The organism is Microcoleus sp. A003_D6, assembly GCF_036702825.1.
GTDB lineage: Bacteria > Cyanobacteriota > Cyanobacteriia > Cyanobacteriales > Microcoleaceae > Microcoleus.
The window spans coordinates 1-57,671 of the sequence record NZ_JAUBWA010000032.1 but is presented as its reverse complement, the minus strand read 5'-3'; the positions used below and the strand labels follow the sequence as shown (position 1 = coordinate 57,671).

The following is a 57,671-nucleotide window of genomic DNA, read 5'->3' as shown; positions in this document are numbered from 1 at the left end:
CCATGATTTTGTAGAAAAATCATCCTTGAAACTCAGCAAAATGTTGCCATCTAAAATTGGCGGTTGGCCCATCCATCAAAAAATTGGTGGCGGGTATTTGCTGGCAATAGGAATCGGCTTTCTGGGCTCCCTGAGCGGACTGGTGATTGCCGACTACCACCAAGGACAAGGATTAAAACAGCTCAATGACGCTCACATACAAGCGCAATTGCTCGGCAATTTTAAAGATGCGGCGCTGGCGGCACAATTGCAGGGAGCGCAGCTAGATTCTTTTGTAGATGATTCCGCCAAGCTGGAACTGCAAGAAGAGCAGTTTGTCAAGAATATTGTTAAGGCGAAAAATCTGCGGTGGCGCATAGAAAAGTTTGCAGACAGCCAACCCGCTTGGCTGGCAGCAAAGCCGGAAGTTCTCAAAAGTTTACTGCAAGATTGCACGGAAACTTTGGAATCCTACGCCGATACTCTCAAGTCAACTTTGCAGCAAATCCAGCAATCGCAACTATCACCGCAAGAGATAGAGTCGGCCCGAAAATTGTTGGCGATAGCAAGCGGAGAAGGTGCAAAACAACTCAACAGCCACCTTCAGGAAGTGAGCAAAATCCTCGACATTGCCCAGCAGCAAGAAGGGCAAGGCGGTGAAGTGATGGAGGAGGCCCAAGGCATCGAAAAGACAATAATTATGATTAGTATGGTGCTGTCGGTAGCGGTGGCGGGAATTGTGGCTTACCGCACCAGTCGGGCGATCGCCAAACCGGTTGTCAGCGTGACTCAGGTGGCCGAACAAGTAGCCGCCGAGTCTAATTTTGACTTGCGAGTACCCGTCACCGCCCAAGGCGAAATAGGCTCTCTGGCTGTCTCTCTCAATCACCTAATCGAGCGGGTTTCGGAACATACAAAAGAATTGAAACAAGCTAAGGAAGTCGCCGTCGCCGCTAACACTGCTAAAAGCCAGTTCTTAGCAAATATGAGCCACGAATTGCGGACGCCTTTAAATGCGATTATCGGCTACAGTCAACTACTTTTAGAAGATGCGCGGGATGCGGGGTGCAAGGAATTTGTACCCGACTTGGACAAGATTGAGAAAGCGGGCACGCACCTGCTATCTTTAATTAACGATATCCTCGATTTGTCAAAAATTGAAGCGGGGGGGATGAAACTCGAAATCCAGGAGTTTGACATTGAATCGCTGGTTGACAATGTGGCGAGTACCGCGAAACCGTTGGTAGAAAAAAATGGTAGTGTTTTGGAGATTGAGTGCGATCGAACTGCGGGTATCATTCACGCAGATTTCAAAAAAGTGCGGCAGGTTTTGATGCACCTGCTGAGTAATGCTGCTAAGTTTACTAAAAACGGCAGGGTGAAAGTCAGTGTCACGCGGATTGCAGGAAGTGGCAAATTGAATCCAGCAGAATCGGCTGTTGACAATTCAATTGCTGCGGGTGAAACTCATTCTGGGGCGATCGCTTGTCCCCTGCTGAATGTTGAAGAGTCGGATTGGATTTGTTTATCTGTTAAGGATACCGGAATTGGAATGTCCCAAGAACAACAGCACAAATTGTTTGAAGCTTTTGTGCAAGCTGACTCTTCAGCAACGCGAGAGTACGGCGGCACCGGATTGGGGCTGACACTTAGCCGCCACTACTGTCAGATGATGGGCGGCGAAATTTTGGTGGAAAGCGAGGAGGGGAAAGGGTCTATTTTTACTGTGCGGATACCGGCAGGAAATGGGTGATGTGATGTTTGGGCGCAGTATTTGGGCGACAATTCGGTTTGTTGCAAAGCTGTTGTTTTGCGTCCAAATGCTTTACTCTTGTCAGTGGGGGCGATCGCATAGAAAGATGAGGTTTCGCGATCGGGGGAAAGTTGGATGCCGATCAAACTGATTCCTTTAATTGAACTGTGTTTGTTGGCTCTAGAATCAGATATCCATCAACTGATGAGGATTCTGGTAAGCTAGCCAACTTATGTTCAAACTCAGACGGCTTCATTTGCTGTTCTTCCAAAAGCTCGTACTGTGCAACATAACCCTCAAAGACCGCACCTCTGGCAATCAGCTTTCTCAGAGCAGGAATCAGCATTTTCTGTTCTTTTTCTAGACCAATACCCACGTTTTGATTAAGACCTGACCCACCTCCTGAGAACCAACCTTTTGAGTACCACGTCTCATTGATTTTGCGTCTCAACTCATCAATCCAGCCTAAACCTTTCTTTTCATCGTAAACAAAATCTAACCACTGAGTTAATTCTGCAACTGATACATCATCCACAAAATCTGTTGCCAAAAAGCGTTCTGGATACTTCCCTACCAAAATTTCTTTTGAAATACGGTGCGCTTGAGTTTGCCAGAATGTATTCATTTCCTCTATTTCTTTGTGTGCAATGTCCAGCATTCCCAGTTCAGCCGTGCATCGCGCTTGAGCAAGGGCAGTTAGTGAAAAATACTCCTCGTTTGCCATCGCAGTTTCAATCGTACTTGCTTCGGAGAAAAGTTCTCTGTAGCGCATATTAATTTCAGCAAGTGTATTCCGCGAATTATGTATAATAGTATGACGATGCTCAGAAGCTGTTCTTGCATCAATCCTCAGTAATGCGTTCAGTGCAGCAAAAAGTTTGGCTCGCTCACTACTTTCAAGAAAATATTTAATCGCCTGTACATCTTTTTGAATCTCCTTTAACCTGCCATCAATTGTATTTAACTTATTATTGATTGCCACAAAACCGATAGAACTGACAACTAGCCCTAAACCCGATAAAACTGCCGTCCCTGTGGCAATTTGAAGAATCTGTTGAGTTGATTCGGAAAGTGTGTTAATTTGACCTGAGAGTTGCATTAACTGATAGGTGTTGAACTTTGTCATATCCTTCAGTTGATTCAGTTGAATGTTGGCAACAATTCCCGGAATAAAATCTAGTCCCGGAATGGCGCTGAGTGGATTCAACCCAACAGGAATCAGATGCCGAATAATTTGCCCTGCATTGGGAGTTCCTGCGGCCCAACGAACCACACCCCCATAAAGCTGGTATTTTCCAGCAGCCAAGCCTATTAGAGTCTCATCTGGGATAGCTCTAGCAACAGTCCAACCAGGGAATATCATAGTGTCCTCTAATAGACCTCTTGCAAAAGTCCTTTTAATCAAATTTTGGAACGGGCTCTCCGGCCCGTTCCACAAGGAAAATGTTTTTTGTGGGATGGGCATCTTGCCCGTCCTAGTTATTTTTGCAAGAGGTCTAATCTTGTTTAAATTGGCGCGGTTGGCGATCGCAGATAACCTCGATCCGATCGCCCTTATCGATGTCTCGTGTCGCGATCGCAACCAGCTTTTGTATAATAACAGAATCTTACCTGTCATCAAACGGCTTGAAGCACAATAATCTTTTGAATCAGCATAAATTAAATTCTCCGAGTCTATGCCATACAAAACTATAAGTCAAATAAACGGAATTAGCCACGCTAAGCCTTATCCTACGGCACTAAAATACCAGCAATTGCCTTGTTGAGCGCCACATAGCCTTCTGGGTTGATATGCAGCAAATCTCGACTGTATTTCGGGTCAACAATCCCCTGGGAATTCGCCAATACCTGACTGCTATCAAACACAGTTACCCGATCGCCCGCCAGCGTTTTGATATAATCGTTTACGTCATTAATGGCGATCGCCACATCATCCGACCAAAACAATCTTCTTTCTATTGGCAACCTTCCTAACGGAAAGATAGTTGTTACCACAACCTTGGCTCCCGTATCACGAGACATTTTCACGATTTGCCCAATATTTGTCTGGCAATTTCGGATAATCGTCTCTTTTTGTTCTGGAAACAGGGGGATTGCCTTGAGGTCATTGACACCAACCTGAATCACAATAATCTTAGGCTTCAGGGAGGCTACGTGCTGCGGAAAACGTCCAAGCACCTGCGCCGTAGTCTGACCACCTATGCCGCGATTAATGATAGTTGCGTTTTTGATTTGGTCAGGTGCCGACCAAGCCTCAGCGCGTGAATCGCCGTAAAAGACAATGACAGGTTGTTGTATCTTTTCTGCTGAATTGGGATAGGAGCTGAGGCCCAGTGGATCGAGTCCCCTAGCATTTAATTGCAGGTAATACTTTTGGCATTGCTGGTAGAGAAAAACATTCAATCCTGCTGATACCAGCAAAGCTAAAGAAAGCCCTACTATTGCTATTTTTGTGGGTGTGTTCATGAGCCTGAATTGTATTTACGCTCAGCCTACGACTCTTTCCGGTGGTTGAGCGCCGTCGAAACCACATATCCGGGCTTCGACTACGCTCAGCCTACGCATATTACCTTCCCACACCAGCCGGCTGCTGGCGGTTTCGCACTTCCAGAAAAATCAACAAAGCATTAACATCAGCCGGATTCACCCCACCAATTCTCGACGCTTGGCCAATAGTCAATGGCCTCACCTTTGTCAACTTTTCCCGCGACTCCTTCGAGAGAGTTGCAATTGCCATGTAATCCAAATCCGCAGGCAATTGCCGCCGTTCGTGTTTGGCAATGTCATCGATTTGATTTTGCTGTCTTTGCAGATAGCCAGAATATTTGATGTCAATTTCTGCACCATCTTTCTCAGCCAACTTCAGACTAGAATTGCCTAAATTGTAGCGTTCCAAATCCACATAATGAAAACCTGGACGGCGCAGCAAATCAGCGAGAGTAATTGAACCTTTAATTGCTTGTTGGGTGTCAGCAAAAATTGCCTTGCCAACCTCCTCGTGCTCTTTCACCCGCGTTGAGTACAAACGGGCTTTTTCCGCCACAATATTAGCTTGTTTGCGATCGAACAACTCCCAGCGCCGATCGTCAATCAAACCAATTTCCCGTCCCAGGGTCGTCAAGCGTTGATCCGCATTGTCCGATCGCAACAACAACCGGTATTCCGATCGCGAAGTCAACATCCGGTAAGGTTCCCGCAAATCCTTCGTACACAAATCATCGATCAAAGTGCCGATATAACTTTGCTCGCGAGGAAACACAATCATCTCCTGATTTCTCGCAAACCGAGCCGCATTAATCCCCGCCACGATCCCCTGTGCAGCAGCCTCCTCATATCCAGTCGTACCGTTCACCTGGCCAGCGCAAAATAGACCTTCAATCTTCTTCGTCATCAGCGTCGGAAAACACTGAGTAGCAGGCAAATAATCGTACTCCACAGCATAAGCAGGGCGCATCATCTCGCACTTTTCCAAACCCGGAAGAGTCCGCAGCATTTGCAATTGCAAACTTTCCGGTAAACCAGTCGAAAAACCTTGGATATAAAGTTCAGGAATATCTCTCCCTTCCGGTTCAATAAAAATCTGGTGACTTTCCTTATCCGCAAACCGCACAATTTTATCTTCAATACTCGGACAATAGCGCGGCCCCTTCGCATCAACCCAGCCGCCGTAAACTGGAGAAAGGTGCAAATTATCTCTAATTAATTGATGAGTTGCTGGCGTAGTTCGAGTCAAATAACAAGGCATTTGTTCCCGTTCGATCCAAACTTCTGGATCGAAACTAAACCAGCGAACCTCTGCATCTCCCGGCTGCGGTTCCAGGTTGGTATAATCGAGAGTCCGTTTGTCAACTCTTGCCGGAGTTCCAGTCTTTAACCTGCCAGTTTCAAATCCCAAACGATTGAGAGTTTCCGTCAAACCAACGGCGGCAAATTCTCCTGCACGTCCGGCCGGCATCGACTTGTTTCCTACCCAAATTGTGCCGCCTAAAAAAGTTCCGGTAGTCAGGATTACTGCTTTGCATTCAAAAGCGACGCCGAAGTATGTTTCGACTCCGATAACTTCTTCATTTTTTCCCAAAACTAAGTCTGTAACCATCGCTTCGCGGATGGTCAAATTCTCTTGGTTTTCAACAATATTATTCATCACAGCGGCGTATTCCCGCTTGTCTGTTTGTGCTCTGAGCGCCCAAACTGCGGGGCCTCGGGAAGCGTTGAGGACGCGCTTTTGTAGATAAGTGCGATCGGCCATTTTGCCAATTTCCCCGCCTAACGCATCAACTTCGTTAGTAAGTTGGGTTTTAGCCGGGCCGCCGACAGCCGGATTGCAAGGTTGCCACGCAATTTTGTCGAGGTTGAGGGTGAGGAGAAGAGTGCGACAGCCGAGGCGTGAAGTGGCGAGGGCGGCTTCGCAGCCGGAGTGTCCGCCACCAACTACGATGATGTCAAAACTGTCTTGGAATTGTACTGGGGTTTGTGCGGTCATGGGATTTTAGATTTTAGATTTTAGATTTTAGATTGAATAATTGACTTGAGGGATTAAGCCGGAGGGTTATTTATCGGATATCGCGTTTTTGTCTGTGTTATTTGAGTAAATTATGCCTTATATAGTCTATTATAGACAATAGTCGTTTGAGTAACAATATTTATGCAGGCAATATTTATGCACGCACCCATACACCATGCACCAAGCAAGCGGGATATTAAATATTTGGAGTCGGATATTATGGCGATGTTGGGAGATGTGGTTTGAGCAACTAAAATAGAAATGGAGAGCGAGGGGGTTTTTAATATATGCAAATCACAGTTAATTTACCCGATACGTTAGTAGATAAGATCGAGGATAAATGGGGGAATTTGTCACGAAAAATTCTGAGAGATTTAGTCTTAAGTGCTTTTCGCGATGGGTTAATCGATTTGGATGAGTTAAAGGAGATGCTCGATATTGGCGATGAGGCAGGCTTGAAGGAATTTTTCAGGCAAAATAATATGCTGCATTCTTCAGGATTGATAAATCTGTCTGGGAGTTGTGCGGATATTGATTTTGATGATGATGGCTGGGGAATTTCTGATGAAATGGATGACGATATGATGGGGTTTTTTGATGATTAATAGCTCTTTGGTTTATTTGCTAGATACTAATGTTTGTATCATGTATTTAAAGGGTAGGTCGCCTAGTATCGACCTTCATTTTAATACTTTGCTAGCCGATAAAATAGGGGTTTGTTCTGTGGTAAAAGCCGAGTTATTTTACGGAGCGATGGGTAGCAATAACCCCCAAAAGAGTTTAAATGTACAAAAATCTTTTTTAAGTCAGTTTGTTTCTCTGCCGTTTGACGATGCTTGTGCGGAAGTATATGGTAAGATTAGGAGAGATTTGGCAAGTTTGGGAACTCCGATCGGCTCAAACGATCTGCAAATTGCTGCTATTGCTTTGGCAAATAATTTAATCTTAGTCACTCATAATGTTAGGGAGTTTAGCAGAGTACAAGGGCTACAAATTGAAGATTGGGAGGCGGGATGATGAGTAATTATCAGGGTTATGAAAAGTATAATGCAATCTTATCAATATTTTTGATAAGATTCAGACCGTTCATCCAAAACGATCGACCTGTTGCCATTATCTCCCCTTAAAAAAAAGTAAACGATCGGCATTCGTATCTGCCAAAGATAGTGGCAAAATTATCGGAGATATCATCGATTCATTGCCGCCACCGTCGTTCATTACGGACTAACCCTCGCCACCGTAGATGCCAACCTAACCCAAGCTACTTGCCTAAATACTCTCAGTTAATCCAAAATTTTGCACGCCGCAAACAACTTTAATAATTCTGCCATGCGAATATGAGTAAATTTCCTCGCTTTTAGTAAGTCTTGTAATGTCATTTGTTCCGCAATTAATTCTGCCGGTCGCTTTTCGACGATTGCTTGTTCGGGAGGCAAATTCTCCATAATAGTCTTCAGGCTAATTGTCATCTGTTTCTTGCTCCATTAACTTATTCAAATGGTCGGCAAATCTACTATCTGCTATCTTAATTAGTTGCTTGTAAAATCGCTTCTCACTACTACTACTACTACTACCAGTGTGAGTTTTGCTAAAAGCTCTAATCTCACATCAGTGGGTAATTCGGTAAACTCAGAGTAAAAATCAGAGTGAAACTCAATGTTTCATGTCATTTGGGTCAATTATGCCTTACATAGCATATTATAGGCAATAATCGATCGAATAACAATATTTATATGCACGCTGAAAACAACTTTGAAGGCTCGATCGATCGCGAACTCCTTCCCTAAGCGAAGAAAGATATTTAATCAGAAACCCACGACTGCCAGAGTCCTGGGTTCCTTTATTGAATAAGATTTTAGACAGGCGCACGGCATCTCAACCGTACCATAACTCCCCGTGCAGTTCGGGGCACCTTGTCTCTGACAGGCGCACGGTATCTCAACCGTACCATACCTCCCCGTGCAGTTCGGGGTACCTGTCATTTAATATCATTATATAGTATAATAATAAGTTTTGTCAAATATCGAACTGTCATAATTGAGGTATATTAACCCAGATTAACATTATGCGATCGACTGCCAGCGACCAAAATGGCAAAATTACCACAACCTTGTTATGCGCCGAAGGCACATTTGAATGATTAGAACTTCCAGGCCGAACCGAGCCGTTGTGAGGAGTATTCCTTCTCGAAATTCTAGGAATTGCACTCGACTTGAACAATCAAAGATTGGATCTTTTGCCGATCGACCAGACAGAAACCCCTCTCACAACGCCGGTAAATTTATCCCCAACAGCTAGCAGATTACCTACCTCTTCTCTACTCTTCCTTCGCGTCATAAGCCTCTTCGCAGTTAAATAATTCCGTACAATTGCAGTTTTACGCTATGTTAGACAAAAAAATCTCAACAAGCGTACACAACAAATGAAATATTTCTTCTTATCCGACGGCTGGAAAATTGGGCGCGTCTGGGGGGTTGGCGGCGAGTGGACAGCAGCCGGCTGGAGACGCCAGCCAGACATCCAACAGCTCAACCTCTGCCTTTGGGATCGCAAAGAAAAAATGTGGCTCTACCGCGTAGAAGACGCCGTACTCATGGTAGAAGTCCAACCCGGAGCCACCCTCGATCCCGCCGATCCCGCAAAAAATATCGGCAACGTCACGCTTACCAGACTGATCGATGCCGAGCAAGTCCTCGAACGCCTCGGGACGATCGCCGCCCGCTGCGAAATGGGAAACCCGCAACTAATGTAATGCCCAACATATTGCAATCGGTTCTAACACTCGATACACTTCTTTAAATAACTTTCATTTTTATGCTTCCACCTTTGAAGGTAGATGGCAGTCGGCAAAAGGCAGAGTTTAAACCCAGCAGGTAACTGCTGGGGATTCAGAATCTGAATTTTCCGTAAAAATAGACATCATCACTTACACCTTGGAGAACCGCAGTCAATGGGACTACCCTGGTATCGCGTACACACAGTCGTCTTAAATGACCCAGGCCGATTGATTTCTGTACACTTAATGCACACTGCCCTCGTGGCAGGTTGGGCCGGCTCGATGGCCCTTTACGAACTAGCAGTTTTTGATCCCACAGACCCAGTTCTGAACCCGATGTGGCGTCAAGGGATGTTCGTGTTGCCCTTCATGACTCGCTTGGGAGTCACGGGTTCTTGGGGCGGTTGGAGCATCACGGGCGAAGGTAATGTCGATCCGGGCTTCTGGTCTTTTGAAGGCGTCGCCGTCGCTCACATCGTCCTCTCGGGCCTGCTGTTCTTAGCAGCAGTTTGGCACTGGGTATTTTGGGACTTAGAACTTTTCAGAGACCCTCGCACCGGCGAACCCGCCCTCGACTTGCCAAAAATGTTTGGCATTCACCTGTTCCTCTCCGGCTTGCTCTGCTTCGGCTTCGGTGCATTTCACCTTTCGGGACTTTTCGGCCCGGGAATGTGGGTGTCCGACCCCTACGGCCTGACCGGTCACGTCCAACCAGTGGCACCTTCTTGGGGCCCTGAAGGCTTTGACCCGTATAATCCGGGCGGCATCGTGGCTCACCACATTGCAGCGGGCGTAGTCGGCGTAATTGCCGGTTTGTTCCACTTGACAGTGCGGCCGCCGGAACGTCTTTACAAAGCCCTGCGGATGGGGAATATCGAAACTGTACTTTCTAGCAGTATCGCTGCCGTGTTCTTTGCAGCTTTTGTGGTTGCGGGTACGATGTGGTACGGTTCTGCTGCTACTCCGATCGAACTTTTTGGCCCGACTCGCTATCAGTGGGACGGAAACTATTTCCAACAAGAAATCGATCGCCGAGCTCAAGCTAGTTTGGCCTCCGGCGCTAGCATCCAATCGGCTTACGAGCAAATTCCCGAAAAATTGGCTTTCTACGACTACGTGGGCAACTCTCCAGCTAAAGGCGGTTTGTTCCGCGCCGGCGCGATGGTCAACGGCGACGGTATTGCAAAAAGCTGGCTGGGCCATCCAGTGTTTACTGATAGCGAAGGTCGGGTATTGTCGGTTCGCCGTCTCCCCAACTTCTTTGAAACTTTCCCAGTGATTTTGACTGACAAAGATGGGGTTGTTCGCGCTGACATCCCCTTCCGCCGCGCTGAATCAAAATACAGCTTTGAACAAAGCGGAGTTACCGTCAGCTTCTACGGTGGCGAACTTAACGGTCAAACCTTTAATAATCCTCTAGATGTTAAGAAGTTTGCTCGCGCTGCTCAAAAAGGTGAAGTATTTGATTTCGATCGCGAAACCTTGAACTCTGACGGGGTTTTCCGCACTTCGACTCGCGGTTGGTTCACTTTCGGACACGTTTGCTTTGCTTTGCTGTTCTTCTTCGGCCATCTCTGGCACGGTTCTCGGACTATTTTCCGCGACGTGTTTGCGGGAGTTGAGTCCGACATGGAAGAACAAGTCGAGTGGGGCCTGTTCCAAAAAGTGGGCGACTTGACCACAAGAAAAGAAGAATCTCTCTAGATTTCGGCAGCCTCTGGGTAGCCGGGAAACTTCCCCAGTGCAAAAAAACCCGGTTTCTTCAAGAAACCGGGTTTTTTTAGTTAATAATAAAACCAGCAATTAAGATAAAATAATACGGCAAGGGAAGATAGGGAAAATTTAACATGGAAAGTGTTGCTTACATTTTGATTCTGGCTTTAGCCTTAGGCGTACTATTTTTTGCGATCGCCTTTCGGGAACCTCCCCGGATTGGCAAATAATTAGCTATACGCCTCCAGCCAAGGGTGTCAACAATGGTCTAAAAACCTTTGTATCTCTTGTTTATAGCAGAGTCTCGATCCCCCTAAATCCCCCTTAAGAAGGGGGACTTTGATAATACTCCTGTCCCGTCCCTGATAGTTGGGGGACTTTGAGATATTCCGGTTCCCCCCTTCTTAAGGGGGGCGCCAGGGAGATCGGGCCTACTCATCAAACAGCAGTCTAGAACTAGGTTTTAGCTCAAGTTGACACCAATACTGAGCACTGTATCCTAAGTCATTTTTTTAGTCCAGCCATTCATCACACCCCGCGCGGTTAGATGAATGGTAATTTGCTGGCAATGCCTGTTACAATCAGCAATCATGCGCTGTTCCTCCTGCCAACACACAAATAGCCGCGTTCTCGAATCGCGTTCAGCCGAATCAGGTCAAAGCATCCGTCGGCGGCGCGAGTGTTTGAGCTGCCAGCACCGCTTCACAACTTACGAACGCATAGAATTTGTGCCGATTACGGTGATCAAGCGGGACGGCAAGCGCGAATCTTTTGACAGGTCAAAATTAGTCAGGGGATTGATTCGGGCCTGCGAAAAAACCGGTTTGTCTTCCGGGCATCTCGAAACTCTGGCAGAAGAAATCGAGGCGCAACTCCAAGGTCGATCGCTCCGAGAACTCGCCAGCTCGGAAATAGGGGAACTGGTGCTGTTGCACCTGCGACCGCTCAGCGAAGTCGCTTATGTCCGTTTCGCCTCCGTATACCGGCAATTTCGAGGCATCCGAGATTTTGTAGATACCCTAAATCACCTTCAGAATCCCCTCAACGAAGCTGAAGATCCAGGAACTCAGCCAGATTTTGATGCAGATTTGTCGGCTGCCGGTGCGGTCGATCGAGAAAGCCCCGCATCCTGCGCTACTGGCAGCTAAACTCGCTTAAATTAATTTAAAAGCAGTATGCGGGTAAGTATATCGGAAAAATTGGGCGGAGCGAAGCGGAGGGCTAAAACCCCGTCCTTTTAGGACGGCTTTCTGCTGCTATACTGTTTAAGAAGTCGGGATAGGGCATGGCCACGACTATAAATGGACGTGGAGGGAGAGTAAAACTACTCCGGTAGCATCACCCTGTGAAACGTCAAGAATCACCGCACGTTCGATCGGGCGGTGAGTATGTCAAAATAGTCTACTTGACTCGGAATGTTAAGATTAAACGTTTTAACGCAGAGTTTAGGGTAACAGTAATGGCAAGCGCTGGAGTGTACTTGCACCCAGCAAAAGTTAGCAAAAACTGACTTTCGTAAAAGATTTTGCAAGAAGTTAACCGCTTTTTCACCAAAATCTCTAATATCTGCCGGCACAAACGAAAAACATGAAGGAGAGAAATCCTAGGAAACTATTCGCATGGTCAATCTCAAAACCACAGTCAAAGACATCGGCTTTACTCACGAGGATTTTGCGGCCTTACTTGATAAATATGACTATCACTTTAGCCCGGGCGATGTAGTAGCCGGTACAGTTTTTAGTATAGAACCGAGGGGCGCTCTGATTGATATCGGTGCTAAAACAGCAGCGTACATTCCCATTCAGGAAATGTCGATCAATCGAGTGGAAAGCCCTGAAGAGGTATTGCAATCAAACGAAACCAGAGAATTTTTCATTCTAACCGATGAAAATGAAGACGGACAATTAACCCTGTCCATCCGGCGCATCGAGTATATGCGGGCCTGGGAAAGAGTGCGACAACTGCAAGCAGAAGATGCCACAGTACGATCGCAAGTATTTGCCACCAACCGCGGCGGCGCACTCGTGAGAATAGAAGGGTTGCGAGGCTTTATTCCCGGTTCTCACATCAGTACCCGCAAACCGAAGGAAGAATTAGTCGCCGAAGAATTACCATTAAAATTCTTAGAGGTAGACGAAGACCGCAACCGCCTAGTGTTGAGTCACCGTCGCGCCTTAGTTGAGCGCAAGATGAACCGCCTCGAAGTCGGGGAAGTGGTCATCGGTACAGTACGCGGTATCAAGCCTTACGGTGCCTTTATCGACATCGGCGGCGTCAGCGGCTTGCTGCACATCTCGGAAATTTCGCACGATCACATCGATACGCCTCATAGCGTCTTTAATGTCAACGACGAAGTGAAAGTGATGATTATTGACTTGGATGCTGAGAGGGGCCGGATTTCTCTCTCCACCAAGCAGTTGGAACCGGAACCGGGCGCGATGGTCAAAAATCGCGAATTGGTGTACGAAAAAGCTGAGGAAATGGCAGCTAAGTTCCGCGAGAAAATGCTCGCTCAAAAGCAAGCTAAAGCAGGCATAGACGTTCCTGCCGACTCAACTGATGATGATGACATCTCCGACGAAATACTCGAAGATGTGCCCTCAGCAATGGAAGAGGATGTGCCGGAAGCAGCACCTGAAGCAGCAGCACCTGAAGCAGCAGCACCCGAAGCAGCAGCACCCGAAGCAGCAGCACCCGAAGCAGCAGCACCCGAAGCAGCAGCACCCGAAGCAGTATTAGATGTAGAGGAAGAAATTTCTCCTGCGATGGTGGAATAACATCGCAGTCACTGTGATTTAAAGAGGGGATTTCCCCTCTTTTTTTTGCCTTAAACGTCCCAATTACAATCATCAATTATAGCAACCGCTTTCGTCGGTATGGCGTAAACTGGAAATAAGCTGTCGCGCATTTAAATTGTATATTCAGGGCGGGCGAGACGCCCACCCCACAAGAGTTTGATTGTTTTTTCACATACAATTTAAATGCAGAACAGCTTAGTACCTTTGGCTCGCCTTGCGATCCTCTTCTGCAAGCTTCGCTAACGCACGACTCATGGCCAAACCCTACAGCTACGACCTACGTCATGCGGTTATTCAAGCTATCAAGCTAGATGGCTTAAAGATTACGCTCAGCAAGTATAGTGTTCAACAGAGCGTCGCAACACGATCGGCTTGTGGTTGAAGCGACAAACCCAAACAGGTGACTTTCTAGCATTGCCAAACGAGCCTCCGGGTAATGGTCATAAAATTACTGACGCTTGAAAAATTTCGTGAGTTTGCCAAAACTAATGGGGATAAAACCCAGGTGGAGATGGCTAAACTTTGGGAGGGCGAGATTAGCGATTCACGCTCGGGATAGCTTCGCTTCACGCACGATCTCACGAGCCTTGAAAAAAATAGGATTTACTCGAAAAAAACAACCTACCGCTATTGCGAGCGGGATGAAATCAAGTGGCAGGCTTTTTTAATTGAGTTCTCAAGCATTCCTCCGGATCGGATTGTGTATGTTGATGAATCAGGCCTGGATAGCCGATAAGCTGTCGCGCATTTAAATTGCATATTCGGGGCGGGCGAGACGCCCACCCCACAAAAGTTTGATTGTTTTTTGACAGACAATTTAAATGCCGCAACAGCTTATCAATATGATTAGACCTCTTGCAAAAATCCTTTTAATCAAATTCTGGAACGGGCTCTCCGGCCCATTCCACAAGAAAAAAAATTTTGTGGGATGGGCCGGAGAGCCCGTCCTAGTTATTTTTGCAAGAGGTCTAATATGATTATGCTTGGAATGAACGAGGCCAACGCTTCCATGCACTGCAATCGGGGCGACGCGAGGCTAGGTAAATACGATAGCGAATGCTTTTTGTAACCAAAAATTTATCGCCCCTTTTACAGTCCTTGGAGCGTGTTATCGAACAGTTTTGAAATTTGGCTAGAAACAAGTTTACTTCCAACACTTGTGACAGGACAGGTGGTGGTGATGGATAATGCCACGTTTCATAAAGGTGGTTGAATTCAGGAATAGATTCAAAGTGTAGGATGTAGACTGTTATATTTACCGCCGTACTCTCCACATTTCAACTTGCATTGAACAATGCTGGTCTTGGCTAAAAAGTCGAATTCGTAAACTTACAGATCAGTTTGATTGTTTGCGTTTTGGCGATCGAGGCCGTAGATCGCATTGCGTCCGGGGCCGACGAAAACGGTTGCTATAATACAGCCTATTCCAGGTTTATGAAGTGTAGGGACAAAGGCTTTCGCCGTGTCCTGGGAGGGGATCGAACGATAGGCGGGTGTACTTTATAAGCGTGGAATCTCCTGTATTTCCTAAATATGTAATATTTACGACTTATCGAGCGATTTTTTCAGGTTATAATTATTTACAATTATCAAATCATTGACTTTAATTAAATTCATGCGCCAAATTCCCGGCTATCGGATCGTCGAACAACTATACTCCGGCACTCGCACCGCTGTCTATCGCGCCCTCCCCATTGATAGTCAATCTCCCGTAGTGCTAAAGTTGTTACAAAAAGACTATCCTACTTTTAGCGAGCTAATCCAATTTAGGAATCAATATGCCCTCGGTCAAAACTTAAATATAGCTGGAATAGTTAAAATATATAACTTAGAATTCGCTCAAAACCGTTACATCTTGAGCATGGAAGATTTTGGAGGAATATCTTTAGAAGAATATCTCAGCAAACAAAGCGAACAATTGGCAATTCACCAATTCTTAAAGATTGCTGGCAAGTTAGCTAATATTTTACAATGTCTGCACCAAGAACGCATTATTCATAAAGACATCAAACCGGGAAATATTCTGATTAACCCCAATACTCAAGAAATAAAAATTACAGATTTCAGTATTTCTTCATTACTGCCACGAGAAACTCAAGAAATTCAAAACCCAAATGTTTTAGAAGGAACTCTAGCTTACATTTCCCCAGAACAAACTGGGCGGATGAATAGAGGAATTGACTATCGCAGTGACTTTTATGGGTTGGGTGTGACGTTTTACGAAATGCTAACGGGACAATTGCCGTTTGAAAGCGACGATCCATTAGAATTAATCCACTGTCATTTAGCCGTGCAACCGCCTAATATACAGGAATTACAGCCAGAAATTCCGACAGTTATAGCAGAAATAGTAAAAAAATTAATGGCTAAAAATGCCGAAGATCGCTATCAAAGTGCAGCAGGGTTGAAACACGATTTAGATAAATGTTGGCAGCAATGGCAGGAAACAGGGGAAATTCGAGATTTTGTTTTGGGAGAGAGGGATTTGAGCGATCGCTTCCTGATTCCCGAAAAACTTTACGGCAGAGAAATAGAAGTTAAGACTTTACTAGAAGCCTTCGATCGCGTTGCTAATGGCACATCCGAGTTAATGTTAGTAGCAGGGTTTTCTGGAATAGGAAAAACCGTAGTCGTCAACGAAGTGCATAAGCCCATTGTTAGGCAACGGGGTTATTTCATCAAAGGTAAGTTTGACCAATTCAATCGCAATATTCCTTTCAGTGCTTTTGTGCAAGCATTCCGCGATTTGATGGGACAACTACTCTCGGAATCGGATAGCCAATTAGAAAAATGGAAGACAAAACTTCTGTCAGCTTTAGGAGATAATGGGCAAGTAATTATTGAAGTTATCCCCGAACTAGAACAAATTATTGGCAAACAACCTGCTGCACTCGAACTATCCGGTGCAGCGGCACAGAATCGATTTAATTTGCTGTTCCCAAAATTCATTCAAGTATTTACTAATCCAGAACATCCTTTAGTGATGTTTTTAGATGACTTGCAATGGGCAGATTCGGCATCATTGAATTTAATGAAGTTGCTGATAGCTGAATCACAAGCTGGTTATTTACTGGCGATTGGCGCTTATCGAGATAACGAAGTATCTCCCGTGCATCCGTTGATGTTGACGTTGGATGAAGTGAAAAAAGCCGGGGCGACGGTGAATACGATGACCCTTGCGCCATTGAGTCAGGAAAGTTTGAATAAATTGGTGGCAGATACACTAAATTGTGCGGCAGAACTAGCACAACCGCTGACGGAATTGGTCTATCAAAAAACCAAAGGAAATCCTTTTTTTGCTACCCAGTTTCTCAAGGCATTACATCAGGATGGGTTGATTAGTTTCGAGACAGAGGTAAGATATTGGCAATGTGACATCGCCAAGGTGCGTGAAGCGGCACAGACGGATGATGTGGTGGAGTTTATGGCGCAGCAATTGCAGAAACTTTCCATAGAAACGCAGGATGTGTTGAAGTTGGCGGCTTGTATTGGGAATCAGTTTGATTTGAATACGTTGGCGATCGTTTATGAAAAGTCTCAGTCAGAAACAGCAGCCAACTTGTGGAAAGCACTACAGGAAGGATTTATTATACCTCAAAGTCAAGTTTACAAGTTTTATCTAGGGCAGAAGCAAGAAAATATTAATCAAAAGGTAGAGCAAACAGTTAATTATAAATTTCTCCACGATCGCGTTCAACAAGCGGCTTATTCTCTGATTCCTGAGACTCGAAAACAGCCGACTCACTTAAAAATTGGACAGCAATTATTGAAGGCAACTCCCCTAGCAGAAAGAGAGGAAAAACTCTTAGAGATTGTCAATCAATTAAACCAGGGTGCAGAGGCGATCGCATCACTAGGCGATCGCCTCGAACTGGCAACACTCAACCTAGCTGCGGCACAAAAGGTAAAATCGTCAACCGCTTATCGGGCAGCAATGGAGTATTTAACCACAGGCATTCAATTGTTACCTAGTGATGGTTGGCAACAAAGCTACAAACTGACTTTAGGACTGTACGAATTAGCCGCAGAAGTTTCCTGTCTAAGTGGTGATTTCCAACAAATGGAACATTTTGTGGATGCAGTGTTCCAACAGGCACGGAAATTGTTAGACAAAGTGAAAGTTTACGAAGTCAAAATTTTGGCGGATGTGGCTCAGAGTCACCAGTTAGAAGCCATTAAAACCGCCCTCTCCGTGCTGGAGTTATTGGGCGTGGCGTTTCCAAAGGAACCCACACAAATAGATATTGCTCAAAGTTTGCAAGAAACCCAGACGATGCTAGCAGGAAAACAACTGCAAACATTATTGGAACTGCCAGAAATGGTAGACCGGGAAGCAATGGCAGCAATCCGAATTTTGGCATCGATGACAGCGGGTGTCTATGTAGCAGTTCCCGCCCTTTTGCCGTTGGTTGTATTTAAACAAGTGCAACTATCAGTGCAGTATGGAAATGCAGCAGTGTCGGCATCGGCTTATGCCTGGTACGGGGTGATTTTGTGTGGTGTGATGGGCGCGATTGATGAGGGTAATCATGCCGGGGAACTGGCGCTAGCACTATTGTTGCGGTTCAAAAGTAATGAATTTAAAGCCAGCACTTACAACTTACTATATCCATTTGTAAAACCCTGGAAATATCACATTCAGGCTTCTCTGAAGCCTCTAGTTGAAGGATACCATAGCGGTTTAGAAAACGGAGCGCTGGAATATGCTGGCTACTGTGCTTGGAATTACTGCTATTTGTCCTTTTTCTCCGGTAAAGAACTCTCGGTTTTGCAACAGGAGATGATGGCGTACAATCAAGCGTTGGGACAGCTTAAACAAGTAGCGCACAATTATGTCAAAATTTTTCACCAATCAGTTTTAAATTTACTGGGTCAGTGCGAATATCCTTGGCAGATTCAGGGGACAGTGTATGACGAAGAAATGATACTGTCACAGCAAAAAGTAGATGATTTGTACGAGCTTGCTGTGCTTTATATCAGCAAGCTGATTCTTTGTTACCTTTTTCAAAAATGGGAATATGCTAAAGACGTAGCAGATTCCACCAAACAATACTTGGCGGCAGCACCTGGGTCTTTCAAAATTACGGTATTCCATTTTTATGATTCACTGACTCAGCTTGCAGTGTTGTCAGATATACAGGGGTTAGAACGAGAGGAACTACTGCAACGAGTCCAAGAAAATCAAGCTAAATTGCAAAATTGGGCAGAACACGCCCCCATGAATTTTTTGCATAAGTGGCAGTTGGTAGAAGCAGAAAAATTCCGAGTTTTGGGACAGAAGATAGAAGCCATTGAGCTATATGACAAGGCGATCGCCCTAGCCAAAGAAAACGACTACATCCAAGAGGAAGCCCTCGCCAACGAACTCGCTGCCAAATTCTACCTCAATTGGGGTAAAGAAAAAGTCGCCGCTGGCTATATGCAGGAAGCGTATTACTGCTACACCCGTTGGGGTGCGAAAGCCAAAATTTACGATTTGGAACAGCGCTATCCTCAACTACTTCAGCCCATCCTCTATCAACAAACACTCAGCCTCAATCCTTTAGAAAGTTTTGCCACAACAAGTAGCATTTCTGTTCGTACATCCACTCACTCTTCTGGGGGTAATACTGTTTCTGATGCGATCGACTTTTCTTCAGTTCTCAAAGCCGCTCAAGCCATTTCTAGCACTATTCAACTAGATGAGTTACTCCAACAACTGACTCAAATTATTCTCCAAAATTCTGGTGCTAACCGATGTGTATTGCTCTTTGCAGAGCGAAACCAATGGCAAGTGAAAGCGATCGCTACACCGGCAATGACCGAGTTACGATCGGACTCTTTAGATAATAACCCTAATGTTCCCCTTAAACTGATTCAGTACGTTAAGAACGCGCGAGAAGTGGTAGCGATCGATAACTTGAAAACCGATTTACCTGTAATTGATGATTATCTACGTCAATGTCAGCCCAAAAGTGTTTTGTGTCTGCCGATTATCGATAGAGGAGATTTAGTAGGTATTCTGTACTTGCACAATGAAGCGACGGCGGGGGTGTTTACGAGCGATCGCATTCTTGCGATCAATTTTCTCTGCACTCAAGCTGCCATTTCCTTAGTCAACGCTCGACTGTATCAACAGGCGCAAAACTATGCTCAAGAACTAGAACAAACTCAATTACAAATTGTGCAAAGCGAGAAAATGTCAGCTTTAGGTAATCTAGTCGCTGGAGTAGCGCACGAAATTAACAATCCAGTTGGTTTTATTGCTGGCAATTTAACGGAAGCTGAAAAAAATTTAAGCGACTTGATAGAACACCTAAAGTTACATTATTCAAAAGCCTCTGTTACTGATATTGAAAACCATGCAGAAGAGATAGATTTAGATTATATTCTAGAAGATTTCCCAAAAATCATTGGTTCAATGCAGGTGGGATGCGATCGCATCAAAAACATCAGCACCAGCCTTCGGACATTCTCCCGCGCCGACAAGGATTACAAAGTACCTTTCAATATTCAGGATGGTATCGATAGCACGCTCATGATTCTCAAACATCGCCTCAAAGCCTCGGATGAACGGCCGGAAATTCAGATTTTTAAAGAATATAATAACATCCCCTCAATTGAGTGTTTTCCCGGTCAGTTAAATCAGGTGTTTATGAATATTCTGGCGAATGCGATCGATATGTTTGATGAAATGGCACAAACTCGTTCTTTTGCAGAACTGAAAGCGAATCCGCAAGAAATAACTATCAAAACTGAATTATTGACTAATTCCAACCAGCTTGCTATCTACATTCGAGACAATGGTTTAGGGATGCCAGAAGCAGTAAAACGCCGTATTTTCGATCATCTATTTACTACAAAAAGTGTGGGAAAAGGCACGGGATTGGGATTGGCGATCGCACGGCAGATTGTAATCGAGAAACACTCTGGTATGCTAGAAGTGAGTTCAACTTTAGGTCGAGGTACAGAATTTACGATTTCAATTCCATGTGGATCGTTAGCTTGGTAATTTATAGCCAGTTTTTGGATTTTTATGGAAAATTGAAAGTTGTTTACACCCCACCTTACAATTTAGGTTCCAATTCTTACTAAAAATGGAATCTTAAGCTGTGTTGCATCTAGATTGCCTATGGTATTAGAGAGGGAGAGGGGGAGAAGGGGAGAGGGGGGAGAGGATTTGACGATTTTTGCTCGGGACTCGAAATATACAATTTAAATGCACAACAGCTTATTCTATTAAATTTGTGCAAAAAATCAGAATGCTTGAGAATTGCGTATGATATAAAGGAAGATTTTCGGAAAATATATGGAATGAGAATTAAATAACTTACACTCTTGAAAGTGGGGAGTAGGGGTTGGGCGGGACGCCCATCTCACAATAACAATTAAAATTGGTATAACAATTAAAATTGTAAGTTATTTAATTCGCGATCCTAAGTTGATTGTGCGACAAGGATATGGCTTTTCTAACTTTAATAACTTTCGAGTTCGCGTATTAGCTTGCTTCTTTAATTAGGTAAAAATATTAGTGTAAGTTCCAGAGAGCCTTCGCAATCATAAAAAATCTTTCTGTAGACAGATGCAACGATCGCCCTTTTAACTGATGCAAGCGATCGCTCTTCCTGAAGAAACATCGCCTTTCGCCTGCTAATTTGTTAAGATTTATAACATCAGGGACATCCGCACAGGGGCAAACTCATCAAAATTCTCAGGCAAGAACGAACCAGACGAGCAAATTATACAACATAATGCTTAGAAATTTCTTGCGCTGACGCTCAAAGGCAAGCTGATAATGAACATCGAACTTTTGAAAGAAAAATTAGAAGAACTCAAAAAACGTCCCAATTGTAGCAAAGGAACGATCGACCAAATTGAAAACTGGTTAACCGGTTCCCACATTTTGCAGAGATTGAGAATTAACCCTTACTACGTAGCAGGCGATACTGTCAAGAATGTTAAAAGAATTACTTCGGAATTTCTGCACGGAGTAAACGCCGGCGTCTTCGACTTGCACTGGGATATTCACTGTCCCCATTGCGGCATGATAGCAGAGGAATTTAAGGATTTGGCAGACACATCAGAAATGTCTTTTTGCCCGATGTGCGATCGCGAGTTTAAAATTGATTTGCTCGATCGCGTCGAAGTTACTTTTTCCCTCAACAAAGAAATCGAAGACCCGCAACTGCGGCCCGTGTGCTCTCCGCCTCCGGTACTCCAGAACAAACTGCAACTGGTAACGCCTCTCTACTGCACCGAATCCGAGACTGTCACCTTAGAAAACGGTCGATATCGCTACTGCTGTCCCCTCACTTTAGCTAAAGGGATTTTACAGGTTGAAGGCGAAGAAACAGCAGACATCCAAGAAATTCAACTCAAGCAGTTAGCGGGCAAAGATTTTGACAAAAAAGAGCTGAAAGTGCGTCCGGGAAAAGTTAAAATAGAACTAACTAATACCGAACACAATTTGTCTGGGCTGATTTTGCATTCCGATGTATTGCCCGATGAATTGACATTAGAACAACTGCCCCTGCGGCTGTCAGGAATGCAACTGCTTCATCACCCGGATTACAAGCGTTTGTTTGGCGATCGAGTAATATCGGAAAGAGAGCGAGTCAAGATTCGGGCGATTACTATTATGTTTACTGATATTACCGGTTCTACCAGAATGTACGAAACGCTGGGAGATACTAAAGCTTACAATATTGTGCGCGACCATTTTGAAATTTTCTTTGAGTCGATCGAGAAATGTGGCGGTAAGGTAATTAAAACCATCGGCGATGCCGTTATGGCTTCCTTTATCAGCAACGAACAAGCAATTATGGCGGCAGCCGCTGCTGTGGCTAGTTTCAAGGAGTACAACTCAACTCGGAAACAAGCAGAGTGGATTCAAGTCAGAATTGGCATTCACCGAGGGACGGCTTTGCTCGTAAATCTTAATAATTCGATCGACTATTTTGGCTCCACAGTCAACAAAGCCGCCCGCATTCAAAATCTTTCTAAAAGTGACGAAGTTTCGTTTTCCGAAGATGTTTATCATGACCAGGGATTTTTAACTGCATTAAAAGCTGCTGGAGTCTCCGAAATTCAAAGACGAGTTGAAGATTTAAAAGGGATACAAGGCGCACAAATCGCTTTTACTGCTATAATTAATACAGAATCTGTAATTGCGCTGTCTGCTGAACAGGTCGCTGAAAAAAGCTAATAAGGTAAGCAAATATACTGGTTATTTCCTGCTTATCGTGGCAATTTCCGCAACAGCCGATACAGTTCTTCGATCGCCCTAATTCGATCGCTCCCAAGCTACACCTCATCCTTAAGCTACTTGCGTAATTGTACCAAGTTAAGTTCTAATCAGAATAGTCCGAATTACTCAGCCGCGCACTCAACAGATACATTTGCTGCGAAATAGCTGCGGTACAGGATTTAAAACATGACTTCTAATCAATTATCTCCAGAAAATACAGCCGAATCGATCGCACCAGCCGCCCTCGACAGCGAACAATTAGCCACAATCGAGGCCCCCTTTCCGATTGTGGGGATTGCCGCCTCAGCAGGAGGGCTGGAAGCATTTACGGGGTTGCTCAGCCATTTGCCAGTAGATACGGGTATGGCGTTTGTGCTGATTCAGCATTTAGCCCCCGATCACAAAAGTCTGCTCAGCGAGATTCTCGCCAGAACGACGCAAATGCCTGTTACTCAGGTAACAGACGGCATGGCTGTAGAGCCGAATCAAGTCTACGTCATTCCGCCCAACACCAAAATGGTGGTATCTCAAGGCGTGCTGCAACTATCTCCCCGCGAGAAGATTTATGGCAAATATATGCCGGGAGATGCGTTTTTTACGTCATTGGCAGTCGATCGCGGACACAAAGCCATCGCCGTAGTATTATCCGGGGGAGACGGAGACGGTTCACTGGGGCTCAAGGCAATCAAAGCAGCCGGAGGCATGAGTTTTGCTCAATGTCAAGGCACGGCAAAAGTCGATAGTATGCCTAATACCGCTGTTGCTACAGGAAATGTCGATTTTGTTCTGCCACCGGAAAAAATTGCCGAGGAACTCGGAAACTACAGTCGCAGTTCTTTTATGACTCGGCCGCTTCCCCTGACAACAGTTGAGGAATTGCCCGAACAGGGAGATGCCCTGGCCACTATTTTTGCGCTGCTGAAATCGAACACAGGCGTTGATTTTAGCCACTACAAACCCACCACGATCGCTCGACGCATCCAGCGGCGGATGGTGTTGTACAAGCTGGAAAGCTTGGATGATTACGCCCAAAACCTGCAACAAAATTCGGCTGAAATCAAAGCTTTGTATGAAGAAATCCTGATCCACGTTACCAGTTTCTTCCGCGATCCCGAAGTATTTGACAAGCTAAAAGAGGTGGTTTTTCCCACGATTACCCAAAATAAATCGGCAGAAGCTCCGATTCGGATCTGGGTGGCGGGATGTTCCACAGGTGAAGAAGTTTATTCGATCGCCATTTGTTTGTTAGAGTTTTTGGGCGATCGAGTGATTCCGCCGCCGATCCAGATTTTTGCCACAGATATCAGCGAAGGGGCGATCGGCAAAGCGAGGTCTGGCTCCTACTCAGAAAACCAGATGGTAGATGTTTCACCAGAGCGCCGTCAACGCTTCTTTATTCGCGCCGAAGTAGGAGGTAGTTATAGAATCTGCAAAGCTATCCGCGAAATGTGTGTATTTGCCCGACAAGACTTAGGTAGCGACCCGCCTTTTTCCAATCTCGATTTAGTTAGCTGTCGCAATGTGCTGATCTACTTGGGAGAATCATTGCAAAAAAAAGTGATGCCGATTTTTAATTACAGTCTTAACCCAACTGGCTTTCTGCTGTTAGGAACTTCTGAGAGTACCGGAAAATTTTCATCATTATTTACGGTAGTCCATAAAAAGTCTAAAATTTATGCTAAAAAGTTGACGGGGACTCGTCCCACTTTTTCGTTTACGCCGAGTTCCTATCTCATCCCTAAAGCTGCTCAACAGCAGAGAGGGAATGAAGAAAACTTGATAAATAGCTTTGACTTACACCGAGAAACTGACCAACTGATTTTGAATCGCTATGCCCCACCAAGTGTGATTGTCAACGAGCAGATGAAAATCCTGCAAGTGCGGGGAGACATCGATCCTTACTTTAGAGTGGCAGCCGGAACGCCCGACTTAAACTTGCTGGCGATGGCAAGGGAAGGCTTGATTGTTGAGCTTCGCACCGCGATTTCTCAGGCACAAATGCAGAACGTGAGTGTTAGGAAAGAAAGGGTATCGGTGCTAGGGGGCGGACGATCCTGTACCGTCAATTTTGAGGTGATACCGTTCCAGCCGCACACCGCTGAAAAACGCTATTTTTTGGTGCTATTTGAAGAGACTTTACCCACGGCGATCGACTTGTCCACCCTCACTTCTGAAAGCTTCGAGGAAGGTGATTTAGCTCCTAAAATTGCGCTGCTGAGGCAGGCCCTTGCCACCGCTAACCAAGAAAAAGCGGCGGCTCAAGCGCACCTGCAATCGCTGATCCAAGAACACGAAAGTGTCAACCAAGACCTCACAATTGCGAACGAAGAAATCCTATCGAGCAACGAGGAATTGCAAAGCACCAACGAGGAGCTAGAAACTGCCAAAGAAGAGATTCAAGCCACTAACGAGGAACTCACCACTACTAACGAGGAACTTCGCAGTCGAAATTTTGAACAACACCACCTCAATAACGACCTGACAAATTTGCTTGCTAGTATCAATATCCCGATCTTAATGCTGGCAAACGATTTACAGATTAGACGCTTTACGCCAGCGGCGCAGGGAATTTTTAATCTGATTCCCACAGATATTGGACGGCCTTTTAGCGACATCCGATCGACTCTTGACGTTCCTGACTTGGAACAGATGATTTTGCAGGTGATTGATACTCTCCATACGCAAGAACAAGAAGTCCAAACTTTATCGGGATATTGGTACAACATCCGCATTCGTCCTTACCGCACCACGGAAAACCTGATTGACGGTGTGGTAATAGTTTTGCTCGATATTGATGCTGTTAAACGCAGTGCCAAAACCTTGGAGGAGGCCCGAAACTACGCTGAAACTATCGTGGAAACTGTGCCAACGCCTTTAGTCGCGCTTGATGCTGATTTCCGAGTGAATAAAGCAAATCGAGCGTTCTATAAAACGTTTCAGGTTTCACCGTCAGAAACAGCAAAATTTTCCTTGTTTGAGCTAGGCAACGGGCAGTGGAATATCCCCCAATTGCGATCGATATTGGAAGATATTCTGGTGAGTGATGTTCAGCTTCAAAACTTTGAGTTAGAACACGTATTTGAGCAGATAGGGCCCAAAACTATGCTGCTAAATGCTTGTAAACTTGAACGAGAAGATGGAGCTTTAATGATTCTGTTGTCGATCGAGGATATCACCGATCGCAAGCAGTTTGAGACAATACGATCGCAGTTATTGCAGCAGGAACAGTCAGCCCGCCAACAGGCAGAAACCGCCAACCGCGTCAAAGATGAATTTCTGGCGAATCTCTCCCACGAGCTCCGCAATCCCCTGACTCCGATTCTGGGATGGGCGCGAATGCTGCGCTCTGGCAAGCTGAAGGAAGCAGACGCTAATCGCGCTCTAGAGGTGATCGAGCGCAGCGCCAGGGCGCAATCTCAGTTAATCGAAGATATGCTGGATATTTCCCGGATTACGAGCGGCAAGCTGACTCTTAATAGCAGTCCGATCGATCTGGTGTCAGTGGTGCAAAATGCGATCGACGGGGTGCAATTATCAGCGGATGTCAAAAACATCCAAATTGTTTCGCAGTGCTGTTCTGCGGCTGTTTTAGGCGATGCCGCTCGCTTGCAGCAAGTTGTGTGGAATCTGCTATCTAATGCGATTAAGTTTACTCCAGCCGGGGGGCGAGTGGAAGTTGCGTTGGAGTCGATCGAGAATCGCGCTCAACTTCGAGTCAGCGACACCGGAAAAGGGATTCGGGCAGAAGTTTTGCCGTATATTTTCGATCGTTTCCATCAAGGCGATTCCAGCAGCACTAAGGCTAATCAAGGGTTGGGATTGGGTTTGTCGATCGTGCGCCATCTGGTAGAATTGCACGGGGGAACGGTGCAAGCCGAAAGTCCGGGTGAGGGACAAGGAACTACAATTACTTTGATGTTGCCGCTGCGAGACTTGTCTGAAGAGTTGACAGGGGCGATCGATTTAAAGCCAACTGCTTTGGCTGCGCCTGCAAACGCCTCTGGCGATATCGTCCCCTCTCTCGAAGGCTTGCACATCTTAGCTGTAGACGATCGGATCGATACGCGCGAGTTATTGAAATTTGTGCTCGAAAGCTACGGGGCGGAGGTTTTGGCAGTTGGATCTACCAGAAGTGCGATCGATGCTTTGACTGAGAATCCCGGCAGGTACGACGTGCTAATCTCCGATATCGGAATGCCAGAGGAAGATGGGTATTTCTTAATTCGAGAAGTGCGAACCCTTGCTGCGGAAGCCGGAGGAGAAATTCCAGCCGTCGCGCTGACTGCTTATACGAGCGATCGACACCGCCAAATGGCGATCGAAGCTGGTTTCAACGAGCATATTTCCAAGCCTGTGAAGCCCGTTAAACTAGCATTAATGGTTGCCAGTTTAGCAGGACGATTTTAAATATTAGACCTCTTGCAAAAATAACTAGGACGGGCAAGATGCCCGTCCCACAAAATTTTTTTTCTTGTGGAATGGGCATCTTGCCCGTTCCAGGCCTGTAGGGTGCGTCAGCTAGAACACTTACCCTTACAAGGGAAACGAGAAAGGGCTGACGCACCCTACAATACTGAATATACAATTTAAATGCGCGACAGCTTATAAGCTGCAAGTTGTCAGGTTTACGAATGTTGATGTGTTGCAGTGTTTTGAGGGAGTTTGTCAGGAGTTGTTGGGTAAGTGCGATCGTCATTCTTAGGGCCAGATCCCCCCTAACCCCCCTTAAGAAGCAGGGTGGATTAATTGTCATCCTAGAAATAGGTACGTAGTTGGGCTTTAGCCCTCTTGAGACGTATATAGAAAGAGGGCTAAAGCCCAACTACGTACCTTTATTAATATAACAGTTGCGTCCCAGACGCGAGCTTTGAGTGGTGCTTTCTGTCGTTTCAGATTTCTTCTCCCCACAATAAAACCACCCTGCCTAACCCCCCTTAAGAAGGGGGGAACCGGAAGCGATCGAAGTTCCCCTTAAGAATGGGAGAATCGGAAGTGCTCAAAGTCCCCCTTCTTAAGGGGGATTTAGGGGGATCGAGACTAGGAAAAAACGAAATATATCAAATGACGGCAATTCTCTTCTAATCTTAAACAGGTGTAACTAAATGAATCTCTCAGAACCGTTTATTCGCCGCCCAATTATGACCACCTTGGTGATGGCGGCAATTCTAATTTTTGGTTGGATGAGTTATCGCTTACTGCCGATTAGCGATTTGCCAAACGTCGATTATCCCACGATTCAAGTCAGCGCTTCCCGCCCCGGCGCTAGCCCCGAAACGATGGCTGCATCGGTGGCGCGCCCGCTAGAAAAGCAATTTTCCAGCATTGCTGGACTCGATACGCTGACTTCCACAAGTACCAGCGGCAAAACTCAAATTACGCTTCAGTTCAATCTCAGCCACAATATTGATGATGCGGCGCAAGATGTGGAATCGGCAATTTCCTCGGCATCCGGCCAAATGCCTAACGATTTGCCAAATCCGCCGACTTACAGCAAAGTCAATCCCGCCGACGGGCCGATTCTTTACCTTTATCTCACTTCCCCAACGCTGCCGCTTTCTGAGGTTGATAAATACGCACAAACCTATCTAGCGCAAAAGCTTTCGACAATCGCCGGTGTGGCGCAAGTACAGATTTACGGTTCTCAAAAATATGCTGCTAGAATTCAACTCGATCCGCAACAGTTAGCAACGCGGCAAATTGGCATCGATCGAGTGCAAACTGCGATCGAACAAGGAAACGTCAACTTACCCACAGGAAGCCTTTCCGGTAGCCATAAAAACTTTACTGTGCAAACAAACGGACAACTTAAAGATGCTGCTGCATTCCGCCGTTTAATCGTGACGTACAAAAATGGACAGCTTGTTTATCTCGAACAATTAGGGCGAGTCATTGACAGCGTAGAAAATACTCAACTTGCTAGTTGGTATAACAACGATCGCGCAATTATCCTCACGATTCAAAGACAGCCGGGCACGAATACTGTAGAAGTTGTAGATACGATTCAAAAATTGCTACCCAACTTAAAAACTCAGATTCCGAGTTCGATCGCACTTGGCGTCATGTACGATGCGTCTCAATCGATTCGCGAGTCGGTGGATGATGTCCGGTTTACGCTGGTTTTGACGATCGCCCTAGTTATCTTAGTAATCTTCTTATTTTTACGCAATCTGTCTGCAACAGTCATTCCCAGTTTAGCGCTGCCGGTTTCGCTGATCGCAACCTTTGGGGTGATGCACTTATTCAACTACTCGCTAGATAACTTGTCGATGATGGCCCTGACGCTCTCTGTGGGCTTTGTGGTCGATGATGCGATCGTCATGCTCGAAAACATCGTCCGCCACATAGAAGAAGGAGAAAGCCCGCGAGAGGCGGCGCTAAACGGGTCTAGGGAAATCGGTTTTACCATTTTATCGATGACGCTTTCGTTGGTGGCGGTGTTTATTCCGATGTTATTTATGAGCGAGTTGTTGGGACGCTTGTTTCATGAATTTGCAGTGACGATTGCAGTTTCAATTTTGGTTTCCGGCTTTGTATCTTTAAGCTTGACACCGATGTTGTGCAGCCGTTTTTTGCGTCCGGTAAATCACGCCAATCAAAGTCGGCTTTATCGAGCTTCAGAGTATGTATTCGAGGTCTTTTTGAGTTTGTACGATTGGAGCCTCAAGAAAGTTTTAAAATATCACCGCACCACGATGATTTTGTCCTTCGCAATGGTGTTTGTCACAGTTGGACTGTTCGTCGCGGTTCCCAAAGGCTTTATTCCCAGCCAAGATACCGGACAAATCACGGGCATTACTCAAGCTGCACAAGATGCCTCTTTTGATGAATTAGTTCGCCACCAGCAAGCGGTTGTTAGCGCGATTCGGGAAGATCCGAACGTGGAAGCAGTTAACTCGAATATCGGGGCAGGAGCGAGTGCAAATGGCGGCGGGGCGGCTGTTGCCGGAAATTCGGGAAGCTTGTTTATCCGGCTGAAACCGATCTCGCAGCGGCAGATGGGAGCCGATGAAATTGTGCAGAATTTGCGATCGCAACTAGCAGAGATTCCCGGCATTCAAGTCTTCTTGCAAAATCCTCCGGCAATTCCATTAGGAACTCAACAAAGCACTGGATTGTATCAACTCGCGCTGCAAAGTTCTGACGTTCTACCACTGCGGGAGTACGTCCCGCAACTGGTTGACAAAATGAAAGCAATGCCAGAAATTCAGGATGTTAATAGCGATTTGCAGATGACTTCTCAAATCAAAATTGATATCGATCGCGACAAAGCCTCAGCATTAGGAATTACTGCCAGTCAAATTGAAAACACCCTGAGAAATGCTTACGGTGCTTACCAAGTTTCCACGATTTACGGTGCGAGTAACGAGTATCAAGTTATTTTGGAACTAGAACCAAAGTATCAAAAAGATCCCAATGCTTTGATGCAGCTTTACATCGCGACAACAAGCAGTGATTCGAGTGACGCTTCTGGCGGTAAAACACAAGTACCGCTGGCAACCTTTGCCAAAATCACTCCGGGAGTTGCACCGTTAATTGTCAACCACGTCGGTAGGATGAATGCTGCGACAATTTCCTACAACCTCGCGCCTGGGGTGGCGCTGGGAAATGCAAACAGCGCGATCGACAAAATCGTGAAATCGCTAATTCCTGACAGCATTGCCACCAATTATAAGGGCGCAAGCCAAGTTTTTCAAAGTTCGCTGCCGAGTTTAGGGTTTCTGTTGGCCGTGGCAATTTTGGTAATCTATTTAATTCTCGGTATTTTGTACGAAGATTTCATCCATCCAATTACAATTCTGTCTGGATTGCCTTCGGCGGGATTTGGCGCGTTATTAACGCTGATGTTGTTTGGCGTTGAACTCAACGTTTATTCATTCATCGGCATCATCTTGCTGGTAGGGATTGTCAAGAAAAACGGGATTATGATGGTGGATTTTGCGATCGAAGCCCAGCGCGACGAGGGCAAAAAACCAGCGGAAGCAATCTATGAAGCCTGCTTAGTACGATTTCGGCCGATTATGATGACCACGATGGCGGCACTAATGGGAACATTGCCGATCGCCCTTGGAGTTGGTGCGGGTTCGGAATCTCGCCGCCCGTTAGGAATTGCGGTTGTCGGCGGACTTTTGTTTTCACAAGTTTTGACACTGTATCTCACGCCTGTTTTTTACATTTACATGGAATCGTGGCGGAAAAAGCTCAATGAGGTGAATTTTCGGCAAGTTTTTTCCTTTAAATGAGGATGGGAAAATAACCTTTCTCAAATATTCGTAGGGTGCGTCGCCTGCGATAAATCCCAACTAAATATCCACAATCGATCGGGCGACGCACCTATCTCATCGTGAGTAATCGTAGGGTACGTCGCCTGCGATCGATCCCCAACTAAAGAGACAAGATTGCATAAGTCTTTGATTGATACATAAACCGCAGATGTCAAGCAGATAAACACAGATAAACGCAGATATTTTTAGGATAGTAAACCTGGTATAAGGTGCGTCGCCATAAGGTTATCGATATTTGGTTAAGTATTTTCGAGGGCGACACACCCTACAACTTCTTCCCTCTTCCTTCTTCCTTCATAATTATGAACCTATCAGAAATCTTTATCCGCCGCCCCGTGATGACTACCCTAGTCACAATCGGGATTCTAATCTTCGGTTTAATGAGTTATTTCCTGCTACCAATTAGCGCCTTGCCGCACGTAGAATATCCCTTTGTCAGCGTCTCCGCCAGCTTACCCGGTGCAACCCCCGAAACAATGTCATCCTCAGTCGCCGCGCCGCTAGAAAGGCAGTTTACAGAAATAGCTGGCCTCAATTCGTTTAACTCCACCAGTTCCACCGGTAGCGCCAACATTTCCCTACAATTCGACTTCAGCCGCAGCGTCAATTCTGCTGCTAAAGACGTACAAGCTGCGATCGCCGCGGCCGCAGGTTCATTGCCATCGGGAATGCCCAAACCGCCTAGCTACCGGAAAGTTAACCCTTCAGTTGCGCCGGTTCTATACCTTTATTTGTACTCCAAAACTCTGCCAATTGCAGATGTGGATGAAGCCGCAGAAGTGACGATCTCACAACCCATTTCTGCGATCGACGGTGTGGCGCAAGTGCAGGTTTACGGGCAGAAACAATATGCAGTGCGGATTCAACTCGATCCGCGAGAATTGACCGCCAGGGGAATCGGATTAGATCAAGTGAGAACCGCAGTTACGCAAGGAAATGTAAACTTGCCAACCGGAAGCCTTTCTGGCGATAACAAAAGCTATTTAATTCAGGTAAACGGTCAATTAAATAAGGCAGCCGAATATCGATCGCTCATCGTTGCTTACAAAAATGGCGCAGCAGTGAGGCTGCAAGATTTAGGAAACGTGATTGACGACGTGCAGAATAACAAAGTCTTGAATTTGTACACCGATAAGAATGTTACAAATCAACCTGCAATCTTGCTGGCAGTGCAGCCTCAACCCGATGGAAATACTGTCGAAATCGTCGATTCGATCGTGCGAATGTTACCCGCACTCAAACAACAAATTCCCCAATCGATCGAAATGGGAATTATGTACGATCGCTCTCAATCAATTCGGGCTTCTGTAGACGATGTGAAGTTCTCCTTAGTTTTGTCGGTGTGTCTGGTTGTTTTAGTAATTTTTATATTTTTGCGGAACCTCACAGCGACGCTAATTCCGAGTTTAGCTTTGCCTGTAGCGATTATCGGCACGTTTGCGGTGATGTATCAGTTGGGATACTCGTTAGATAACCTGTCTCTGATGGCGCTGATGCTTTCAGTGGGGTTTGTGGTGGATGATGCGATCGTGGTTCTCGAAAATATTGTCCGCCATCAAGAAATGGGAGAAGCACCGCTAGAAGCAGCATTAAAAGGATCGAGAGAAATTGGTTTTACAATTCTATCAATGACGCTTTCATTGGTTGCCGTATTTATTCCCCTTATCTTTATGAGTGGATTAATCGGTAGATTATTTCATGAATTTGCGGTGACTATTTCGGTGGCAATTTTGGTTTCGGGATTTGTTTCTCTGAGCCTGACGCCGATGTTGTGCAGTCGATTTCTCAAATCGTCCCACCACCAACGACAAAACCGCTTCTACCAGGCTTCAGAGCGGGGATTCGAGCTGTTGCTGCAAGGATACGAAGGGTCGCTAAAACCTGTTTTGAAATACCGTTTCGTGACGCTGATTGTTTCTGTAATTCTGCTGGTATTGACGGCTTATCTGTTCGTTCTAGTTCCGAAAGGCTTTATTCCCACTGAAGACACCGGACAACTGATGGCTAACACTAAAGGAGCGCAAGATATTTCGTTTGAAGATATGCTGCTTCACCAACAACAAATCGTTGATATCATTCGGAAAAATCCCAACATCGCAGCGTTGAATTCAACCGTAGGTGCGAGCGGCCCGAACGCATCGGCTAACAACGGACGCATTACAATTAGGCTCAAACCCCGATCGCAGCGCCGCCTCAGTGCCGACGAAATAATTCAACAACTCACTCCTAAATTGCGCGGAATTCCGGGGATTCAAGCTTTTATACGCTCTCCTGCTGCGATTCCGATCGGCGGTCAACAAACGAATTCACAATATCAGTTTACGGTGCAAAGTTTAGACTTGCAAGCGCTGCGTCAATCCGTGCCTGAATTGTTAGCTAAAGTCAAAACGCTACCGGGATTGCGCGGTGTGGATAGCGATTTGCAATTGAGCACGCCTCAACTTGAGGTTAAAGTCGATCGCGACAAAGCAGCAATCGTCGGCGTTAGTGCTCAACAAGTGCAGAAAACTCTCAGCGCAGCTTACGGTTCCGGACAGGTTTCGACGATTTATACCCCGAACAATCAATTTACGGTTGTGATGGAACTAAAGCCTGAGTTTCAGCGCGATCCGAGTGCTTTGTCGATGCTTTACGTGCGATCGAACACCGGACAAATGATATCGTTAAATACGATCGCAAATGTCACTCAAACAGTCGGGCCGCTAACAGTCAATCACCTAACTGGATTGCCCTCTGCTACAATCTCTTTCGATACTCTTCCAGGCACATCGCTGAGTCAAGCAACCGCAGCTATCGAGAAAGTTGCAAAGGATGTTTTGCCGCCATCAGTGACAACAAGTTTCCAAGGTGCAGCACAGGTATTCAACCAATCTTTTAACGATTTAGGTTGGTTGTTGGTGGTTTCTATTGTGGTGATTTATTTAATTCTCGGCATTTTGTACGAGGATTTCATTCACCCGCTGACAATTTTGTCAGGTTTGCCGTCAGCCGGATTTGGTGCACTGTTAACGCTGGTAATCTTTCAGGTTGAACTCAATCTCTATTCGTTTATCGGGATTATTCTGCTGGTGGGAATTGTCAAGAAAAACGGTATCATGTTGGTAGATTTTGCGATCGAGAAACAGCGCCAAGAAGGCAGAAGCGCCTATGATGCCATTTACGAAGCCTGCATCGTCCGCTTCCGTCCGATTATGATGACCACGATGGCGGCTTTAATTGGCACTTTGCCGATCGCCCTCGGAGTTGGTAGCGGTTCCGAATCGCGCCGCCCGTTGGGAATTGCGATCGTCGGTGGATTGCTGTTTTCGCAAGTTTTAACGCTGTATCTTACTCCGGTATTTTACACTTATATGGAAGCGTGGCGAAAACGGCTAGGTCAACCAAAAATGAAGCTGTCTGAATTTTTCTGGCGTACAAAAACTAAACCTTCTAGCCCAAATTAAAACAGGTGTTTGTAGCGAGGACTTTAGTCCTTAGTTATGCGGTTAATTAGCCAATTTTCAAACGATCGTTGACTTTCACTGCTGCGTCGGCCGGCTAGCAAACCTTCAACTCCAATATGTTCGTCTAAATCAACCCATTCAATGGCATAACCATCTCCAAGTAGCTGCCAATTATGTCTTTCCTCCGGGGAACCGTGCAACAAACGGGGATACCAAGCTAAGGGCACGCTCAAACTGCGACCATCAACTAAGTCCACAATTACTTTTTCATCTGTCACCGTGACTTTAATTACGAGGGGTTCTGTTTCAAGTACCAAAGTAGTCATGCCAAGCCTCCAACAATATTTGTTCATATTCCTCTACAAGACGAGCAATCTGGTTTAATTCATGCTCTTTGAAGCCTCGATTTTTTTCTAGAGATACAGGATTCATCCAAAATTTGGCAAGTTGCCGATCGCGCTTAACATGAATGTGAGCTGGTTCGCCTCGATCGGAACTAAAAAAGATGAAACTGTAGGGTCCAACCTGAAGAACCGTAGGCATTAGCTGTTATCGCAAGTTAATTTTCTCCTAAGTTTAACTTGCGATCGCTCTTAAATGTTGGGTACTTTTAAAAATTAGACCTCTTGCAAAAATAACTAGGACGGGCAAGATGCCCATCCCACAAAATTTTTTTTCTTGTGGAACGGGCATCTTGCCCGTTCCAGAATTTGATTAAAAGGATTTTTGCAAGAGGTCTAATAATCAGCCGGCGATCGCCTTTTTACATCTCTACTTTGATTATCGCCCTCGCGCCCTTTTTTCCTGCCTTTTTTAATTTGCTGGCTCATTTCTACAAACAAATCCCTGCGTAAATAAGGATAGTCGCTCACCCATACATCGCGGCTGGGAATGTAAATATCTGAAACTTTGGCAATTCGGCCCAAATCTTCTTGATTTGACATAATTAACATTAAAGCAGCTTGGCCGCGGGCAATTCCTTGGTGATCTTTCCGCAACGGAGCTCTAAGTGTAGTAGTAAATCCGGTTTTGTCGCCAACTTCTAAATTAATTCGCGGTTCTAGGTTGTCAACAATTACGAGTTGTCCTTTTTGATTGACTGTTTCTTCTTGACTGGTGACTTCATCTGTGATGTAAATATCCAAAACTCGCCCTTGCCAAAAACCGCAGTATTGATATTTGCGGCATTCTGCATTTCGCAAACTCGCCCACAAAATTGGCCCCCACAGCCAGTACAAACCAGCTATCAATCCGGTGATTAAAACTAGCGGCCCGACATCGGAACCGGCGAAGTTATAGACAACCAGCACGAAAACTACTGTTACCGCTGAGATTAACATTCGCCTCAAAAAATCGGGTGGTTTTCCCCAGATATATTTGTATTGCGCTCCCGTCGCGACGGCGGGAATCAGTTCTTTAAAGGTTTCGCTGGTTAAGGGAATTAGCATAAGAAGTTCGGCAACGGATGAGTGTAACGGATGCAACGGAGGTCTGTTCGGCAGCGGATTATATTAAGGGTTTGAACGGAGCTAACGGATTGATGCTGAAGTCACAAATCAGAAGTTAGAAGTCAGAAGTTAGAAGTTAGATTAATTCCACATTACCAATGACTAATGACTAATGACTGATGACTGATGACTACTGACTAATGACTACAGTATCTTTTCCAATGACTAATGACTGATGACTGATGACTGATGACTGATGACTGATGACTGATGATTAATGACTACAATATCTTTTCCAAGCCGTAAACGAGCGATCGCAATTCAAGCACTTTGCGTACAGACAGCAAGACTCCTGGCATATAACAAGCTCGATCGCTCGTATCGTGTCGTAAAGTATAAACTTGACCTTGCCCGCCAAAAATTACCTCTTGGTGGGCAATTAAACCGGGCAAGCGGATGCTGTGAATGCGAATCCCTTCATCGGCTAAAGAACCCCGAGCTCCGGCTAATTTTTCGGTTTCCTCAACTTCAGGCAGATTGAAAGTTTTCCCCATTTCTGCTAGCATTTGGGCAGTTTGAATCGCCGTGCCGCTGGGAGCGTCAGCTTTTTGATTGTGGTGCAGCTCGATAATTTCAACGTGTTCAAAATACTGAGATGCCGTGACGGCGGCCTGTTGGAGCAAAACCATGCCGATCGAGAAATTGGGTACGATCAAACAGCCAGTGCTGGCTTTATCAGCGAATTCAGCTAAGTTTTCAATTTGCTTGCTGCTCAATCCGGTAGTACCCACTACCGGGCGAATGCCGTAAGCTATGGCCGATCGCACGTTTTCATAAACTGACGAAGGGTGCGTAAAATCTACCATTACCCCTAACTGCTTTTCCTGAGCAGCCAATACCAGCATTCCTTGCAAGTCGTCAGTGACGGGAACTTCTAACGGGCCGCATCCGGCTAATTCGCCAGCATCGGCGTTGAGGCACTCAGGAGAGCGGTCTACAGCCCCAAATAAGGTCATGTCACTAGCATGGGCGATCGCCTTAATTACTTCGCGGCCCATTTTGCCTGCCGCACCGTTAACAATCACCGGAATCGGAAGTTGATTCGCCATAATCTCAAAAATATCCTGAAATTTCGATCGACTAAATTTTAACGCTTGTGGGAATTTGGGGAAACAAGGAATTAAAGACAGAATTTGTCGGCCAATCTTCTGAAACCCGTTTCCCATCCGAGAAATACTTTGCCAAATCGAGTTATTAGCTTAAAGAAACTCGGTTGCGGCACAATTTCTGAAAAAATTACATTCAATCTCATATTAAGCTCAATTCTGTAAGAACAGACTTGTGCAAAGCTAATTTGCACCGACATATTTTTTCTGTGACTGCCAAATTCTCTCGAAATCTTCGTTCTGTACTGTCTGTCGCAACTGGCTTCGACCTGAGTTCTCAAGGCCGGCGGGTCAGGATTTTGCCTGCAATGCTTGCGGGCGCGACTGTAACGCTGCTGAATATGGGAGTTCGGCAGTTGGGAGGCCTGCAAAGCTTGGAATTGGGGAGTTTTGACTCGTTAGTGCGCTTGCAGCCGGATTCCGGCCCCGATCCGCGACTGCTGGTAGTGGGAATTTCGGAGGCCGATATTCAAGCTTTGGGGAGATTTCCGATTTCCGACAAGGCGATCGCTCAAACCTTGACAAAACTGCAAAAGTATCGGCCAAAAGTTATCGGTTTGGACTTGTACCGGGATTTGCCTCAAGCGCCGGGACACCAAGAATTGCTGGCCGGGCTGAAAGCACCCAATGTGGTGGCGATAAACAAATTGAGCGATTCAGATAGTCCGGGAGTGTCTGCGCCTCCGGGGATACCGCCCGATCGAGTTGGTTTTAACGACTTCGTGCTCGATGCTGACGGCGTTGTGCGCCGCAATTTGCTTTCAGTCTCCCAAGCAGATAAGAAAACTGCTTTCTCGTTTTCTGTGCAAGTGGCTTTGCTGTATCTCAAAGACCGAGTGCATCCGGAAAATAGCCCTGTTAATCCCAACCAAATCAACTGGGGAAAAGCAGAATTTGTGCCTCTCAAATCTGACAGTGGCGGCTATGCAAATCTCGACGCTAGAGGCTACCAAATTCTACTCAAATACCGTTCTGCCAAGCAGGTGGCGCGACAAGTCAGTATCAAACAGGTGTTGAACGGAGAAATTGACCCGAGTTGGGTAAAAGACAAGATTGTGCTGATCGGCACGACGGCACCAAGTACCAGAGACGTGTTTCTAACGCCCTACAGTCCCGCCAAAAGCCAAAGTCCGAAAATGCCGGGGGTGCTGCTGCACGCGCAAATGCTCAGCCAAATATTGAGTGCGGTTTTGCAGGGACGATCGCTGTTTTGGGTGTGGCCGGAATGGGCGGAAATTTTGTGGAACGGTGCTTGGGCGGTGGTTGGCGGGGTTGTGGCTTGGCGTATTGTGCACCCTGCGAGGGCGGGATTGATTGGTGGTGCGGCGTTGATGGGGCTGTTGGGGATTAGTTTTGCGATTTTTCTTGGGGGTGGGTGGGTGCCGCTGGTGTCACCGGCTTTGGGTTTGGTGGTGACTGGTGTGGGTGTCAGCGCTTACAGGAAGGTTTACGATGCTTTTCACGACACTCTGACTGGTTTGCCGAACCGGGATTTGTTTGTCGAGTGCTTGGGGCGGGCGATCGCCAATACTAAGGGCAGCCGCAGCTATCTGTTTGCGGTGCTGTTTCTGGATTTAGACAGGTTCAAGGTAATTAATGATTCTTTGGGTCATTTGGTGGGGGATGAACTGCTGATGTCCGTAGTGCTGCGGCTGAGGGCTTGTTTGGGCAGCGCAGATACTGTGGCGCGGGTGGGGGGCGACGATTTTGCGATTTTGGTGAGGAAGATTGATGTTGCTAGTGCGGTGGATTTGGCCACTCGAATTCACCAAGCTTTAATTGTGCCTTTTGAGTTGAAGGGGCAGGAGGTGTTTGTGACGGCGAGCATCGGGATTGCCATCGGGGGCGAACCCGCTGCTACTGTGAGCGAGCAGCCGGAACACTTGCTGAGGGACGCCCACACGGCGATGTACCGGGCGAAGGCTTTGGGAACGGGAAGGTATCAGGTGTTTAATGCTTCGATGCACGCTTTGGCAGTGGAGAGGTTGCAGTTGGAGACGGATTTGCGGATGGCTCTCAAGCGTGGGGAGTTTTTGCTGCACTACCAGCCTTTTGTATCTTTGGCAAGCGGGAGGATTATTGGGTTTGAGGCTTTGGTGCGCTGGCAGCACCCGCTGCGGGGTTTGATTTCGCCGGTGAAGTTTATTCCGGTGGCTGAGGAAACGGGGGCAATTGTGCCGCTGGGTGAGTGGGTGTTGGAGGAGGCTTGCTGGCAGTTGCGGCTTTGGGAGAGAATGTTTGATTTCGATCGACCTTTGATTATGAGTGTAAATTTATCTGGGAAGCAGTTTGCTCAGCCGGATTTGGTCGATCGCATTCAGGCTATTTTAAGGGCAACGGGTTTGACTCCCGAGAGTTTGAAGTTGGAGATTACTGAGAGTGTGGTGATGGATGATGTGGAGTCGGCGATCGCGGTTTTGAAGCAGATGAAAGTGTTAAATGTCAAGTTGGGAATTGATGATTTTGGCACTGGTTATTCGTCGTTGAGTTATTTAAGTCGGTTTCCTACGGATACTTTGAAGGTTGATAAGTCGTTTGTGGGGCGGATGGAGCTCGAAAGCGAGGGGGAGAATGTGGCGATCGTGCGGACGATTGTAGCGCTGGCTCACGCTTTGGGTATGGATGTGATTGCTGAGGGTGTGGAGACGGCGGCGCAGTTGGCTAAGTTGAGGTCGATCGGCTGCGAATACGGTCAGGGTTATTTTTTTGCTAAGCCGTTACCGAGCGAGGCTGCGACTGCTTTGATGGCCTCCGATCCGCAATGGTAGTCATTAGTTATTCTTGTTCCTGGTTCATATACAATAATCCTCATATCGTAGTTTAGAAAAGCTTTATACCAGAAGTTGCACGATTTTACGGAATAATTATCAAAATTTTCTTTGGAGATCATCCACCGCCTCATTTTCACGCAGTTACAGTGAGTATAATGCTTTGATCGGCATTGAATCTTTAGTTTTAGTAGCTGTAGGGTGCGTCGCCACCCTTAAATCTTAAAGAAGATCCACAATCTTTGAGCGACGCACCGGTGCATACAGGGTGAGCGCAAACAAACCCACACTCATCATTGTTGCTTTCTGGAGGCGAGAATTGGTATTAGTAAACTTCCGCCATTAAAATAACTGTGATTGTTTTATGAAACCTGAGCGCATTGTTTCTGCTCAAGCTATTGACGATAACACCTTGATGGTCAAGTTTGCCAATCTTGAAATCAAGAAATATAACATCTCTAAGTTATTAGACAATCCGATGTTTGCGATGTTAAGCAATCCTGGCTTTTTCAGAAATTTTAAAATTGAACCTGGTGGTTATGCACTGGTTTGGAATGAAGATATCGATATCAGTGAATATGAACTTTGGCAGAATGGAGTCAGTTGCACGGATGAGGAAATTGAGCAATACATTGAATCTATTCATAATTCGTTCGGAGGTAAACGCGATCGTGCCAGAATTATTTGATGTAGTCGAATTGTTAGTAACATTGCCTGACTCTAATTTGCACCAGGGTGTTAGAGGGGCAATTGTAGATTGTTATGATGATGGAAATTACGAGGTAGAAGTTAGCGATCGCTCTGGCGAAACGATAGCTTTGTGTACTCTGTCTACCGAGCAGTTTTTAGTTGTTTGGAAGTCAAAAGAAAGGCGTTGGTTGTCTGTATCTGAGCTATTAGCTGCGATGGTTGGACGTTTGTCAGACGAACGTCAGATACAAGTTTTAGAGTTTGCGCGTTCTTTGTCTGGGAGATAGCGATTTTTTGTGAGGGCGATCGCACCATCTTTCCATATAAGACGTTAAACAACAAAATTTGATAATTTTTGTTATTATGGGGGTAGTAGTTGACTCGAATAGGTGACTCAACATCATGAATATATTCTTAACTCCTGAACTAGAGCAGTTTGTTCAATCAACAGTCAAAAACGGTAGGTACTCATCAGCTTCTGAAGTGATACTGGCTGCGTTACGCTTGCTAAAAGAACGGGAAATTTTAGTTGTTTTGAATCCGGTTTCGTCAGAGGAGAAGCAGAAATCCAGCTATGATTTCTCTGATTTGGCGGGGCGATTAACTTGGCAGGGAGATGCAGTAACAATGCAGAGGAATCTACGCGATGAGTGGTAATCGGTATGTGTTGGATACAAATGCGATCGTTGCTTTGCTTTAAGGGAATATTCAACTCATTGAATTACTTAAAGATGCTGATTGGCTTGGAGTTTCAGTCGTTAGCCAAATTGAGTTTCTGGTGTTTCCTGGGCTGACTCAAGACGATCGTCAAATTTTTGAGCAGTTTCTGCAACGAGTGGAGGTTCTTGGTTTAGTGGCGATGGATGCTGTTTTGATTGAGAAAATTATTGAAATTCGCCAGCAACATCGCTTGAAACTAACGGATGCGGTTATTGCAGCAATGGCAATCCAAAATTCAGCAAGTTTGGTGACGGCCGATCGAGAGTTTGGAAAGGTAACAAGTTTAACGGTAATTAATTGGTAGAGATTGCCATCGATCGAGAAAAAGGAGTCAAGGGCGATCGACCTTTTGATTTCACAAAGGGCGATCGACCTTTCCAGACCGAAAAAGCGATCGTCCTTCTCACTAATTCACAAGATAATCGCTCAGAGTTTTTAGTAAGCGTTGATGTCGCTCTGATGAAATAGCTCCAATAGAACCGATAATTTGATTGCGAGGCAATACAGCAAGGAAACCTAACCGAATTAACGATTGAGACCGCAAACCACTGGCAGTAAAGTCTGAATCTGAAGGGGAAATAATATCGTCAAAATCTGGAACCTGTTGATGTAGTTGGGTGCTAACACCACAAACTAAAAAATCTCCATAAGAAAGTAGTTCCCTCAGAAGGATGACTGGACGATTCTTAATTGTCCCGTCAGCTTGAGGAATTGGGGTGAGAACAACATCAGCTTCCTGCATAGTCAGGATTTGGTGTTTTAATTGCATCGATCGGGTAATCGTCGTTCTGACTGTAGGCATTGTTTAGTTGATGCCTTGACAACCACAACCAGGCTTCGCGTTCTGCCGATTGTTCCGGGAGGACTGTGACAATGAGTTTTATGTTTGGTTCAAGCTTATGGGGTTCATCTAGCTGAATAGATTGCCCATCAAAATGTGCTGACAAAGAAATAAGCTTCATGGCTGGGATATCTAGAAGGCGAGAGCTTTTTGTAAGTTTATCATATTTTGACGCCTTATGGAAACAGGCTTTGGCCCGTTTCTCTACCATTAATTTGCTCCATTCCTCTGAAAAACGATCGACCTTTTGATTTCACAAAGGGCGATCGACCTTTCGATACCAAAAAGTGCGATCGCCCTTCCCTGAGAAAAAGTCGTAAAGGGCGATCGACTATTGCAAGATGCCAAAAAGAGCGATCGCCCTTCCCTGAGAAAAAGTCGTAAAGGGCGATCGACTATTGCAAGATGCCAAAAAGAGCGATCGCTCCTAATCTCAAGGATGCTATCATAGATGAACAGTTACTATGTCTTTATGGGTAAATGACATGAACGCTAAAGAATTGCTCCTTCAAGAAGTGGATAATATTCCAGAATTTATATTAGAAGAAGTTTGGGATTTTCTGCAATTTCTAAAAGTAAAATATGATATAGATAAGTTAGAATCAAGCCTGCTCAGTGAATCTGCTTTGCAAAAAGACTGGTTAAAGTCAGAGGAGGATGAAGCATGGCAGAATTTGTAAAAGGTGATGTGGTAAGCTGTGTTGCATCTAGATTGCCTATGGTATTAGAGAGGGAGAGGGTCCGATGGGGATCGGGGGAGAGGATTTGACGATTGTTCGATCGGGACTCGAAATATACAATTTAAATGCACAACAGCTTAGTTGTTCCATTCCCATTTTCAGATTTAACACAAGCGAAACGCCGACCGGCTTTAGTTATAGCAAGTTTGACAGGAGACGATCTAATTCTTTGTCAGATTACTAGCCAGAGAATAGCCGATCGCTATGCGATTACTCTGGAAAGTAGTGATTTTAGTGAGGGCGGACTTAACCAAACGAGCAACATTAGACCTAATCGCTTGTTTACGGCTGACCGAGAAATTATACTTTATAAAGCTGGTAAGCTTAAGGCTGAGAAGTTGAACGAGGCGATCGCTAAAATCGTTGAAATTATTCAGCAGTAATTCTCTATTGTCAAGCGTTCCGTCTGTTCAAAATGCTGTTTGACTATGTTGTAAAGGGATCTCGACCTTTTAATGCAAAAAGAGCGAGATCCCTTGATTGAGAAAAAGGAGTGAAGGGCGATCGACTATTGTAATATGTCAAAAAGTGCGATCGCCCGCCTAAGAGTGAAAAAGTCGTAACGGGCGATCGACCTTTTGATGCAAAAAGTGCGATCGCCCGCCTAAGAGTAAAAAAGTTGTAAAGGGCGATCGACCTTTCGATACCAAAAAGAGCGATTGCATTGCTTTTCTTCAATCAGTATTGAAGACATCCTGCAAGTTACGATAACCGCCAATAACGCGCAAAATTTCAATACCATCACCAACTATTTGATAAAAAACTATGTATCCCATCAATGGCACACCACGTAAATTGGGGGCAAATTGTGAATACGATCGCCCCAAGTATGGAAACTGCGCGATCTGCTGACATTTTTTACCAAATCCTTCCACAAAGCGATCTCCCGCATCTACACTTTGCGCCAAGAAGTAATCGGAAATTTCGGACAAATCTCGACTTGCTTCGAGGGTAATAAGCAAGCGATTCATGCTATTACTTTTCTGGCTTTTTTCACTTTATCTCTAAGTTGAGCTAATACATCGTCTGCATTGAGCAACTCACCCCGTTGCGCCTGTTCTCGTGCTAGATCAATTTTCTTCCGAGTTTCTTGGGCCCACGCTAAATAGTTTGGGCTGTTGTCGTCATCGGATAAAGTAATATCATCGATTAATAACAGTAAGGCTGTATTAATTGCTTCTTCAATGGAGGGATATTGACCATGCTTTACTAAAGCTTCAAGGAGTTGGGTTTGTTCTTGGCTTAAGGTGATTTGCATTGTTACCTCTGATGGGGGCAAGGGTTGGACAACTCTTCTACTGTATCGCATTTTATTACAAAAAGGCGATCGCCCGCCTAAGAGTGAAAAAGCAGTAAAGGGATCTCGACCTTTCCATTTCAAAATAATCGCCTCTTCACCTATAATCTCAAATAACATCCAGTCCCCCCCTTCTTAAGGGGGGTTAGGGGGGATCTGGCCCAAATTAGGAGAGATAATGCCCAAATTAAACGACTCAAACTTCCACCTACCATACAACCCAAAACTCATCCCCATCGCCAAAGAACTTCGGAAAAACCCAACTCCTGCGGAAAAGAAACTTTGGCAGAATTTTCTGAGAAATTTCCCTTTGCGAGTTTTGAGACAGATCCCGATAGACAATTTTATTGTAGATTTTTATTGTGCTGCTTTACAGTTAGTAATTTAGATTGATGGGGAGAGTCATTTTACAGAACAAGGGAAACTATATGATGCAGAAAGAACCGGGATTTTAGACGGGTATGGATTGAAGGTTGTCAGGTTTACAAATGTTGAGGTGTTGCAGAGTTTTGAGGGGGTTTGTGGGGAGTTGTTGGGTTCGATCGAGGGTGATTTTTGAGGACTGATCCCCCCTAGCCCCCCTTAAGAAGTAGGGTGGTTTTATTGTCATCAGAAAAATTAGGTACGTAGTTGGGCTTCAGCCCTCTTTATATATATGTTTAAAGAGGGCCCAAGCCCAACTACGTACCTTGATTAAATATTACAGTTGCGTCTAATACGCCACCCAACCTTTGAGCGATGATTTCTGTAGTTTTAGATTTCTTCTCCCGACAATAAAACCACCCTGCCTAGCCCCCCTTAAGAAGGGGGAGACATGAAGGGAGGAGAGTTGAATGGGTGGCCCGATGCGATCGAGGCTATCGCTGACCGACTTGAGGCTAATAGTTGTATAATAGACAAAGTAGGCAAGCACAAAAAGTGAAAACCGATGTCACAGGCAATCCTTAACCAAATTGTCAATCAGCTTGAAATGCTGGAATTTTTCGAGTTACAGGAACTCGATCGGGCGATCGGGAAATATCTGGCCCAGAAACAGCAAGCTACTCAACCAAATCAAAAATCTGCTAAAAAAAGGCAATTATTTCGAGAGTGGGATGCCATTTCTGATGAGGAAGCTGCGGTACTAAAATTTGAGTTTGCCGCAGAAGATTTAGAGTTTACAGAAGTTGCCTTAAGTGATTATCTTCCTGGACTTCAGCAACAGGATAAAATCTGATGCTAGGAGATGTTTATTTAGCCGATTTGAATCCTTCGAGAGGGTCAGAACAAGCAGGAATTAGACCAGTAATTGTTGTACAGCGAGATACATTAGACCGCTTTACGACAACAGTCATCGTAGTTCCCGTAACAAGTAATCTGCGGCGTGCTAAAATACCAGGGACAATTATTTTGCCGAATGGTGAAGGTGGTTTAACACAAGATTCAGTCGTGCTTTGCTATCAAATAGTAGCGGTAGATAGAGAGCGATTAATCAAAAAATTGGGCACTCTTTCAGCAGATTATGTATCAAGATTACAGGTGGCATTGCAGTATACATTGCAAATGGATGAATTTGAGAATGTAGAAGAATAGAATGAGTTGAAGTGCGATCGCACTTTTCGACTAATTCCAAGAGGTCGATCGCACTTTTGGCATCTGGTATAGATGAAGGGCGATCGCGCTTCCCTGCAAAAACATTCGTAACCAAAAGGGCGATCGGGCGGACGTTGAGTTGAGGAGATAGATCGCCCTTTTTTGAGAAAGAGGAGGAAAGAGCGATCGACCTTTGGATGCAAAAAGAGCGATCGCCCTTCGTTGAGAAAAAGGAGTAAAGGTCGATCGCCCATCGCACTCAAAAACCAACCGTCACTTATCTATCTGGAAGAAGGCGCTAGTTTTATTTATCGAAACGCGGCCTAATCTTCAGAAAACTTGACAAATCGCAAATTTGAGTCGCGAAAAGTTGACTCAGGAAGGGATCTCGCCCCTTGAGAAAAAGTAATAAAGCGCGATCGCACTTTTTGACTAATGGTAAAGGGGCGAGATCCCTCGATTATGGCAGATATAAAAAGGCGATCGCAGAAGCCAGCATTTTCAATACACCTCATCATGACTGCCAATGTCGAGCAAGAGAATTTCTTCATCTCCCAACTCTGGATTTTTAACAAAATCAAATACAATCCGACAGTCATATTCCACAGTACAAGCCCAAGAGCCAGCTAATTGACCTTTGAGTTTGTGTGTTTGCAGTGATGGCTCGAAAGAGTTTTATGCCAAAAGTCTCAAGACATCTTCAACTTTAGTCTGTAGCTCCGGGTGTTTGCGGATGAGGGCTTTGTAGGCACGTTTAAACGATGGAGCAAAGGTAATAGTTTTCAACGGTTTAGCTCCGCTATCGCTTCATTAACTGTACCTCGAAAGACGTTTCCAGATAGATAGTCCTGTTTTCCTTGTGCAATATTAGTGGCAATTTCTGCGCGACGGCGATCGCTAAGCCTGCGGTGCATGATGGCAAGTAGAGTGGTTTGTTCGTCTGCTGACAAGGTTTCGATCGCGTCTAAAATGCTATCAAATGTTAAAGTTTGCATGGTGAGTTAGATTTAAAGGCTCAGATGGCTCTGTCTTATTTTACTGAAGTTTAATTGAATTTGCTGAAGGCGATCGAGCTTTCTAACTGATTTTAAAATCGACCTTTCGATGTCAAAAGTGCGTTAGCGAAGCCCTCGAAGAGGATCGCCCGTCTAAGAGTGAAAAAGTCGTAAAGGGCGATCGACCGGCACGATACCAAAAAGTGCGTTAGCGAAGCCCTCGAAGAGGATCGCCCGTCGCGCGTGAAAAAGTTGTAAAGGGCGATCGACCGGCACGATACCAAAAAGTGCGTTAGCGAAGCCCTCGAAGAGGATCGCCCTTCCCTACATTTATTAAAGCACTTGCGGTAATTGTCGAATAGAGATAATTTGGGATAAACTAAATATAGGTGTTAATTTGAATTTTCAGGAAGTTTTATGACAGCAGTTATTTCCGAACATATTGAAATTACTCCCGGAGTGTGCGGGGGGAAACCGCGCATAGCCGGACATCGCATCCGAGTTCAAGATGTGGTCGTTTGGCACGAACAAATGGGAATGTCTCCTGATGAAATTGTGTCGCGGTATCCGACGATTACTTTAGCGGATGTGTACGCAGCTTTGACTTATTACCACGACCATCTTGAAGAAATTCGTCAACAAATGCGCGAAAGTGACGCTTTTGTACAAGAATTGCAAGCAAAAATTCCTTCCAAGGTGCAACAAAAATTAAGAGGACAGAATCTTGGAAGAAATCAGATTTCACATGGATGAGCAAGTCGATCGGGCGATCGCGGAAGCTTTGAGAAGGCGTGGTATTAATCTCACTACTACACCAGAAGCAGGACTTTTAGGTGCAGTTGATGAAGAACAATTAGCTTTCGCAATTTCTCAACAGCGAGTAATATTTACTCGTGATGACGATTTTTTAGCATTTCATCAGCGTGGTGTAGAACACTATGGTCTTGTTTACTGTCACCAAAACAGTCGGTCAATCGGTGAAATTGTGCGAGGATTGATTTTGATTTGGGAGGTACTGGAACCGTCGGATATGCAGAATCATATAGAGTTTATTTGAACAAAAGATCGCTCTTTTTTGAGAAACATAAATAACAAGCGATCGACCTTTCGATACCAAAAAGAGCGATCGCCCTTGGTTGAGCAAAAGTTGTCAAGGGCGATCGACCTTTGGATACTAAAAGAGCGATCGCCCGCCGCCCGTAAAAAAGTTGTAAAGGGCGATCGACCGGCACGATACCAAAAAGTGCGATCGCCCTCTCCATCCCCATTCATGCGATCGGATTGGACGATCGCTAATCGAGCTTGGGCTTACAATCAGCAAAGGATAGAGCCTCTTCATCCAGATAGCCTGCGATCGCCATTTCAATTACTGCCCAAACTGGATAGTTCATGGTTTTAGCGCGCATGAACAGTGCTTTACGAATTGTTTCGGGTAATCCTTCTAGAAATATTTGTGCTAATTCAGGTGACAGATGTCCAGTAATCACAGGTTGAGTTTGCATCTTCGTTAGTCCCTCGCTGGAATTTTCACATTATAGGGTGGGTGAATCGCTTGAATGATTAGGCTTTCTAACTCTGATGATAACTGAATCCATTGAGTAAAATCTAATTGGTAAAAGGCGATGCGGATGTCTGTGACTTTCAATTCTTCAATGAATGCCCAAAGTAAGGGTTTGTGGCCACCACGAAAGCGATCGCGTAGTGTTCTAGTTTTCCCAATGTAGAGGATTCCTTGCGGTGCGATGTTTGACGGCGTAGATACCAGCGGCCATCGGTAGTTCTCGAAATTCTTTAGTAACAGCTATACAATCCTGAAAAGGAATGGATGCAAGAGTACGCAATATGGCTTCGGCTTCTTGCTGGATGGATTCAGGCATAGAAGTGGGAAAATTGGCAGTTTTTTAATCGTACAGCACGATCGACCTCTACATTTCAAAAAGGGCGATCGACCTTTTGATGCTAAAAGAGCGATCGCCCTTCCCCGTGAAAAAGTCGTAAAGGGTGATCGACCTTTCGATGCTAAAAGAGCGAGATTCCTTCCCTGAGAAAAAGTTGTCAAGGGTGATCGACCTTTCGATGCTAAAAGAGCGATCGCCCATCACCCGTGAAAAAGTAGTCAAGGGCGATCGACCTTTCAATGCCAAAAATCGCCCTTGGCTGAATCAGTGGTTACTCGATCATCGTACTAGGTCTAGTTTTTACAGATAAAATGCTGTTACAAACTAAGAGCTAAAGGTTGTTCTACTAACTGTTCAATAACTAGCGAGTGACAAAGAGCTTCAATTTTGTTATGGGTACCAATGTCAAAAAACAGATGCAGCCACTCGTCAGGGGAAAGAGAGAGATTTTCTATCCAAGGTGAGGGGTTAACTTTTCCCCAACCGATAATTGTGCCGAGGTTAGTAGGTATTTGATTGAAGTCATCAGGATTTGGATTGAGTTGGATGTCCAAGCGAATGCAGGATTTGAGGATTAAATTTAGATGTTGATCGGTTGTGGAAATCTCAGGAGAATTCTCAGTTGAGTTGAGTTCCCAATAGTAGTTGAATTTGAGGATATAATCGTAGGGAAATTGCCAACCCATTGAGAGTAATTCTGCTTCGGTAAAGTCGTATTTTTGCCAAATTTCTTCAAAATTCATAGTCTTGTTTGGGGTGATATTATGGTATGAGATTAAAGTGGGTTTCTGCACGATTTCCGGGTTTCCCTAATGCGTTTAAGGGTTGTTCTCCGGGCGCTCCACCTCCGGGGCCATTGTAAACGCGAGTGTAGGATGAACCATCGGGTTTAGTCATAATTCTGACACTACATAGATTATCTGGGCTTGTCCAAATTATACCTTGACCGCTTTTTGATCCGCCTCTAGCTGGGGTGGGTATCCAACGGTCAGCTATGAGTTGAGTTTCCAGGGTGGTTTTGTCAATTCCACTAACGAGTAAATTGAGGACATCTATGGTACTGAGGATGTTACCTGATGACATGGGTTAAGGATATTTAGTTTTTGGATGCTGCGATCGCAATTCGTAGTATTATCGCATTGTTTACTTGATGATAATTCTATTTTGACTGATTAAGAGCGATCGCCCTTCGCGCGTGAAAAAGTCGTAAAGGGCGATCGACCTTTCGATACAAAAAGAGCGATCGCCCTTCGCCCGTGAAAAAGTCGTAAAGGGCGATCGACATTTCGATACAAAAAGAGCGTTAGCGAAGCCCTCGAAGAGGATCGCCCGCCGCCAGTAAAAAAGTTGTAAAGGGCGATCGACCGGCACGATACCAAAAAGAGCGATCGCCCGCCGCCAGTAAAAAAGTTGTAAAGGGCGATCGACCACTCTATTAACTATTGCCTAGCAAGGTAATCACCAAGAACCTCAGCCACTCCGGTAATATATTCTTTGTCTATTTTTATTTCTGAGTTATATAACTCATTAGACCATGCCTGCCAATCATAACTATTCCTCACATTACCTCTACTTATCACATTATAACCTTCCTCAATAATTACATTGGCATCCTTAAAAATCTTGATTAAAGATTCAATCGTAGCCAACATATCATTCGCAATACCTGCGAGTTTGGAAAGATTTAATAGCATTGAAAAAGCAGCAGACATTAGTTGAGCGCTAGAGAAAAATTTCACGGCGTTCAAGAATTCTCGGTCATCTTCGTCAAGGTATATACCACTTTGACCAGTAAGGATTTTGTCGATATCCCGAATTTTCTCAATCTCGTCATAGATGTCTTTCAAGTCACCACTTAGTCCAGCAAATCCACTTACACGGTTTTTGTCCATCCATCCGATAATGTCACCGCCTATAGCAGATACGACACTGGCGAGTTTACTGAAGTTTTCAGGTTTAGTAATATCTTCTGTAGCCTCCTGTAAATCTCCCAACTTATTTGACAATATCCATCCCAATCCGTCCGCAAGTTTTCCTAAGTCTTTTGAAATTCTTTCACTTTCCTCTCGTTGCCAGTAATTTTGTTGAGAGTAATATGATGATAATTTGGCAAGGGGGCCACCTTTTATGAGAGCGTTAATTCTCAAGTAAGCAGAGATGCTATAAAAAGCACCCTTACTAGAATTTTGAACGATTATTCTGCCCCCCTCAGTCAAATTTTCTACGAGATATGAAAGCCATGGGTAGTTAACCCAGCTAAGCTTCTGCTGAATAGCCTCTTTAGCTTGCTTACGTCCCAACTCCCACGATTGTTTCAAATTATAAAGCTTAAGTGCAGTGTCAGAGTCTTCAGAATCTGCAATTGAATCGATATAGTCCTCAATGAGATCGTCTGTTTGAGTCGTATAATCAATAGCGTTCTTGAGCCGATAATTTAGTCCCTTCAGTTGAATGTATTCACCATAGTTAAACTCCTTACCTGTGCCAGGTCGATTAGCAAATTTCTTGAGAAGTAGATTGTCCTGGTCACTTGAAATAGGAAGTTCAAATTGATTGCCATTATTAATGAGCCAATCAAGCTCTTCAAGGCTTTGCTTAGTCCATGAGAGTGACTTCAATCCCAATTCTAAATAGCTGTTATGATCTGTTTTAGAAGGAGAATCATTAATTTCTGTAGCTCCAATTACGAACTCAGCAATCGGCCCTACACTCCCCCCAGAGTTATTCGAGTTATTGAAACTACCACCACCTTCAATTTCTGTAGCTCCAATTACGAACTCAGCAATCGGCCCTACACTCCCCCCAGAGTTATTCGAGTTATTGAAACTACCACCACCTGTGGACGAATTTTCTATTGGTGTAATACTACCACCAGTAATCACATCAACGGGACCAAGTAAGGTATTATTGTTATTACTCCCACCCGTGTTACCAGTACCCCCACCAGTGTTATTATTGCTTCCACTGCTCTTAGGCAAATAAACAAAAGTTCCCCGTTGAATTTGTCGCGCTTCAGCCTCGGTGTAAGTTGGACCATCTGGATATTTGCGAATTTCTCCCCAGCGATTGCCATTACCTAATTCACGGGCTGCGATTTCATAAAGGGTGTCATCTAAAGTTCCTAAATGACCAAACTCATAGGGAGTCATCCCGTCAATAGGTGAATTGTTATTACCACCATTGTTGGAACCGCCACCAGCAGAAGCAGCAGTCGAAATGGAGCCACCTTTAAAATCTTGCTTCCATCCACCGTTAAATCGATAGCGATCCGAAGTAGGGTAGTCCAAGTTTATACCCTTACTAACTGCATCTTGGTATTCAGTCCAAAAAGCACCGCCAACCCAATAGGAATTATCATTGGCACCAGACTTCATAATTGCTCCTGAACCTTCAGAACCTCCTGAAAATTCTTGAATATAGCCATTAGCAACCAAAGGATGCACGTTACCCGTGGCAGAACCCAAAGCCGATGAGCCGCCATTGCGGTTGAAAGTACCAACGTAAGTTTGATGGGTGTTAGTACCGTCGTAACCCACTGTATTATTCAGGTTCTGTTGAGGCGTTTCCCAAGGGTGATAAGCTTTTGCCTGTTGTCCATCCCAATAAATGTATCCGCCTTCAAAATCAATACGTTGGCCATCTTTCCAGTTCTCGTTTGCTTTTGTTGGGAAGCCTAACCAGCCACTATAACTACCATTTTGATTGTAGGTATCTTTAAAGGAATACCATAGGGCGATCGCCCCTGATCGATCACTCCAATAGACAGTACCATTATCGTAATTTCGACCGTAACCCTGTGCTTTATTTAGTGAAGAAATCGTCCGCCCATAGTCACCAATAGGATTGCCTAATAGGTTTCTAGCATACTGATATGTGTTATCAATCTCTTTCTGCCATTGAGGAATCGGTGGAGCATAAGGATCTCCTAATTCGATATCTTTGAGATCGCTTTCAGGAAATGTTGGCATAACCGTAACATTTATGCCGATCGCTCTCAAAGTATCCCAATCAGGAACGAAACGTCGCTTCCCTGACTGCATCAAATAAATACGTCCAGACAAATCCTGAAATACATCGCCGTCTTTACGTGAAGGTAAATCATCTCCATCAGGAATCCGAGCTAAATCTTCATTCAAGAAATGCTTCACTGTATTCAGATCAATTTTTAATGCGTTCAATGTTTCTTGATTTGGAACCCTTCGCAATCTACCATTTTGGACTAAATAGTAATCCGAACCATAGCCAGCAATGACTTGATTTTCCGGCGATCGCGCTGACACATTCACTGCATATACACTTGTCGCATCAGATGAAAGAGAACCTACTTGTAAGTAATAATCTCCTGCCCCTAAGATTACATCGAGATCGAGTGGTTCCGTTGTAAGAGTACCAGTCTTAATTTCCTCACCCGGATCGACTTGACCATTACCATTTCGGTCTTGGAGCAACCACCACTGAGCACCAGTGCCGGATTGAGACAATTGAAAATTTACTAATTTCAAGCTGTCGAAGCTAAATTTGTAGAAATCGTTTAAATCGTTACCACCTATTGAACTAAGAATATACCCTATTCCAACCTGATTGCTATTAACCCCATCTCCTAAGTCAGCACCACCAGAAGGCAATAATACATTGGCGGCAGTCTGGATTGAGTAGTTTCCATCCGGATCGCCTACAGGAGTTGCCGATAGTTTCAAGTCATATTCATCACCATCATAGTCTTTTGGCTTATGAACGAGGACGTAATAACTTCCAGGTTTGAGAGTCTGGCTAAACTCTGGAACAACACCATTAGGAGGAATGCCTGAAATGATATCAATATGTGTAGAATCGTCGCTGTTGAAATACCAGTCTTGGAACAAATAAAACCCAGTATTTCCCATCTTTCCACTCAATGCAAAATCTACTTTGCTTTCACTGGTGATGTTAAACTTGTAGTAATCAAAGCGGTCATTTCTATCAATAACATCATGAAAAGTTTGTGTGCCAATTAAAGTACCAATATCACGAGCCTTGTCCGGTGAATTTCCTGCATAATCTGGAGGTATTTCAAAGGGTAGAGGTACCGCACTAATTTCGATAACCCCGATCGCCTTTCCAGTACCATAGCTATACCAACTCGCTTGACCAGAAGGCTGCACCGTCAAATACCCGTTCTTGTAATAGTGATTAACAACCCCATTACTTATCACAGTCTTATCAAACGCCCCAGCAGACGAGGGAACTTGCCCTTGTCCGGGTTGTGGCGCATTGGGAGCAAAAGTGGCATTCAGCGTATAAGGTCGTACCAGCGTCTGTTGAGTCGAATTCCAATCAGGTTCTAGCCAAACATTGCTGGGAGTTTTCACCTCAATGTCATAGCGCCCTTTATTGAGATCGAGTTCCAACCATCCATCCGAGTTAGCAGAAACCTCAAGACTAGCAATTGATTCCGGTCGATCATCAGAACCAATAAACTTCTTAACGCTCACCTCCATTTTACCGTTGGGAGAATTCAAATTAATCCTGATTTTCCCCGACTCATTCACCTCCATCCCATACTTAGCAATCCGGTTGTTGAATTGTATATTGTCATAAGTGACAACACCTGATAAATTACTTAACTCAGAAACAGCAGGCCCTGAAAAAACCGCACTTTGCAGGCTGTTGTCTAAGGAATAATAGGGCTGAGTTCTGTACTGTATATTCCCAGTAAAACTCGAAACTCGATCGGCGATAAACTGAGTTGATATGTTGTAATCGTTGAAACTAGACCCAGCCCCGTTGCCGACTTTGAGATAGTACGTCCCCGGATCGTAGAAATTGCCACCTTGAAAAGAAGTCTGTCCTTCCCCTACAATAGAAGTTTGAAGAGAAGCCCCTTTAAAGAAGGTATGAGATCCAGGCTTGCCGTCAGCTTTCGTAACAGTTACCTGCGGGGGAGTGGGAAATCCTGAAACAGGGTTGAGACTGGTCAAATTCCAACTCACATAACCAGGTTCAGTTACCGTAAATTGGTAATATTTTTCAGGCTGGTTCGAGTCAACTCGATCGCTATCCGAGAAACTAGACGATGCTTGTACAGTAGCCGCAGCAAGAGAATTCCCACCTTTAGCCGCCCGTTCCTCTGGCGTAACAGTCCCTTCACCACTCCAAGTATCAGGCGTTACCCAAGGTGCGGGCTGATAAACTTTTGGCATTGTCGCCTCCGCCCAAGCCACCGCCGCCACCATATTTAACAACCCAGCACCAGTTTCGCCATCCCAATTGGGAGTCTTTAAATCAGTCGCAGTATCCTTGATGATTTGAATCACTTGGCGATAGCTCAAACTAGGATTCGCCGCCCAAACTTGCGAAACAGCACCCGTGACTTTCGCAGTCGCCACCGAAGTCCCCGCCATCGCACCTACGCCATCGCCAGTAGTGGACAACACTGGATTTTTCACTGTCCCCCCGTCGGCCAGAATATCCAAACCCGCACCGTAGCTGGAATAGTCCGATCGATCGTAAGCCTTAGAAAGCGCTATTTCATCATTAACTCGTTCCGCCGCACCGACAGTAATAATGTTGTCAAATTCCTGCGAAGCTTGACCCAAAACTGACATCACACCGCCATCGTTACCAGCCGCAACTACCAGCAATACGTTATGCTGACGCGCATATTCGATCGCACTTCTTTCCTCCGGCGTAAATTCGTAGCGAGTAGTAACGCTACCGTCAGGATTGACTTGAGTTAAATCTAAACTCAGGTTGACAACAGCATTCGGTTGATTCGACTCGATCGCAGCATTGACAAATTCAACCAAAGATTCCGCCCACTGTCCAGAACCGATCGCCCGCCCCACCCACAAAGGCGATCGATCATTCACCCCATCAATGCCCACACCATTGTTTTGAGTTGCGCCAATAATCCCTAAAATGTGCGTACCGTGTTCGCTACCTTCACCTGTCGCCAATAAAGGGTTAGCATCATTAGAAACGCGATCGCGCCCTAAAATAATCCGTGAATAGTCAATATCAGGATTATTGCCACTGAAACCCGTATCAATTACACCCACTAACGGCTGATTTGCTACAGGAAACTCAAACTGTACTGGTTGAATAGGTTCGATCGCAGGTGGTGCGACTTTCACCACCATATCTTCCAGCCGCGAAATCAACGCCGCTGTATTATCCGACACAGGAGTCGCTTTTGTTTGCTCCCTCAACTTCTCAGTCATCGTTTCCAAACGAGCAATCAAAGTGCGATCGATCGCATTTTCGGCAACAACATCAGCACTACCCAAATTACTCAAACGTTGTTTAATGCTTTCCAATCGCGCAATCCAATCAGCATTGACATCCTGATAATTTTGTGCTAACTCCTCCTTAGCCGGTGGTGCGATCGTCACCGTCGAATTATCCTCAGTTGGTTTTTCAACTGTTGGATAAATTGGTAATGACTCTTTTGGTGCAGCATCATTAACACCCCCAGTCTCAGTCTGAGTAACTATCTCCTTTTTCTGCGAATCTACAGCAATATTCGTACCGACAACTGGCATAGTCTGCGCTGCTAGCGGTGGCACAACCGCTGGAGTTTCTTTACTCTCAACCGCCGTCGTTGGCTGACTTTCCTTCACCGACTCTACAGGATTTGTGGCTACAACAACTTTAGGAGTTTCAGTTTTCTCTACATCAGTTACTAAAACCTGCTTCGATTCCTCTTTTGCCGGGGTTTTCGCTGGCAAAACTTCCGGTTTTGTTTCTACCTTTGTCAGACTTTCCGCTGGCAAAACTTCCGGTTGAGTTTCTACCTTCTCCGTTGGTGTCGTTGCAGCAACTTCCGTCTCAACAGTAGATTTGGCTGGCAAAGTTGGCGTTGCTGGTGCTTCGGTAACTTCGTCTTTTACCTCAGTAGCCTGTGGGGAAACAGGCGTTTTTTCAATTGGTAATTTTTCCGTCGAATCCGCCACAGTATCCTTGTCAGACGTTGGTGTAGTTGTCGCACCTGCCGTTGGCTTTGTATCTACCTTGTCGGTTGTTTCAACCTTAGTCGAATCACCTGATTTATTCGCAATATCTTTGACTTCTTCCTCAGTCGTCACCGCTGGAGTAGTAGGCTTTGCATCTACTTTTTCAGGTATTTCAGCCTTAGTCGAATCACCAGAATTATTCGCAGTATCTTTGACTTCTTCCTCAGTCGTTACCGCTGGAGTAGTAGGCTTTGCATCTACCAGATCCGTTGTTTCAACTTGGGTTGCATCAGTAGTATTTTTGTCAGTATTTGTGGCAGGCGCTGGAGTTGTGGGAGTCTCTTTCTCTGAAGTTGATGGATTGAGAATTTCCGTTTCTAAATCATCAAGTAAATCCGATAGTTCATCATCTACCGTTGGTTTGGGTTCCGGTGTAATGTAAGGTGTGGCATAAGCAATAATTGCTTTACCTAAATCAGTTTTCCGCCAATCTTTATCCGGGTTTACCACAGAATCCATCAAAGCCGCTTTACCTTTAGCACCTCGCACTTGGAAGGTAAGATCGTTGTAATCCTTGTCACTTCCTGAATCGAACCGCATATCCTCCATTGCAAAGGTATTGCCTTCTCCCGTTATATCGGCAATTTGACCCAAGTGAAATGCTTCGTTAGGATTCGCTGTCACCATCGAGAACAAAGGACGTTTATCGCCGCCAAAAGTCGGATAATCGGACAGGAACTTGAAAGTATCGTTAGGTACGAGCATGATCCCAAATTCATCCCCAGGCGTCATCGCAAAAGTCTTGACTCCTAAATACGCTCCCTCGTTATAATTGCCTTCTGGTAAATTACCGGAAAATCTCGCACCTTCGCTCAAGTCATCGATAACTATGTGACCTTTTTCCGAGTTGCTGAGCGCTCTCGAAGCTGCTTCTTTGATAAACTCTGTGGAGCCTGGTACAAACTTTTCCATGCCTTTGAGGCTGATAATAGCTAGTTGACCCCGATACAAACCGCCATCTAATAGGTAATCGATGCCGACTTTTCCAGTGCTGTCGGCTCTCCTGACTTTATGGTGTATAATGTAACAAACAATACATTTGCTGTCATGGACTTTTATTTGGACTATATA

At 45.1% G+C, this 57,671-nt stretch carries 51 protein-coding genes and 2 pseudogenes (1 of these 53 running past the window's edge); 29 read left to right on the top strand and 24 right to left on the bottom strand.

The window, feature by feature from the left end:
• Positions 1-1,732, top strand: partial view of a sensor histidine kinase gene (locus tag QUB70_RS11670; protein ID WP_332980428.1) — the 3' portion only. 263 nt of this gene lie to the left of the window's left edge; only the last 1,732 of its 1,995 coding nucleotides appear in the window; its start codon lies beyond the left edge, outside the window; the stop codon is at positions 1,730-1,732.
• A gap of 142 nt (positions 1,733-1,874) precedes the next feature.
• Here QUB70_RS11670 and QUB70_RS11665 read toward each other — a convergent pair whose 3' ends face one another.
• Positions 1,875-3,197 carry a hypothetical protein gene (locus tag QUB70_RS11665; RefSeq protein ID WP_332980426.1) on the bottom strand — a complete coding sequence of 441 codons (1,323 nt, stop codon included), beginning with the start codon at positions 3,195-3,197 and terminating at the stop codon, positions 1,875-1,877.
• A gap of 37 nt (positions 3,198-3,234) precedes the next feature.
• Here QUB70_RS11665 and QUB70_RS11660 point away from each other — a divergent pair, with 37 nt between their 5' ends.
• Positions 3,235-3,372: a hypothetical protein gene (locus QUB70_RS11660; protein WP_332980424.1), complete on the top strand. Its 138-nt coding sequence runs from the start codon at positions 3,235-3,237 to the stop codon at positions 3,370-3,372.
• Positions 3,373-3,463: 91 nt separating this feature from the next.
• Here the strand turns inward: QUB70_RS11660 and QUB70_RS11655 are convergent, their stop codons facing one another.
• Both QUB70_RS11655 and mnmG read right to left on the bottom strand, forming a co-directional pair.
• On the bottom strand, positions 3,464-4,198 hold the full coding sequence (locus tag QUB70_RS11655) for an SGNH/GDSL hydrolase family protein (protein ID WP_332980423.1): 735 nt from the start codon (positions 4,196-4,198) through the stop codon (positions 3,464-3,466).
• Between the two features lie 100 nt (positions 4,199-4,298).
• Positions 4,299-6,215 (bottom strand): tRNA uridine-5-carboxymethylaminomethyl(34) synthesis enzyme MnmG, encoded by a 1,917-nt coding sequence (gene mnmG, locus QUB70_RS11650; protein WP_332980422.1) that lies wholly within the window; start codon positions 6,213-6,215, stop codon positions 4,299-4,301.
• A gap of 308 nt (positions 6,216-6,523) precedes the next feature.
• Between mnmG and QUB70_RS11645 the strand changes: the two genes are divergently transcribed.
• Together QUB70_RS11645 and vapC are read left to right on the top strand one after the other, a co-directional pair.
• Positions 6,524-6,841, top strand: a complete 318-nt coding sequence (locus QUB70_RS11645) for a hypothetical protein (protein WP_332980421.1) — start codon at positions 6,524-6,526, stop codon at positions 6,839-6,841.
• On the top strand, positions 6,834-7,253 hold the full coding sequence (gene vapC, locus QUB70_RS11640; protein WP_332980420.1) for a type II toxin-antitoxin system tRNA(fMet)-specific endonuclease VapC: 420 nt from the start codon (positions 6,834-6,836) through the stop codon (positions 7,251-7,253). Before QUB70_RS11645 ends, vapC begins: the two co-directional genes overlap by 8 nt.
• A gap of 266 nt (positions 7,254-7,519) precedes the next feature.
• On the opposite strand, the gene QUB70_RS11635 is transcribed toward vapC, so the two are convergent.
• Positions 7,520-7,705 (bottom strand): hypothetical protein, encoded by a 186-nt coding sequence (locus QUB70_RS11635; protein ID WP_332980419.1) that lies wholly within the window; start codon positions 7,703-7,705, stop codon positions 7,520-7,522.
• A 953-nt stretch (positions 7,706-8,658) separates the two neighbouring features.
• Between QUB70_RS11635 and QUB70_RS11630 the strand changes: the two genes are divergently transcribed.
• From QUB70_RS11630 to QUB70_RS11585, 11 genes and pseudogenes are all read left to right on the top strand, one after another.
• Positions 8,659-8,988 (top strand): hypothetical protein, encoded by a 330-nt coding sequence (locus QUB70_RS11630; RefSeq protein WP_332980418.1) that lies wholly within the window; start codon positions 8,659-8,661, stop codon positions 8,986-8,988.
• Between the two features lie 198 nt (positions 8,989-9,186).
• Positions 9,187-10,716: a photosystem II chlorophyll-binding protein CP47 gene (psbB, locus tag QUB70_RS11625; protein WP_332980417.1), complete on the top strand. Its 1,530-nt coding sequence runs from the start codon at positions 9,187-9,189 to the stop codon at positions 10,714-10,716.
• A 143-nt stretch (positions 10,717-10,859) separates the two neighbouring features.
• Positions 10,860-10,955, top strand: coding sequence for a photosystem II reaction center protein T (locus QUB70_RS11620; protein ID WP_083622085.1), 96 nt, complete (start codon positions 10,860-10,862; stop codon positions 10,953-10,955).
• 360 nt (positions 10,956-11,315) lie between these two features.
• Positions 11,316-11,873, top strand: coding sequence for a transcriptional regulator NrdR (gene nrdR, locus QUB70_RS11615; protein WP_332980433.1), 558 nt, complete (start codon positions 11,316-11,318; stop codon positions 11,871-11,873).
• Positions 11,874-12,344: 471 nt separating this feature from the next.
• Positions 12,345-13,502, top strand: coding sequence for a 30S ribosomal protein S1 (locus QUB70_RS11610; RefSeq protein ID WP_332980415.1), 1,158 nt, complete (start codon positions 12,345-12,347; stop codon positions 13,500-13,502).
• Between the two features lie 1,165 nt (positions 13,503-14,667).
• Positions 14,668-14,938, top strand: a pseudogene (locus QUB70_RS32675) (transposase); the annotation flags it as partial.
• Between the two features lie 200 nt (positions 14,939-15,138).
• Complete coding sequence (locus tag QUB70_RS11605) at positions 15,139-20,514, top strand: trifunctional serine/threonine-protein kinase/ATP-binding protein/sensor histidine kinase (protein WP_332980432.1); 5,376 nt, start codon at positions 15,139-15,141, stop codon at positions 20,512-20,514.
• 783 nt (positions 20,515-21,297) lie between these two features.
• Positions 21,298-22,707 carry an adenylate/guanylate cyclase domain-containing protein gene (locus QUB70_RS11600; RefSeq protein ID WP_332980413.1) on the top strand — a complete coding sequence of 470 codons (1,410 nt, stop codon included), beginning with the start codon at positions 21,298-21,300 and terminating at the stop codon, positions 22,705-22,707.
• A gap of 228 nt (positions 22,708-22,935) precedes the next feature.
• On the top strand, positions 22,936-27,156 hold the full coding sequence (locus QUB70_RS11595) for a chemotaxis protein CheB (protein WP_332980412.1): 4,221 nt from the start codon (positions 22,936-22,938) through the stop codon (positions 27,154-27,156).
• Positions 27,157-27,851: 695 nt separating this feature from the next.
• Positions 27,852-30,989, top strand: coding sequence for an efflux RND transporter permease subunit (locus QUB70_RS11590; RefSeq protein WP_332980411.1), 3,138 nt, complete (start codon positions 27,852-27,854; stop codon positions 30,987-30,989).
• A gap of 344 nt (positions 30,990-31,333) precedes the next feature.
• A complete protein-coding gene (locus QUB70_RS11585) occupies positions 31,334-34,474 on the top strand; it encodes an efflux RND transporter permease subunit (protein ID WP_332980409.1) in 3,141 nt (1,046 codons plus the stop codon).
• Positions 34,475-34,497: 23 nt separating this feature from the next.
• On the opposite strand, the gene QUB70_RS11580 is transcribed toward QUB70_RS11585, so the two are convergent.
• The 4 genes from QUB70_RS11580 to dapB form a co-directional block, all read right to left on the bottom strand.
• Entirely contained in the window at positions 34,498-34,800 is a 303-nt protein-coding gene (locus QUB70_RS11580; RefSeq protein WP_332980408.1) for a DUF2442 domain-containing protein, read from the bottom strand.
• A complete protein-coding gene (locus QUB70_RS11575; RefSeq protein ID WP_332980407.1) occupies positions 34,781-35,017 on the bottom strand; it encodes a DUF4160 domain-containing protein in 237 nt (78 codons plus the stop codon). Before QUB70_RS11575 ends, QUB70_RS11580 begins: the two co-directional genes overlap by 20 nt.
• Before the next feature lie 194 nt (positions 35,018-35,211).
• The gene (locus QUB70_RS11570) at positions 35,212-35,922 is read right to left on the bottom strand and encodes a phosphate ABC transporter permease (protein WP_332980405.1); all 711 of its coding nucleotides are present in this window, start codon (positions 35,920-35,922) and stop codon (positions 35,212-35,214) included.
• A gap of 281 nt (positions 35,923-36,203) precedes the next feature.
• Positions 36,204-37,031, bottom strand: coding sequence for a 4-hydroxy-tetrahydrodipicolinate reductase (gene dapB / locus QUB70_RS11565; RefSeq protein WP_332980404.1), 828 nt, complete (start codon positions 37,029-37,031; stop codon positions 36,204-36,206).
• A gap of 365 nt (positions 37,032-37,396) precedes the next feature.
• Here dapB and QUB70_RS11560 point away from each other — a divergent pair, with 365 nt between their 5' ends.
• The 6 genes from QUB70_RS11560 (at position 37,397) to QUB70_RS11535 (ending at position 41,734) form a co-directional block, all read left to right on the top strand.
• Complete coding sequence (locus QUB70_RS11560; protein WP_332980431.1) at positions 37,397-39,856, top strand: EAL domain-containing protein; 2,460 nt, start codon at positions 37,397-37,399, stop codon at positions 39,854-39,856.
• 364 nt (positions 39,857-40,220) lie between these two features.
• Entirely contained in the window at positions 40,221-40,544 is a 324-nt protein-coding gene (locus QUB70_RS11555; RefSeq protein ID WP_332980403.1) for a DUF2442 domain-containing protein, read from the top strand.
• Positions 40,528-40,833 (top strand): DUF4926 domain-containing protein, encoded by a 306-nt coding sequence (locus QUB70_RS11550; protein ID WP_332980402.1) that lies wholly within the window; start codon positions 40,528-40,530, stop codon positions 40,831-40,833. Before QUB70_RS11555 ends, QUB70_RS11550 begins: the two co-directional genes overlap by 17 nt.
• A 115-nt stretch (positions 40,834-40,948) precedes the next feature.
• Positions 40,949-41,203 (top strand): type II toxin-antitoxin system ParD family antitoxin, encoded by a 255-nt coding sequence (locus QUB70_RS11545; protein WP_332980400.1) that lies wholly within the window; start codon positions 40,949-40,951, stop codon positions 41,201-41,203.
• A 49-nt stretch (positions 41,204-41,252) separates the two neighbouring features.
• Positions 41,253-41,570 carry a type II toxin-antitoxin system VapC family toxin gene (locus QUB70_RS11540; RefSeq protein ID WP_332980430.1) on the top strand — a complete coding sequence of 106 codons (318 nt, stop codon included), beginning with the start codon at positions 41,253-41,255 and terminating at the stop codon, positions 41,568-41,570.
• Entirely contained in the window at positions 41,564-41,734 is a 171-nt protein-coding gene (locus QUB70_RS11535; RefSeq protein ID WP_332980434.1) for a hypothetical protein, read from the top strand. Before QUB70_RS11540 ends, QUB70_RS11535 begins: the two co-directional genes overlap by 7 nt.
• Here the strand turns inward: QUB70_RS11535 and QUB70_RS11530 are convergent.
• From QUB70_RS11530 to QUB70_RS11520, 3 genes are all read right to left on the bottom strand, one after another.
• The gene (locus QUB70_RS11530) at positions 41,673-42,008 is read right to left on the bottom strand and encodes a type II toxin-antitoxin system PemK/MazF family toxin (RefSeq protein ID WP_332980399.1); all 336 of its coding nucleotides are present in this window, start codon (positions 42,006-42,008) and stop codon (positions 41,673-41,675) included. The genes QUB70_RS11535 and QUB70_RS11530 overlap by 62 nt on opposite strands.
• On the bottom strand, positions 41,995-42,228 hold the full coding sequence (locus QUB70_RS11525) for a hypothetical protein (protein WP_332980398.1): 234 nt from the start codon (positions 42,226-42,228) through the stop codon (positions 41,995-41,997). The genes QUB70_RS11530 and QUB70_RS11525 overlap by 14 nt, the downstream gene beginning before the upstream one ends.
• An 89-nt stretch (positions 42,229-42,317) precedes the next feature.
• Complete coding sequence (locus tag QUB70_RS11520; RefSeq protein WP_332980397.1) at positions 42,318-42,455, bottom strand: hypothetical protein; 138 nt, start codon at positions 42,453-42,455, stop codon at positions 42,318-42,320.
• 137 nt (positions 42,456-42,592) lie between these two features.
• Between QUB70_RS11520 and QUB70_RS11515 the strand changes: the two genes are divergently transcribed.
• Positions 42,593-42,787, top strand: coding sequence for a hypothetical protein (locus QUB70_RS11515; RefSeq protein ID WP_332980396.1), 195 nt, complete (start codon positions 42,593-42,595; stop codon positions 42,785-42,787).
• A 125-nt stretch (positions 42,788-42,912) separates the two neighbouring features.
• Positions 42,913-43,230 carry a type II toxin-antitoxin system PemK/MazF family toxin gene (locus QUB70_RS11510; protein ID WP_332980394.1) on the top strand — a complete coding sequence of 106 codons (318 nt, stop codon included), beginning with the start codon at positions 42,913-42,915 and terminating at the stop codon, positions 43,228-43,230.
• 43 nt (positions 43,231-43,273) lie between these two features.
• Here QUB70_RS11510 and QUB70_RS11505 read toward each other — a convergent pair whose 3' ends face one another.
• Genes QUB70_RS11505 through QUB70_RS11495 form a run of 3 tightly spaced genes read right to left on the bottom strand, consistent with a single transcriptional unit; the run spans position 43,274 to position 44,264 of the window.
• A complete protein-coding gene (locus QUB70_RS11505; RefSeq protein ID WP_332980393.1) occupies positions 43,274-43,525 on the bottom strand; it encodes a hypothetical protein in 252 nt (83 codons plus the stop codon).
• Positions 43,522-43,818, bottom strand: coding sequence for a type II toxin-antitoxin system RelE/ParE family toxin (locus QUB70_RS11500; RefSeq protein ID WP_332980391.1), 297 nt, complete (start codon positions 43,816-43,818; stop codon positions 43,522-43,524). The genes QUB70_RS11505 and QUB70_RS11500 overlap by 4 nt, the downstream gene beginning before the upstream one ends.
• The gene (locus tag QUB70_RS11495) at positions 43,815-44,264 is read right to left on the bottom strand and encodes a hypothetical protein (RefSeq protein WP_332980389.1); all 450 of its coding nucleotides are present in this window, start codon (positions 44,262-44,264) and stop codon (positions 43,815-43,817) included. The genes QUB70_RS11500 and QUB70_RS11495 overlap by 4 nt, the downstream gene beginning before the upstream one ends.
• A 58-nt stretch (positions 44,265-44,322) precedes the next feature.
• Between QUB70_RS11495 and QUB70_RS11490 the strand changes: the two are divergent.
• The 3 genes and pseudogenes from QUB70_RS11490 to QUB70_RS11480 all read left to right on the top strand — a co-directional run bounded on the left by QUB70_RS11490 (position 44,323) and on the right by QUB70_RS11480 (position 45,716).
• Positions 44,323-44,703: pseudogene (locus QUB70_RS11490) on the top strand (endonuclease domain-containing protein).
• A gap of 369 nt (positions 44,704-45,072) precedes the next feature.
• A complete protein-coding gene (locus QUB70_RS11485) occupies positions 45,073-45,360 on the top strand; it encodes a hypothetical protein (RefSeq protein WP_332980388.1) in 288 nt (95 codons plus the stop codon).
• Positions 45,360-45,716, top strand: coding sequence for a type II toxin-antitoxin system PemK/MazF family toxin (locus tag QUB70_RS11480; RefSeq protein WP_332980387.1), 357 nt, complete (start codon positions 45,360-45,362; stop codon positions 45,714-45,716). The genes QUB70_RS11485 and QUB70_RS11480 overlap by 1 nt, the downstream gene beginning before the upstream one ends.
• A gap of 30 nt (positions 45,717-45,746) precedes the next feature.
• Here QUB70_RS11480 and QUB70_RS11475 read toward each other — a convergent pair whose 3' ends face one another.
• Entirely contained in the window at positions 45,747-45,986 is a 240-nt protein-coding gene (locus tag QUB70_RS11475) for a hypothetical protein (protein ID WP_332980386.1), read from the bottom strand.
• Between the two features lie 192 nt (positions 45,987-46,178).
• On the opposite strand from QUB70_RS11475, the gene QUB70_RS11470 reads away from it, so the two are divergent.
• Positions 46,179-46,346, top strand: a complete 168-nt coding sequence (locus tag QUB70_RS11470) for a hypothetical protein (protein WP_332980385.1) — start codon at positions 46,179-46,181, stop codon at positions 46,344-46,346.
• Between the two features lie 152 nt (positions 46,347-46,498).
• On the opposite strand, the gene QUB70_RS11465 is transcribed toward QUB70_RS11470, so the two are convergent.
• Positions 46,499-46,711, bottom strand: a complete 213-nt coding sequence (locus tag QUB70_RS11465; RefSeq protein ID WP_332980384.1) for a hypothetical protein — start codon at positions 46,709-46,711, stop codon at positions 46,499-46,501.
• Between the two features lie 417 nt (positions 46,712-47,128).
• Between QUB70_RS11465 and QUB70_RS11460 the strand changes: the two genes are divergently transcribed.
• Together QUB70_RS11460 and QUB70_RS11455 are read left to right on the top strand one after the other, a co-directional pair.
• Positions 47,129-47,464, top strand: coding sequence for a DUF433 domain-containing protein (locus QUB70_RS11460; RefSeq protein ID WP_332980383.1), 336 nt, complete (start codon positions 47,129-47,131; stop codon positions 47,462-47,464).
• Positions 47,436-47,768, top strand: a complete 333-nt coding sequence (locus tag QUB70_RS11455; RefSeq protein ID WP_332980382.1) for a DUF5615 family PIN-like protein — start codon at positions 47,436-47,438, stop codon at positions 47,766-47,768. The genes QUB70_RS11460 and QUB70_RS11455 overlap by 29 nt, the downstream gene beginning before the upstream one ends.
• On the opposite strand, the gene QUB70_RS11450 is transcribed toward QUB70_RS11455, so the two are convergent.
• The 8 genes from QUB70_RS11450 to QUB70_RS11415 form a co-directional block, all read right to left on the bottom strand.
• The gene (locus tag QUB70_RS11450; protein WP_332980381.1) at positions 47,761-47,979 is read right to left on the bottom strand and encodes a hypothetical protein; all 219 of its coding nucleotides are present in this window, start codon (positions 47,977-47,979) and stop codon (positions 47,761-47,763) included. The two genes, QUB70_RS11455 and QUB70_RS11450, sit on opposite strands and share 8 nt — an antisense overlap.
• Before the next feature lie 24 nt (positions 47,980-48,003).
• The gene (locus QUB70_RS11445) at positions 48,004-48,213 is read right to left on the bottom strand and encodes a hypothetical protein (protein WP_332980380.1); all 210 of its coding nucleotides are present in this window, start codon (positions 48,211-48,213) and stop codon (positions 48,004-48,006) included.
• Between the two features lie 204 nt (positions 48,214-48,417).
• A complete protein-coding gene (locus tag QUB70_RS11440) occupies positions 48,418-48,588 on the bottom strand; it encodes a hypothetical protein (RefSeq protein ID WP_332980379.1) in 171 nt (56 codons plus the stop codon).
• A gap of 48 nt (positions 48,589-48,636) precedes the next feature.
• Positions 48,637-48,855, bottom strand: coding sequence for a hypothetical protein (locus tag QUB70_RS11435; RefSeq protein ID WP_332980378.1), 219 nt, complete (start codon positions 48,853-48,855; stop codon positions 48,637-48,639).
• Positions 48,856-48,926: 71 nt separating this feature from the next.
• Entirely contained in the window at positions 48,927-49,352 is a 426-nt protein-coding gene (locus QUB70_RS11430) for a hypothetical protein (RefSeq protein ID WP_332980377.1), read from the bottom strand.
• A gap of 19 nt (positions 49,353-49,371) precedes the next feature.
• A complete protein-coding gene (locus QUB70_RS11425; RefSeq protein WP_332980376.1) occupies positions 49,372-49,692 on the bottom strand; it encodes a hypothetical protein in 321 nt (106 codons plus the stop codon).
• A gap of 60 nt (positions 49,693-49,752) precedes the next feature.
• Positions 49,753-50,040 (bottom strand): hypothetical protein, encoded by a 288-nt coding sequence (locus QUB70_RS11420; RefSeq protein WP_332980375.1) that lies wholly within the window; start codon positions 50,038-50,040, stop codon positions 49,753-49,755.
• A gap of 8 nt (positions 50,041-50,048) precedes the next feature.
• The gene (locus QUB70_RS11415) at positions 50,049-57,551 is read right to left on the bottom strand and encodes a S8 family serine peptidase (RefSeq protein ID WP_332980373.1); all 7,503 of its coding nucleotides are present in this window, start codon (positions 57,549-57,551) and stop codon (positions 50,049-50,051) included.
• Between the last annotated feature and the right edge of the window lie 120 nt (positions 57,552-57,671).

What these genes read in the sequence shown, in the direction of transcription:
- QUB70_RS11585 (WP_332980409.1), top strand. Translation starts at nt 31,334, where the DNA reads ATGAACCTATCAGAAATCTTTATCCGCCGCCCCGTGATGACTACCCTA.
- QUB70_RS11530 (WP_332980399.1), bottom strand. Translation starts at nt 42,008, where the DNA reads ATGCAGGAAGCTGATGTTGTTCTCACCCCAATTCCTCAAGCTGACGGG.
- QUB70_RS11495 (WP_332980389.1), bottom strand. Translation starts at nt 44,264, where the DNA reads ATGTTATTTGAGATTATAGGTGAAGAGGCGATTATTTTGAAATGGAAA.
- QUB70_RS11440 (WP_332980379.1), bottom strand. Translation starts at nt 48,588, where the DNA reads ATGCCTGAATCCATCCAGCAAGAAGCCGAAGCCATATTGCGTACTCTT.
- QUB70_RS11560 (WP_332980431.1), top strand. Translation starts at nt 37,397, where the DNA reads ATGCTTGCGGGCGCGACTGTAACGCTGCTGAATATGGGAGTTCGGCAG.
- QUB70_RS11465 (WP_332980384.1), bottom strand. Translation starts at nt 46,711, where the DNA reads ATGCAAACTTTAACATTTGATAGCATTTTAGACGCGATCGAAACCTTG.
- QUB70_RS11590 (WP_332980411.1), top strand. Translation starts at nt 27,852, where the DNA reads ATGAATCTCTCAGAACCGTTTATTCGCCGCCCAATTATGACCACCTTG.
- nrdR (WP_332980433.1), top strand. Translation starts at nt 11,316, where the DNA reads ATGCGCTGTTCCTCCTGCCAACACACAAATAGCCGCGTTCTCGAATCG.
- QUB70_RS11665 (WP_332980426.1), bottom strand. Translation starts at nt 3,197, where the DNA reads ATGCCCATCCCACAAAAAACATTTTCCTTGTGGAACGGGCCGGAGAGC.
- QUB70_RS11555 (WP_332980403.1), top strand. Translation starts at nt 40,221, where the DNA reads ATGAAACCTGAGCGCATTGTTTCTGCTCAAGCTATTGACGATAACACC.
- QUB70_RS11655 (WP_332980423.1), bottom strand. Translation starts at nt 4,198, where the DNA reads ATGAACACACCCACAAAAATAGCAATAGTAGGGCTTTCTTTAGCTTTG.
- QUB70_RS11515 (WP_332980396.1), top strand. Translation starts at nt 42,593, where the DNA reads ATGAACGCTAAAGAATTGCTCCTTCAAGAAGTGGATAATATTCCAGAA.
- QUB70_RS11445 (WP_332980380.1), bottom strand. Translation starts at nt 48,213, where the DNA reads ATGCAAACTCAACCTGTGATTACTGGACATCTGTCACCTGAATTAGCA.
- dapB (WP_332980404.1), bottom strand. Translation starts at nt 37,031, where the DNA reads ATGGCGAATCAACTTCCGATTCCGGTGATTGTTAACGGTGCGGCAGGC.
- vapC (WP_332980420.1), top strand. Translation starts at nt 6,834, where the DNA reads ATGATTAATAGCTCTTTGGTTTATTTGCTAGATACTAATGTTTGTATC.
- QUB70_RS11480 (WP_332980387.1), top strand. Translation starts at nt 45,360, where the DNA reads ATGCTAGGAGATGTTTATTTAGCCGATTTGAATCCTTCGAGAGGGTCA.
- QUB70_RS11605 (WP_332980432.1), top strand. Translation starts at nt 15,139, where the DNA reads ATGCGCCAAATTCCCGGCTATCGGATCGTCGAACAACTATACTCCGGC.
- QUB70_RS11450 (WP_332980381.1), bottom strand. Translation starts at nt 47,979, where the DNA reads ATGGGGATGGAGAGGGCGATCGCACTTTTTGGTATCGTGCCGGTCGAT.
- QUB70_RS11620 (WP_083622085.1), top strand. Translation starts at nt 10,860, where the DNA reads ATGGAAAGTGTTGCTTACATTTTGATTCTGGCTTTAGCCTTAGGCGTA.
- QUB70_RS11580 (WP_332980408.1), bottom strand. Translation starts at nt 34,800, where the DNA reads ATGACTACTTTGGTACTTGAAACAGAACCCCTCGTAATTAAAGTCACG.
- mnmG (WP_332980422.1), bottom strand. Translation starts at nt 6,215, where the DNA reads ATGACCGCACAAACCCCAGTACAATTCCAAGACAGTTTTGACATCATC.
- QUB70_RS11500 (WP_332980391.1), bottom strand. Translation starts at nt 43,818, where the DNA reads ATGAATCGCTTGCTTATTACCCTCGAAGCAAGTCGAGATTTGTCCGAA.
- QUB70_RS11545 (WP_332980400.1), top strand. Translation starts at nt 40,949, where the DNA reads ATGAATATATTCTTAACTCCTGAACTAGAGCAGTTTGTTCAATCAACA.
- QUB70_RS11595 (WP_332980412.1), top strand. Translation starts at nt 22,936, where the DNA reads ATGACTTCTAATCAATTATCTCCAGAAAATACAGCCGAATCGATCGCA.
- QUB70_RS11525 (WP_332980398.1), bottom strand. Translation starts at nt 42,228, where the DNA reads ATGAAGCTTATTTCTTTGTCAGCACATTTTGATGGGCAATCTATTCAG.
- QUB70_RS11600 (WP_332980413.1), top strand. Translation starts at nt 21,298, where the DNA reads ATGAACATCGAACTTTTGAAAGAAAAATTAGAAGAACTCAAAAAACGT.
- QUB70_RS11430 (WP_332980377.1), bottom strand. Translation starts at nt 49,352, where the DNA reads ATGAATTTTGAAGAAATTTGGCAAAAATACGACTTTACCGAAGCAGAA.
- QUB70_RS11460 (WP_332980383.1), top strand. Translation starts at nt 47,129, where the DNA reads ATGACAGCAGTTATTTCCGAACATATTGAAATTACTCCCGGAGTGTGC.
- QUB70_RS11645 (WP_332980421.1), top strand. Translation starts at nt 6,524, where the DNA reads ATGCAAATCACAGTTAATTTACCCGATACGTTAGTAGATAAGATCGAG.
- QUB70_RS11575 (WP_332980407.1), bottom strand. Translation starts at nt 35,017, where the DNA reads ATGCCTACGGTTCTTCAGGTTGGACCCTACAGTTTCATCTTTTTTAGT.
- QUB70_RS11630 (WP_332980418.1), top strand. Translation starts at nt 8,659, where the DNA reads ATGAAATATTTCTTCTTATCCGACGGCTGGAAAATTGGGCGCGTCTGG.
- QUB70_RS11425 (WP_332980376.1), bottom strand. Translation starts at nt 49,692, where the DNA reads ATGTCATCAGGTAACATCCTCAGTACCATAGATGTCCTCAATTTACTC.
- QUB70_RS11510 (WP_332980394.1), top strand. Translation starts at nt 42,913, where the DNA reads ATGCACAACAGCTTAGTTGTTCCATTCCCATTTTCAGATTTAACACAA.
- QUB70_RS11470 (WP_332980385.1), top strand. Translation starts at nt 46,179, where the DNA reads ATGGCAGATATAAAAAGGCGATCGCAGAAGCCAGCATTTTCAATACAC.
- QUB70_RS11570 (WP_332980405.1), bottom strand. Translation starts at nt 35,922, where the DNA reads ATGCTAATTCCCTTAACCAGCGAAACCTTTAAAGAACTGATTCCCGCC.
- QUB70_RS11485 (WP_332980388.1), top strand. Translation starts at nt 45,073, where the DNA reads ATGTCACAGGCAATCCTTAACCAAATTGTCAATCAGCTTGAAATGCTG.
- psbB (WP_332980417.1), top strand. Translation starts at nt 9,187, where the DNA reads ATGGGACTACCCTGGTATCGCGTACACACAGTCGTCTTAAATGACCCA.
- QUB70_RS11610 (WP_332980415.1), top strand. Translation starts at nt 12,345, where the DNA reads ATGGTCAATCTCAAAACCACAGTCAAAGACATCGGCTTTACTCACGAG.
- QUB70_RS11635 (WP_332980419.1), bottom strand. Translation starts at nt 7,705, where the DNA reads ATGACAATTAGCCTGAAGACTATTATGGAGAATTTGCCTCCCGAACAA.